The sequence below is a fragment of the Albidovulum sediminicola genome (genome assembly GCF_025751575.1).
Lineage (GTDB): Bacteria > Pseudomonadota > Alphaproteobacteria > Rhodobacterales > Rhodobacteraceae > Albidovulum > Albidovulum sediminicola.
In genome coordinates this window covers 1-57,032 of the sequence record NZ_JAOWLA010000007.1, presented here as the reverse complement: position 1 = coordinate 57,032, position 57,032 = coordinate 1, and the positions used below count along the sequence as shown (strand labels likewise).

Below are 57,032 nucleotides of genomic sequence, written 5' to 3'. Positions count from 1 at the left end.
CAAATGCCGAAGACCGGCAGCTCGCGCTCCAGAACGCCTTGGATCATCGGCACGGCATAGGCGCCGGTGGCCGCAGGGTCGCCGGGACCGTTCGACAGGAACACGCCTTCGGGGTTCAGAGCCAGCACCTCTTCTGCGGTCGCCGTCGCGGGAAGCACGGTGACATCGCAACCAGCCGAGGCGAGGCAGCGCAGGATGTTGCGCTTCGCACCGTAGTCGATGGCGACGACGCGCAGGCCCTCGCCCTCGCGCCGCGTGTAGCCCTGCGGCCAGGCCCAGCGGGCCTCATCCCAGCGGTAGCTTTGCACGCAGGTGACATCCTTGGCGAGGTCGAGCCCGACAAGACCCGACCAGGCGCGGGCCTTGGCGACCAGCGCCGCGACATCGAAGTTGCCCGAGGGATCGTGCGCCAGCGCGACATGGGGCGCGCCCTGCTGACGGATCGCACGGGTCAGGCGGCGGGTGTCGAGCCCGCCGATGCCGATCCGCCCGCGGCGGGTAAGCCAACTGGTCAACTCCTCGACCGCGCGCCAGTTCGAGGGCTCGGTCGGGTCCCATTTGACGACCATGCCGGCTGCGACCGGTTCGGCCGCCTCGTCATCCTCGGGGTTGACACCGACGTTGCCGATATGGGGGAAGGTGAAGGTCACGACCTGGCCCGCATAGGAGGGGTCGGTCATGATCTCCTGGTAGCCGGTCATCGCGGTGTTGAAACACAGCTCCGCCACCGTCTCTCCGGTAGCGCCGAAACCGTGGCCGAAGAACAGCGTTCCGTCGGCCAGCGCCAGGCAGGCCGTGGGTCTTGCGGTGGGCTCTTGGCTTTGCGGCATGGCGCGACTCCCGATGCTCAAATCCCGCGGAAACTACGGGGAACCGGCGGTCGTGGTCAAGGGGCTCGGCGTGATTTAGCTTACTCAACGATATCAATGAGTTAAGCAAAAATTGCATGGTTGTATCACGAAAGCGGAGCAGGTAATGTGGGCGCTCGGAACACCATGGGGATGGCACACCGGATGAATATGCGGGACCGGATCGCCGCTGCGCTGAAAGACGCGATGAAATCGCGCGACGCGGATCGGCTGTCGACACTGAGGCTGATCAACGCGGCCATCAAGGATAAGGAAATTGCCCTGCGCGGCGAGGGCGGTGAAGGCGGCGTCGGCGATGCCGAGGTGCTGGCCATCCTTGGCCGCATGGTCAAGCAGCGTCAGGAAAGCGCGCGCGCCTACGAGGAAGGCGGGCGGCTGGAACTGGCGGAGAAGGAACAGGGCGAAATCAAGGTCATCGAGGAGTTCCTGCCTCGTCAACTCAACGACGACGAAGTCGCCGCTGCCATTGACGCCGCCGTCGCCGAGACCGGCGCGGCGACGATCCGGGACATGGGCAAGGTCATGGCCGCGCTCAAGGCCCGCCATACCGGGCAGATGGATTTCGGCGCTGTCGGCCCGCGCGTGAAGGACCGGCTGGGCTGAGGCCTTGGCGATCAGGTTAGCTTGATTCAAGTGGGTGCCGGGGGTGCGCAACGGCGCGGGACGGTCGCATAGCGCTACCGGATCTCGCCCAGCCGTTTGCGCAGCGCTTCCGCCAGTGAGACACGCTCTTCCGGGGTGAGGAAGGCGCCCAGCTCGACCTCCCGCCCGCCACCTTTCAGGGTCAGATACTGCGCGACCGGACCGCCCGTGGCCCGCAGGTTGACGGAAGTCCAGTAGGGGTTGGCCTCCCAGTGGCGCAGGGTCCCGTCGGACTCGCGCCGCCGGATCGCGATGCGCCCAGGCTCCAGCGTCAGAACCTCGCTCACGCTTGCATCGCGCCAGTTTCGGCGGAGCGCCCACCACATGCCCGCGACCGCCGCGATCATGAAGGCCAGCAGAACCCAGAGGATCGCGGTGCCCAGAACCGCGAGCAGCGGAACGGCCAGCATCGCGACCGTCGCCCCGATGAACACGGCAAAGCCCCGCGGCCCGAGCGAGCGGTAGGGCCAGAGATGAAGCTCGGCCGGTGCGTCGCCCGAAACCCCGGGCCGGGTCCATTCATAGGGCATGGGTCAGCGCCGGTTGGGTAAGCGGTGAGAGGGGCTGTCCCCCAAAAGACTGCGGCCCCGGATCGCTCCGGGGCCGCCTTCGTTTTCTGCCGGATCAGTGGGCGTGGCCCTTGTCCCAATCCTCACGCTTCGGGAGCTGTTCGAACGTATGCTCCGGCGGCGGGGACGGAAGGGTCCATTCCAGCGTGTCGGCGTATTCGTTCCAGTAGTTCGCCCGGGTTTCGCGCTTCCCGGCGAGGAGCGTGTAGAACACGATGCCGATGAAGAACACGAAGGAAGCGAAGGAGATGAACGCGCCGATCGACGAGATCTGGTTCCAGTAGGCGAAGGCCTCCGGGTAGTCGATGTAGCGGCGCGGCATGCCCTGGCGGCCCAGGAAGTGCTGCGGGAAGAAGGTCAGGTTCGCACCAATGAACATCGTCCAGAAGTGCAGCTTGCCCGCCCATTCCGGGTACTGACGGCCCGACATCTTGCCCATCCAGTAGTAGATGCCGGCGAAGATCGCGAAGACCGCGCCCAGCGACATCACATAGTGGAAGTGCGCCACGACATAGTAGGTGTCGTGGTAGACCCGGTCCACCGGCGCCTGGCTCAGCACCACGCCGGTCACGCCGCCGACCGTGAAGAGGAACAGGAACCCGAAGGCCCAGAGCATCGGCGTCTTGAACTCGATCGAGCCGCCCCACATCGTCGCGATCCAGGAGAAGACCTTGATGCCGGTGGGCACCGCGATGACCATGGTCGCCAGCATGAAGTAGGACTGCTGCGTCAGCGACATGCCGACGGTGTACATGTGGTGCGCCCAGACGACGAAGCCCAGAACCCCGATGCCCACCATCGCGTAGACCATCGGCAGATAGCCGAAGATCGGCTTCTTCGAGAACGTCGCGATGACGTGGCTGATGATCCCGAAGCCCGGCACGATGATGATGTAGACCTCGGGGTGACCGAAGAACCACAGGATGTGCTGGTAGAGGATCGGGTCACCGCCGCCCGAGGGCGAGAAGAAGGTGGTTCCGAAGTTGCGGTCGGTCAGCAGCATGGTGATCGCGCCCGCGAGAACCGGCAGCGACAGCAGGATCAGCCAGGCGGTGACGAACACGGACCAGGCGAACAGCGGCACCTTGTGCAGCGTCATGCCCGGCGCGCGCATGTTCAGGAAGGTCGTGATGATGTTGATCGCGCCCAGGATCGAGGAGGCGCCCGAGACGTGCACCGCAAAGATCGCGAGGTCCATGGCGAAGCCGCCCTCAGCGGTCGTCGTCAGCGGCGGGTAAAGCACCCAGCCCACGCCCGCGCCAGCGCCCAGCCCCTCGGTCAGGCTGCCGTTGCCGCCCGGTGCCAGCATCGAGGCGACGCCCAGCGAGGTGCCCGCGACGTAGAGCCAGTAGCTGAGGTTGTTCATCCGCGGGAAGGCCATGTCCGGCGCACCGATGTGCAGCGGCATGAAATAGTTGCCGAAGCCGCCGAACAGCGCCGGGATGACCACGAAGAACATCATCAGAACGCCGTGATAGGTGATCATCACGTTCCAGAGGTGCCCGTTCGGGGTGCAGGCCTCAGCCGGATTGGCGATCATACGCGCGCCTTCCTGGCACATGTACTGGACGCCCGGCTCCATCAGCTCCAGCCGCATGTAGACGGTGAAGACGACGGAGATGAACCCCACGGCGGCAGCCGTGAAGAGGTAAAGGATGCCGATATCCTTGTGATTGGTCGACATGAACCAGCGGGTAAAGAACCCCGGGTGTCCATGTTCGCCGTGGCCATGTACGGCTGCGTCGGCCATGCTGTTCTCCCATTCCATTCGCGAGACGCAGGTCTCCCACCCGCGCTTAGCTACATGCCCGTAATAATTGGCACGTTTGGAATGGGCAATCGCAGATACCGGGGTGAGGCAGGAAAAATTGCCTCACCCCCTTGTCAGGCGTCGATTACTGGACCACGGACGCGAGATAGGCCGCGAGATCGTCCTGATCATCCTTCAGCTTGAAGGTCATCTTGCTCTTCGCACCGTCGTTGCCGGTCTTTTCCTTGACCCAGGCAGAGGGGTCGGTGATGAAGGCGGCCACTTCAACCTCGTCCCAGACCAGGCCCGATTCTCCGGCCGCGACCATGTCGGCGCTGTATTTGAAGTCGGCCGAGGCGACCGCGCGGCCGATCACGCCGTAAAGGTTCGGCCCGGTCTTGCCGCCCTTCTGGATCTCGGTCCCGTCGTCGGCGATGATCGCGTGGCAGGCCTTGCATTTCTTGAACTGGGCCTCGCCCTCGGCGGCGTCGCCATCGGCCAGCACCGGGCCGGCCACCGAAAGGGTCGCGATTGCGGCAATGAGAATGGATTTCATTTCGGGTCCTCGGTTGTTGTTGCTTGCGATCTGATAGGGTTTTCCGGTCGCTTCTACCATGCGACGGTCGGACGCGACTTGCGATAAGTCAAGCCGGTCCACATGGTGGCCCGCGCCTCTGGGCCTGTTTTACAGGCCGCGCGGCCCTGGGTGCTTGCGCGTTCACTCGACCGCAACCGCCGATTGTGATACCCTGCATTTGTTTGAAACGCGCATCTCGTGGCTTCGCCTCATGGGGAAGGAAAACCTATGTTCAAACGCGCTTCGATGCTCATGATGATGTTGTGCGCCCTTGCGGCCTGTTCGCCCACTCCGACCGAGGACGCGGCACCCGAGCTGACCGGTGGTCATCTTCAGCCGAACCACAGCCTCGCGACCGACGACTAACTGCACCTTGTCCCGACGGCCCGGGAGATACCCCGCAATCAGCGGCTTTGGTCAACTGACTTTTCAAACGGTCAGAACGTGCGCTCGAACGCGGCCTTCAGGGCGACATCGAGATCGTGCATCGTGACGGGCAGGCCGAGGTCGACCAGGCTCGTCACCCCGTGCTCATGGATGCCGCAGGGCACGATGCCGCCGAAGTGATCCAGATCCGGCTCCACGTTGATCGATATGCCGTGGAAGCTGATCCAGCGGCGCAGCTTGATGCCGATGGCGGCGATCTTGTCCTCCCGCACCGAGCCATCGGCGTTCAGGCCCTTTTCGGGGCGGCGGACCCAGACGCCCACCCGGCCCTCGCGGATTTCTCCGACGACGTTGAACTCCGCCAGGGTCGCGATCACCCAGCTTTCGAGGCGGTGAACGAAAGCGCGCACATCGCGGCCGCGCCGGTTGAGGTCAAGCATGACATAGGCCACGCGCTGGCCGGGCCCATGGTAGGTGTATTGCCCGCCCCGCCCGGCCACATGGACCGGGAAGCGGCCCGGATCGATCAGATCCTCGGCCCGCGCGGAGGTGCCCGCAGTATAAAGCGGGGGGTGCTCCAAGAGCCAGATCGCCTCGGTCGCACGGCCTTCGTGCATGGCCGCGACGCGCGCCTCCATCTCGGCCAGGGCGGCCTCGTAGGGGACGAGACCCTGGCTTTCGATCCATTCGACCATGCATTCCCCCCGCGGTCTTGCCGGACATCCCGGGTTGCCAGAACCGGCCTCCGGGCGCACACTGGACACGGATTTAAATTGGCAGGACCCCGCCGTCCATCGCGACGACTCGGCCCGGCCAGATTGCCTTTGTTACGGGAGTAGGTGGAATGAAAACCAATCGGATTGCAACTTCGTGCATGGCCGCGGCGCTGATCGCCGCACAGGGCGCCCCGGCCCGCGCCGACTTTGGCGACGCGTTGGTGGGCGGCGTCGTCGGGGGTGTCGTCGGCGGCGTGATCGTGAACGAGGCCAACAAGAAGAAGCAAAGGACCTATGCCGCGCCGCAGGTCAGTTCCGCCCAGCGTACCGCGAATGCCGAGGTGCAGACGGCGCTGAACTATTTCGGCTATCCCGCCGGAACCCCCGACGGCGTTCTGGGAAGCCGGTCGCGCTCGGCGATCGCCGACTACCAGATGACGCTCGGCTATCCGCCCACCGGCCAGCTGACGGAGTATGAGCGTAGCCACCTGATCGCGTCCTACCACCGCGCCGTCGCGGGGGGGCCGGCCACGATGCAGGCGGCGGCCGCCAACCCGATGGGCATGCGCGGGCTTCTCGTCACCTGGCGGGATGAGGCCATGGGCATCACCCCCGCCGTGACGCAGGCCGCGCCAGCGGCCCCGGCAGCCCCTGCCGAGCCTACAATCGCGGCGGCACCGGCGCCCGCGACCGGCCTGCCCACCTTCCTGGGCGCGGCGGGCACGCAGGTTTCGCTTGCCTCCTTCTGCAACCGCGTGGGTCTGATGACCACCACCAACGGCGGCTACACCACGGTCGCGGACATGACCAACCCGATGGACGCCCTGGGCGAGCAGCTCTGCCTGACCCGGTCCTACGCGATCGCCCAGGGGGAGGAACTGGCCGCCCGTGTTCCGGGCACCACGCCCGAACAGATCGCGCAGCAATGCGCGGGCTTCGGCCCCGCGATGAAGGGCGAGCTGGCCGACCTGTCGCTCAGCCCCGCGCCGGCGGTTCTGGAAAAGGTCCGCGGGTTCGCGGTGGGCACCGGCATGCCGCCCGCGCAACTGTCCTCGACGGCGAAGATCTGCCTTTCGGTCGGCTACCGCTCGGATGCGATGGACGTGGCGACGGCCTCCGCGCTGCTGCTCGCCGGGTTGGGCGAGACCGCCTATGCCGAGCTTCTGGGCCACCACCTGAGCCAGGGCTTCGGCGCCAACCAGCGCACCGACCTTGCCTTCGACTGGTATGGCCTCGCGTTGGAGGGCGCGGACCGTCCGGGCGCCGCGGTTTTCGCGCCCGGCCAGCCCGAACGCATGCAGCTTCTGCGCAAGGCCGCCTATGCCATGGTGGGCCGCGAGGATGACGCGATGACAGAGCCGGTCCCCGCCGCCCTGCCCAGCTTCCAGGTGCCGCAGAGCTCCAACTGACCACGGCCTTCGGAGGGTGTGAAGGAATTTTTGGCCCGCTCCAAGAATCCCCTTCACATCCCCGAAACGCTCGGCTAAGAAGCGCGCACCTCGCCGGGCACGACCCGGTACAGAGTGCGGTTGTGGCGGAATTGGTAGACGCGCAGCGTTGAGGTCGCTGTGGGCTAACCCCCGTGGAAGTTCGAGTCTTCTCAACCGCACCATTTATTCCCATAAACATCAGGAATGATTGGTGGATTTTTTAGATCCAACTCTCAGCCCACCAGTTAGCCCACCACTCACACTCAGAGTGCCGCGACAAATTCTTCGATGTCGCGCCGCCTCCAAACGGTCTTGCCCTCCCATTTGATCGGCGACGGCAGTTGATCGTTTCGCACACGATTCCATATGGTGTTACGATGGCAGCCAAGGAGCTTGGCGACCTGCTTGTCGCTCAGCAGCAATGGACTGAACTGTTGGTTTTCTGGGGTCATTCTATCGTTCTCTTCATTGAACGCAGCTCGATGAATCTTTCGCGGCGACTTGCCACGAGGGGAATTCCAGCATGCGATAAGGTTAATGGGTGTCAGGAACCAAGCGGCGAGCAGGCCCGTGGAACATCGCCAGGCGCAGGCGTACTGCGGGCGACTCTGAACTGGTGGTTCTTCTCCCGGTGACCCCGAAAGATCTAACGCAGGTCAACCCTGGTTCCAAACCCCCAAGAAAAGTCTGCAGTGCAAGACCGATTGGATCTGGATCCATGTGATGGCTAGGCCCACGCCCGCTAATCCAGCCGGATTCTCAGGATGAGTATCTCCATAGCTTCTTTGGGGGTTTGAATGAGATGTGATCCAGACAAGAATCTACAGAATATCTCATCTCTGATTATACAATGATTCTCCATTCTGACTAGGTATGTTGTTTATTTTCAGAAAGTTATCTCCAGAGTGTTGCTCTGAAGACCAGCCGTCGAGATCTATTGAAGTTACTCCCGAAGAGTCCTCCGGCAACAAATGCCGAGGCGCTCGACCCGAAAAAAGCATGCCGGCATCTGACCTAGGCTCTGGGACGAGCCTTTTGGTCTCGCTCAACCGCTCATCGCGATCATGATGAAGTCCATGCCTGCAACCATGGATCACCTGCCCTAGCGGCATTCGCTTCAAGTTGATGAGCCTTTCCACGAGATGCACGTATCGAACCGGCCCCTCTCTAGTTCTCAGGCGGGAGGAGACGAACACCGAGGGGTGCCCTTTAGGGTGCACTTTGCAGCCATGAGCACCTTGAGCCTTTAGGTTTTGGGATTGTATGGACGCTGGATAACGGGCAGTTGGCACTCTGCCTTCACCCTGATCGGAAGGCCAAAGCGCAACACCTTCGATCGCGGCGAGAGGCCTGACGCCGTTGGCTCCAGTCTTTAGGCTATTCTAAGGCTTGGGGTGAGCTGGGTCAGCCTTTAGGTTTCAAAGACGCAACCCCTTCAAGTTGGTGAACCCCCAAGAGTGAAAGCAGTCTTTCTCGAGACCTTCCTTTTCGCACCAAGGGGATGTTTTCCCAGCCGTCCTCGAGGCTTGGCAAATTTACAAACGGACTCGCCTGACTGCCTGGCTCGACCCAGGTGTAGGAGCTACCGAAATATGTCTTTATGCTGCCGTCGGATAACTTCTTATCAAGGCCTACATCAGCATAGGTGACCACGAACCTGCTAGACTCGTTCTCCAGATCGACCAACATTCCCACCTTGCCGCCCCGCGGCGCAGGCAAGGCCGCTGTCGCAGCCGGATCGATATCGGGTAAATGTCCCGCTGAAACTGATCTACGCACGCTCTGCGTACGGCCGCCTCCGAAAGCAGGGCATTTTGGGTCGGGTCGATACAGGTGGCAAGACCCTGTGCAGTACCGGCGAGCAATGCCTTGCTTGCGCCCAAACGCATGAAGGGGACGGAACTAAACGCGAGGCTCGCAACAACTGCCCCTCCGGCAAGACCATCAACCACACCCAGCATCGTCTTCCGATCCATGATTTCCCGAGCTTCCTTTTTGTCTATTTCCCCGTGACTTTTCTGAAACCTCGGTGGTCCGCGAGTCTCATTTCCAGATCGGCGTGATCAGCCGAGCACGGCGGAGCTGCCCAAAGCTTCCATCTGAAGAATGCCCCATGGAGCAGAGCGGTTTCGCACTCACTACAATTCTGGAACCTAAATCGCGCCGCGCTGTTAGGGCTGCGGCGCCTTTGAACCCGATCTTCGGCCGGCTTCCCCGACAGGGGGTGTCACGCCCGCACCTCCAGAAGCCTTCTTAGTCTGGTATGACTTGGCGCAGACGTCGTTTCGACTTGCTCGAGACATTTTTCAGAATGTAGCTTAGCTGCATGAAACTTCTCACAAAATCCTGTTCTATCGCCCTAGCCACTGCAGTCAGCTCTTCACCGGCAAACGCACAATCGCTTGTCCCCGTGGGGCAGTGCGCGGTTGTGGTGGCCTCTCGGCCGTCAATAGACGATGCAAGGCAATATATCATCGCTGGTGGCCTGCAACCGGTTGCCCACGTCTTTGCAAGTAGCAATGGCTGGTACGCTATTGCGGCCGGCTTCATTCAAAGCTCTGGATCGACGGCTGTCATCGCACAGAAGAAGCTGGCCCATGAGATCCCGAATGATGCCTATTGCTCGACCGGCGAAATGTACGTCGAAGAGGTCAACTGGCGTGCAGCCGTTCAAGATCCGAACCAACCGGCTAGCGAGGGCCTCTGGGCTGATTTCGACGCCCGACCTCTAACGCGTGCCGAGAAGAGGTTTCTTCAAGCAGCCTTGGCGATGGCAGGGTTCTACACTGGACTTATCGATGGCGCTTGGGGCGAGGGTAGCCAAGCGGCGCTTGAGCGCTATTCGTTTGCCACGTTTGAGACCGAGCCTACCAACGCACATGCAGCCTGGCTTACCGGCATAACGGCCCAAGCCTGGCTCGACGATGGCTGGGAGTACGAACATATTCGACACATTAACATCTCGGCAATGATCCCCTCCGCAAAGCTAATGATGGTCTCACAAACGGGGGCAAAGCAGTCCTGGGAGCACCGGGAGAAGGACCTGCGAGTCATCTTCGAGGACCTGGAAACGGATTATATGAAAGCCTTCCACGGAGCTGTGGCAACAATGGAAGGCCGTATCGGATCCGCCTATCGTCATCGAGGTACTGACAGGTGGGTAACCTCGGTCATGTTCGATACCGGAACCGTGTATGTCAGAAGCGATCTCATTTCCGGCACCTGGTCTACGACCAGTATCTATGCTGGCCCCGGCTTGAAAGGTGAAGTCGGCCTGATTTCCGGCAGCATACAGGTCGGTAGTCCACCGTGGATCGTGCCGGAACCTGGCGGAGTCCTTCTGACCTATTCCGATGAGTTATTCGCGATACTTGATGACGAAGGGAGCGAGGCAGCCCCCAACTTGGACCCAAATGCTGAACTTTCCGGTTCAGTTCCTCCCAAAAGAAACGCAGACGGGGATTCCGTGCGATCGACCGGCACGGCGTTCTTCGTAACCGACGACGGCATCGCTCTCACCAACGCGCATGTCGTGGAGGGCTGCAATTTTTTGGCGCTGGGGGGCAATCCAGCCTCGGTTGTCGCTGTGAGTTCCAACTTCGATCTAGCTGCGCTTAGGATATCTGTCGCTGAACCAACCAAGCCGCTTCTCTTTGCCGCGGCTGACGCATCTTTGAATGCCGACATCACAATCGCTGGCTTCCCACTGCATGGACTCTTAGGAGGGCTGAACGTCAACCGTGGCAGCGTTTCATCAATGAAAGGCCTGCAAGGCGACGAATCCAGCATACAGATCTCCGCGCCGGTACAGCCCGGCAACAGTGGTGGCCCAGTTATTGATCGCTACGGCAACGTGGTCGGCGTTGTCGTGGCGAAGCTCAATACCCTAGCGCTAGCTGATGCGACCGGCGACATAGCTCAGAACGTCAACTTTGCCATTCGAGGCTCGCTCGCAAAGGTATTCCTATCGTCGAATGGAATTGATTTCGCTTTGAAGACTGATGGAGAAGTCTTGGCGCCGGAGGCGTCCGCAGAACTTCTTCGAGACGCAACACATCTGGTGGAGTGCAAGTGATTTCCCTTCAAGAGCCTGAATGAACGTTTCGGCCCTGAGCCAGAATTGCCAAGCTGTCGGCTGCAAAAGCGCCTCATTTTCGCTCAGCGCTCGTCAGGTAGAGGCTTCGTCCGCAGCGTGGATGATACCTCTCACGAGAATGCAGAATATCAATATAACGAGCACTGCGGCCACTCAAACGAGTTTGATCCCAAAGCCGCCAAACGCGCCTCTAGCGCTTGCCAAACCGTGAAACGCAATTCTTGAATACTGCCATCTCGGGGTCGCGGTCGATCAAAGCAACGTTCAGATAATCCGCAATCCGGATCTGAACCCTGCCATCCGAAAACATCTCGGTGCGAGTCAGTTGGATATTCCCGGCCGCAACGCTTGTATCAATTCGGATACCGTCACTGCGAGTTTCCTGTTGAACGTCGCGACGGTTAACCATCCAACCCTCCATTGGGTTTAGGCCGTCCATCATGCAGTCACCGAACCCCGGGACATTGTTCACCGTTGCAGCCGCGGCTACGGGAAATTTCTCAGTACTCTCTGCAGTTGGATAGCAGCCCGCAACAGCGCATCCGGCCAGAACGAAAAGCAACATTGGCTTCATAGAAAAAAACTCCCGGACCGCCCTACCCCATGACCCTCACTCGCTTCCAAAGCCTTGGCAACAGCTAATTGCGCCACTCATGGTGAGCCCTTGGGTTTTCTCGATCGCCGAAGCAGGAGCCAGGCACAGAAAGCTTGGCACCCCTATGAATTGCGCCGTCAGCCTGGGCAGACGTGCCCACTCAAGGAGGCAGCCCGTACGCCGATGTACCTCGAACATGAATACACCGACCTAGCCGCGCGGCATGGCTAGATATTGTGGTCTTATGGCAGCGATGCCCTTCACTACGTCGAAGATCACAACGAAAAATGCGCTGCCAACCATCTACCTGCCGCCATTCGCTTTTGCACATGCGCTCGATGCGCTTCAGGCGACCGCGGATGCTTCCGCCGATGGCGTAGATTATTGCAGTACCAACAGGCCGCAACGATGTTCTCCGCAGTGTTCACACCACCTTCGGACCGCGGGTGGAGATGCTCGACCGTGCACCGCAGTATCTTTGGCAGCGGTCCCGATTTGATGCGTGCCTGAGCAGCAGGATCGAAGGCGCAATCCCACATTGGCAGACCACAGTAATAGCATCGCCCACCCTGCGCGATCATTTTCTTCATACGAATATTCTTCAGTACTCCCATGGCACAGGGACTCCATTCAGCTTTGTGAAAAGCGAATGCGCAGCGCCACCAAGAGCGCCCCCCGGCAGGAAGCAAAAGCTTGCGCGAGACCCGATGAACCGTGGCTTCGCAATCCGGATCGCGAAATCTGAAGTATCAACTTCAGATCAGAGCAGCCAATTTGGCTTTCCCAAGACAAGCAAAATCATCTTCGCAAAGTCAAAGTAGTAGGCAGCAAGATGGGTGTCAACGGAGCCCTAGAAACCGCCACCACGGGAAGTAAGATCGCGCAGGCTGTCCAAGGAGAGTTTCATATCCATCGACAAGCTCCGCGCCGGAATCGTGTGCCACTTTGCGCTCGATTAACTCAGGGTCCGTTTGAGGAAGCCGACGCTAACTTGCCAGGGGCATTGTCCGCGAGCAGCACCCCACGCAATTATCGTTGACCGCTTCCAAAAGAGGCGGAACATTGAGCAGATATCGGAAGCGCTGGGGCTAGGCCTCCAGGCCGAAATCATCTGAACACCCCCGTAGAGAAAGCGTGATGCGAATCATCCGGATACTGCTTCGATCAACGATCGGGCTTGTGCTCGTAATGAGTGTGGTGCTGAACCTAGCGCTAGCCTTCGTCAACTTTGTCCTTCAGCCCATATGGAAAGCCGCTGCCGTCGCCACAGCCGTTGCAACGACCAAGACGGCGGCGAAGGCGAGTGAGAAGACAGCGGTGGCCAAGACAAAGGTTCGTGAAAAGGCGAAGGGGAGACTGCGCCGCCTGACTGTTGCTGTACCGATCGCCGGCGTAGCCGCCGCCGCAGCCTTTGAATACAACGACTATACAGAATGGCTGGAGGAAAACCCGGAAGGGACAGTAGACCAATACACTAGAGAAACAATTGAGACGACAAAGCTGGTCATCGACGAGGTGCTCGACGAACTCCCCGCGTGGCTGTCCATAGACCGGGAGCAGTTGATTGGGCAGATGGAAGCCGTATTCGCGCAGATGCGATCGCTCGTAGGCAACTAGCGACGCAACCTAGGGCGAGAATCTAGCTTCGCAACACTTTCCAGCGCGCCGAATACCTTCTCGAAATGTAACTCGCTGTACCCTGCTTGCCGACGTTCTCATCTATCTCCCCAGGAAGCTCTCGCTACATCTCGATATATCTTCGCTAAAAGATATCCGCTAAATTCTCTGAATCTATGATGCCATGCAGACGTTGCTCGTGCTCCTTTTCGGGGCTGGCGATGCAATCGATCGAGACCTCATCCAAGACCTTTAAGTCGATCCGCTGATTCTGTTCGCGAGGCGCGCAGCTCCCACCAGTTCGCATCTCTGCCATGTCAGTCGAATTCAACTTTTTTGAATCGCCCGGTAGATTGCAGACATTATTCATCGCAAGTGGAAATGGATGCCCGTTCACTGGTTCTGCGTTGCTCGCGGATTAGTCTGCAGACCTTCTTAATACGCTATGGCAGTGTGCTTGGATGAGTGCAGAAAATTTCATGAAACCGAAAACCCAATATGAACTAACACGACCTCGCTCTTCACTGAGGCATGAATTCCAACGAGGCTTGAACAAGTCGCCAACGTAGGCGTAACGTCCGGCTCAGCCCGCCTCAAAGAAGCATCCTGTAATTTCGTGAATCCGCGTCCGTTGACTTTATGATCTGGTACTCCATTCCGCTTGCGACGGCTATTTGCTCCGCAAATTCCTTCTTCGCCTGCACTACGGCATTATCGATTTGATGATCGCCCTTAACCTCAACAACAACGTATTTTTCGCTTCCGTCAGCCTCTTCCCGCAAGAAAACAAAATCTGGGTAGTAGCTGCGTACGGTATGCGAATCCGGGTCGATATATTGGATGAAGAAATCGGACTGCCCGTGCGTCAGCATTCCGGTAAAGTATATTTTCTTCACCCGCTTTTCTCTGAGCAAGTCCCAGAACAGCGTTCGTTCGGAGTTTGAATCGAAGCAATAGGTGTCGAGGTGGAAGCTCTTGTCGCGCTCAGCTTCCTTCAGTACCTCGTCGGTGCTGCGCACGATCTTATCCTTGGCGGCAGTAACTTCGTAGAAGCCGCTGGAGGGCAATTTGATGAGCTCGACTTCATGCTCTTCTTTTTGCTGATCTTCATCGAGCTCAAAAAGCATTCGGAATAGACGGGGTATAACCTCATCATAGAGAAGTTCGTTGAATTCATTTGTGATCTCAACGAGCCTATCTAGGCCTTCTTTTGTTGCGTCCAAAAGGCTTTCGGAATGCAGTGGTGACTGATTCAGATATCTAGATACCTCACCCACCAAGCTGAGACGTGAAAACGTCTGCTTTTCTCGTCGCTCGGTAAGGTCAAACGTGCGGCTAGATGAAGCGCGAGATGCCTGTGTCGGCGAAAGGCCTTCTTGCTGTGTCTCTACCAGGCGATATTTTTCGACAAGCTCGCTCCATTTGTCTCGCGCGGCCAACTCAGGAAACAGAGCTCGGCCTGGCATCACGGCCTTCTCACGGACATGGTATTGCTTCCGCACCCGAACAAGCTTGATCTTTACTGGGGGCTCGACGACCTTGACCTGAACTCGCTCTTTGTCGCTCGCGACCTTCTGCAGGTCTGCGGCGCTGATCCTAAAATTCTGCTGCAGTTCGTCGTTCAGGATTTCCATGTTGTCGTCGGAAAGGAACACATGTCCCGTATGCTGGCCTTGGCCGATGGCACGAAGGCAGCGCATCGTGGCTTGGAGAACGAAAACTTTGGACTTGGGCTCTCGGAACAGGCCGACCCCGAACAGTGACCGGCAGTTCCAACCCTCACGGCCCTTGTTTACGAGCAGGATGAATTGCTTCTCGGAAGCCGGGGTGTCCAGCCGATTGAACTCGCGAATATCATCATTCGAGGTTAGTTTGTCGTCGCCGACGTTGACCAATATGCGGGAAGTCGGAAGTCCCCTCTTGGTAAGAGCTCTCTCGACTGCAGGTCGCAGTTCCTTGGTGAGCTCGTCGATCGTTGCCGCGAAGAAGGCCAGCTTGGGCAACATGCCTTCCGGTTTCAGATCTCCAGTCTCATCGAGGAATTGATCCACGGCGATGTCGATGAACTCGTCGGTGCGGGTGTTTCGGTATCCGTGTAGCACGACCTTCTTGAGGAAGCCCTTGTCGATGGCCTCCTTGAGCCCGTACGCGTAGACCACCTCAGGCAGCACTTCTTTCCCGACGTACGGCGTGCCGGTGTAGTTGTAGCACGCGACGACGCGGGTTCCTGCGCGGTTCAGATTGGCGGCGAGCTGGTCGATTGTGGTGCGCAGACTGGTGTCAGTCTCTTTGGCACCGATCCCCATGTCCTTGGCTAGGGTCTTGCCGAAAGCGTGGTGCGCCTCGTCCACGTAGATGCCCAGCTGCTCGAGGCGGCACAGCTTTTCGAACCGCTGGTTCGTGGTCAGTTCGGCCTCTTCTTCGGGTTGGTCCCAATCGTAAAGGTCGGCCGCGTCGCCGTAGACGCCTGGCGCTGTCACCGTTTCGGGCGTTGCGCCGAACAGCGCATCCATCGGGGTCTTTTGCTTGTGCTGCCGCTTCAGGATGATCTTTTGGGTGTTAGACACCACGATGTTGAAGCGCGACCGGTCTAGCGTGCTCAGCGAGGTGCCAGCCTCCTCCAGGTAGTGGAAGCGCAGGTGGGTGGTCAGGAAGTTCACGTATTCCGGCGGCACGACCAGCGCGAGGTCGAAGGATTCGATTTCCTTCAGGGACTGCAGCACCGTCTTGTCCGGAGCAAAGACCAGCGCGTTGTGGCAGTACCGCTTGTCCTTCTCGAATTTGTTTCCCAGCAGGAACTCGTAGAAGATGCAGGTCGCCATGAGGATCGTCTTGCCGGTCCCCATGGTCAGGGCGAAAATGTAGTTCGGGTAGATGCGAGAGTTCTTCCGCATCGCCGCGAAAACGGCCTTGTATTGGTCCTGCGTCACGGCATCGAACATCGAGCCTTGGCGGGTGTCACCACCGATGATCCCGCCTTCTTGGCGGCCTGCAAAGGCGCCGGTCTTCTCGAACCAGGCCTTGAAAACCTCCTCGACCTTTGCGTTGTCCATGAATTCCTTCAGGAAAACATAGATCTCCAGCGCCTCGAACTGAGGCTGGCGCAGGAAGGCCTTGGGGTTCTTGCCCGGGTTGTTGAAGTCCAGGAACTTGCGGGTCAGCTCCTTGTAATGCGTGCGGATCGTACCGCGGTTGCCGCGGTAGAATTCCCACAGGAACTGGAAGAAGGCGAAGTCCAGCGACGCACTGACCGCTTTGGCGCGTTTAGCCATTGGTCACGCTCCCTTCCCACGACTCGGAGAGGAGGTCGGTGATCTTCACGCGAATCGTCCCGGCGTCGGCCGGCACCTTGTAGCGGCCCGCCACGAGGTCGGTCTTGCCCGGGATATCCACCACCGTCGGCTGCAGAATGGCCCCGTCGTAGTTCCAATCGATGAGGATGCTCTCAACCAGTTCGCGCCAGTCCTCGACCGTCTCTTTCTGCTTCGACAGCTTCTGCAACAGGTTCATGGGGTAGAAGCGGTCCACCACCAGCTCGCCATCTTTGATGACGACCTTCGCCTCGGAGTCGCGGCGGAACTCGAGGTTCGCCTTGTCGCGCAGGATGTCGACCACCTCGACATCGATTTTGTAAGGTGCTGCGGCCAGCTTGAGCCGGGCGGCGAGGTCGGGCTCGTGACCCATGCAGACGAGCGTGAGCTTCTCCACGGGCCGGTTCGGATGTTCGGCCTGACGGCGTTCCCATGCCTTGTAGTCGAAGCCCGAAATCAGCTCGTTCAGGTCAGCGCGGGTAGCGATGCGGTTGACTGGCATGACCTTGACCATGCGACCGTCTTTCTCGCCATCGAAGACCGTGCTCAGTTCAAGAGGCTGGATCTCAAGTGCTTCTAGAAGAAGGTCCTTCGCCTGCGCCGGATTGCGAAATATGTCGTAATGGTTAACGTTATAGACCTCAAAGCCAGTGTAATAATTTTCGCCTTCCTCTGGGAGCTTTTCGCTGAGTTCAGCCGCAACGTTAATTAGTCGTTTCATGGTCGTCTGAACGGCGCCAAGATTAATGTCCGCGCCGATAAATCTACGGCCGAGTTTCATGGCCACTGCTTGAGAAGTTCCGGATCCCATGAAGAAATCCAAAACGATTTCGCTGGGGTTCGATGAAGTACGTATTATTCTTTCCAATAGGCATTCAGGCTTCTGTGTGGGGTAGTCCAGCCGTTCGCTTGAGGTGGGACTGACGCGATTCAGGTCATCCCAAAGATCTGTTACAGGAGTGCCCTTGGCATCCTTGAGAAACCGCTTTCTGCTAAGCGAGCGCCCAGTTGAAGACACGACGATCTCGCCCTTTTCGTAGAGTGCCTGCATCGTCTCCTTTGAATATCTCCAGTATCCAGAAACTCCTAGGAACTCATAATATGGGTTGCCTTTACTGGCGCCTCCTGGCCCATCAACAGGCATTAGGCGATAACGCTCTCCTGTCTCCTCGTCGACATACTTGTAGTCACGCGCCAGCACTTCCTCGGTATACGCAACGTATTGTTGGTTCCATGTCGGTCTTCCATTGTTAGAGTAGATGAAGATAGTGTCAGTGACGCGCCCAAAATGGACAGCGCCTTGCCCACTGTTGCCTTGTGCATGAGATCGCTGCCACGTAATTACATTGTGGCAGTTTTCGTGACCGAATATCTCATCCAGAATGCAGCGGAGATGATGCGACTTGTGCCAGTCACAGTGAAGATAAATTGTTCCAGATTCTGAAAGCAGCTCGCGCGCTATAGATGCGCGCTCATACATGAACTGAAGGTAGTCGTCATTCGCCCAAATGTCTGTATACTGCTTTTCCTCAAAGCTAGACATATCATTTGAAGTCGATTTCCCCTGCAATTTTATGTTCTTTTTATAATCGGCTTTTGAGTCGAACGGTGGATCAATGTAGATCAAATCGACACTGCCGCGAAACTCTTTGAGCAGATGACTCATGACCTGGAGATTGTCGCCCCAGAAAATCTTGTTGCGCCATCCACTGACCTCCTCGCCATGCACCTCTTTCAACTGGGCGGGGTAGAATTGCGTGGACGTGAATGGCCGCTTCCCGCGCCAGTTCAGCATCGGATAGCCCTTGATGGGCGCGAACTGAAATTTCTCCACGCTCTCCAGGTTGCCCGTATCGGCACCAAGGCTCATGGCGGTCTGATCGTCTTTCACATCACTCATCGGTCGTCTTTCCTGAAATTCCAGTTCTTCGCGTCGCAATAGGCGCGCATGTCACAGTTCTCGCACAACCTATCGGGGCGCGCGGCTATTCGGTAGTCCGCGCATTCGATGCGGTGGACGATTTCATCAAAGCGGGAGATCGTCTTGCCGATCGCCCGGTCATCCTTGGCGAAGCTGACATAGGGGTTCCCGTCCTGCTCGCCGGTGTAATAGAGGTGCATCCGGCTGACCTTCTGGCCTGTCCGCTCTTCGATGAGGTGGGCGTAGACTTCGAGCTGGCTTTGGTACTGGCGCAGCCGGTCGCGGTCCTTCTCCATGTCGGGCTTCTTCTCGGACTTGAAGTCCACGACCTCGACCGTGCCGCCTTCGCCCCGGATCAGGTCGACATTGCCCTTCAGGATGTAGTCATCCTTGACCAGAGAGATCCCGACCTCGGTTTCCTTGATCTGGTCCCAATTGCCATTCTCGCGCTCGTAATAGCGCATGACGTGCCTACGCGCGGCCTCGAGGGTGATGGGCGCCAGGAAGACGCGCTCCTTCTTCGACAGCATGGCATAGTTGGTGGAGAACCAGCTTTCGATGGCGTCGGGCGTGACCGTGTGTTCCTCGCCCCGAAGGACAGCCTTGTGGATGTCTTCAATGGTCTGGTGAACCAGCGTGCCGAATAGCATGGGGCTGACGCGGATGGCGGCGAACTCCAGCTCCTTGAAGAAGCGATACTGCTCGGCGCAGTTTTCGAAGAGCGTGATGTGCGAAGTGAAGGAATACTCGCGCTTGAGGTTGATTTCCTTCACCTTTTCGAAGGTGAACTGGGTCAGGTCGACTCCCCGCCACTCTGGCAGGGCACGGAAAACATCCTCAAAATACTTCGATGGCGATCTGCCGTGTCCGTGCCGCTCCTGCGCGGCCAAGATCAGCAGGTTCTGCGCCCGCGAGAAGGCGGTGTAGTAGAGACGCCAGAAATCGAAGTGCTTGATGCTATCCAGCGGCTCAAACCGCGCCTTCGACAGGTAGCCACCGTCCTCGAGGATCTCGTCCAGATCGGTGTGCTGCTTGCGCGGCACCGCCTCGAGTGAGCCGCATACGACCACGGGGAACTCTAGCCCCTTGGACTGGTGGATGGTCAGGAACGATACGCAGCCCTTCGGCGCGTATTCCGCCTCATCCTCATACTCCCCGATGCCGCCTTCCTTGAGGAAGCGGAAGAACTGGTTGAACAGGTTCCGCAAGTCGCGTTCGAGGTATTCGGGGTTAAGAACCGTGACGTAGTGAAGGTATTCGAACTTGGTGATCAGCTTCGAGAAGGTCGCCAGGTTGCGGGCCGCACGGCCTTTGTCGACACCCTGCATGGCCTCTTCGTCCAGAAAGCGGGAGAACAGGGGGAACTGGAGCAGCTGATAGAACAGCCCAGAGAAGGCATAGTCGGCGGTTTGTGTGAGCACTGCATGTCGCTTGGCGAGTGGCCGGGCCCACTCAAGCATGCGGCGGTTCTCTGGCTTACGGAGTTCATCCGCGAACGCCTTGAAGCACTCGTGGTCGTAATAGCCCCAAATGGCGAGCTGCGCACCTTCGACCCACTGTCGCACCTTGGGGAACTGCGGAAACAGGAAGATAAACGCTCCTATCATCAAGCGGATCTCCTCCCGCTCGAAGAACATGTTAGAGCGCGGCGAATAGACAGGGACGCCGTTGCCTTCGAGAAAGCGCGCCAGCTCGAGCACCCGGTCGTTCTTGACCGAGCGGAATAGAAAGGCGACCTGGTTCCAATCAGTCAGTCGCCCGGATCCGGTTAGCGCTGTCAGGAAAGCGATGACTTCGTTGTGCCAGTTTTCGCTCTCACCTTTATCGTCCGACGCGCTCAGACGGGCCACGGCAGGAACATCGGGGAAGCTGTCCTCACGCGGAAGAATCTGCTTCGGGAAGCGGAATGTCGTACCTTGCTCCTCCCAATCCAGCCGCTCCATCCACTCGTTGTAGAAGTCGATGATCCCTGGATGGGAGCGATAGTTCACCGTTAGCCGCACCTGCGTGCAACGGCCTGGCGGAAACAGCTGTGGGAACTCCAGGATGTTGCGAATTGTGGCCCCCCGAAATCGGTAGAGACCTTGGTCATCATCGCCCACGACGCAGAGGTTACTCCTGTCGCCGGCGAGAAGAAGCAGGATCTGTTCCTGGATCGTATTGGTGTCCTGATACTCATCGACCATCAGGTACGTGATCTTGTCGCGCAGCTGAGCAAGCACGTCCGGGCGCCGGCGCAGGAGCTGCAGTGCCTCGTACTGAATCCCCGAGAAGTCCAGGCAGTTGTTTTCCTCGAGAAGCTCTTGGTACTTCAGGAAACAACGAGCCAGTGAGCACACCTCCGGATCTGGCGCCGTCTCGAGAACATGGGGATCCAGGGCCTCTTCGCTGACCTTGTTCAGCCACTTCATGAGAATTTCAGACTGCGCCCAGCGGCCGGTCTGGTCACCCCCCATTACAAGTTGTGCGTCTGCAAGCTCCCGAAAGTCCTTGATCCTCTGGTAGAGAAAGTACTGCTGATCGAACTGATCGAAAAGCGTGAAGCTGCGCCTCAACCGGGTGTACTCTCGGAACTCTTCCAGCACGCGCAGGCAGATTGAATGAAATGTGCCGAGGTACATTTCATTCAAATTGAACGGAATATCTAGCTGTGCAAGGCGATTTGAAACCCGAGTGGTAAGCTCCCGGGCGGCCTTGTCGGTGAACGTAACGACAAGTAGGCTTTCTGGGGCAACCTTCTTCTCGGTGATCAGGTGAACAATACGTTCAACAAGTGTGAAGGTCTTGCCAGAGCCTGGGCCTGCAATGATTAGTACGGGCCCTTCTGCGGCCTTGATCGCCTCCTGTTGCTGACGATTCGCGCTAGAGCCAATGTCTCTCATCACCAGAACTCCGCTTTTTGCGATCTCTATTGCCGCCGAAACTGCGGGTACGGAGAGAACAAGACGATCAGGTCGTGCAATGTGGTAGACATAGCTTTGATCAAATCTCCAATGTTCAGTGTACCCGTGAGACACTATCCGCTGGCGCGTGTTATGCCACTAGAATCCTTGGATTTGTGCGCCCTGAACGATAGCGCGGGATTGGATGACGATGAGCAGAGCGCCCGCGTTCGCGTCCTCAAGTCGTCGCCGGGGCAAGTCGGATGCGTCGATGAGATCTAGTGTTGTTGACATGAGGCCTTGCAGATTCAACCTGGGGAGTTCCTCGGGAGAGCATAACCGCTACGGGGGGGGGGGTGTTTCGGGTGTTGATCTACACACCCTAAACACGGCTATGAGAACCGCCCAAGAAGATATCGTAACTGCAAAAGTTCTTGCCCTCATATTCACTACCACAGTAGGCGTAATATGAGAATAAGCGCCTACAAGGCAACTCAGCTGTCAATAACAGCTCACCATGTTTCCCCAAGCATAATACTGGCACTTGGTTGCGCGGGGAGTATTGACTTGCATGCTATTGGCCGTAGCGTTGAGCTGGGCTAATGATGCCTCATACTCTTGCTTTCGACGCTGTTGCTCCGCTAGGGCAATTTGGTGCTTGGCCGCGAGAAAGGCGAACTTGTTGCAGTCCTGTGGCGTGACACCATTTCGCCGCAAGTCAGGCTGAAACGCCTGAATCATCGCTTGAACGCGCGCGGGGTCTTGAGACCTAAGCTGGCTACCAACGTAGTCCAGAAAGGCTACTGCGGCCGGCAAATCCGACTGGCTTCCATTCTTTGAGCAGGTGTCCCCGACGATCCAGGCCGCAGTCGCACTCTGCAGTTGAGCATCGCTCATGACCTGAACCGGGGCCGTACAGCCGCCCAAGGCAATTAGACTTATACAACTCAAGCTGAGGATGATTCGGGATTTCCAAGAGATCATAGGTGGGGTGGTCATCGGTTACCTCTAAGAGTACTGGCGTGGCGCCCTCAGACAGGGTGTGTAGAGAGAGGGGACCGCAAAATATCGGCAACAAACATTGAGCCCAAAGACCCCTTTCGACACCGTGAGGACGGATGCCATTTGCAGGTGAAATTTGCGACAGAGAGCATACTGGTTTGATGGTCTGAGCGATCTTGAACGTAACTTCCTAGCCTTGAAGAGAAATGCCGCGGACATTTCCTTGTGCTTGAAAGTGGGTTTTCAGTGACGTTTGCCCCCCTGTTGCCGCCAGTGGAGTGCTATGATTCAATCGTGGCAACAGGAAGGCGAAGGTGGCGGAGAATCGTTAGATTTCAAAATTCTAGTCGACTTGACATGAGAGGAATCCTGCACCCTTTATTCACGCAGATCTTCACCAGACACTCCGTTTTCTGCGCCGCCAGTCTGGTTCGACGGCCAGACTGCCGGCAGACGCGATGGTTGAAGCATCTTCTCTAAAGGATTCGAAGCCCGTTTTTGTCGGCCGCCTGAACATACCAGTCAGGCGCTTTACCTTTTCCAGACCAGGTCTGGCGAGGGTTCTGAGGATTGCGAAAGAGTGCCGGGGCCTTCTTTCTCCTGGCGGTCACCCTTATGGCCGATACTACGTCCTCAAAACGAAGTTCGTGGTCCTTGACGAGGTCCTTGATCTCCTCCAGCGCATGCTGCTTCTTTTCTTCTGTCCGGTCTGCCAGCATTGATTCGACAGCCGCCAATAGCCGCTGAGCTTCTTCAAGGGACAGCTCCTGCAAGTCACTCGCTCTAACTTCACGGGGTGCCATCAGACGAACTCCTGCATTGCCAACTTGCCGAGGGGCACCCGGACTTCAGTCTGACGAACTGGTCCATGGCATGGATCGTCATCGCCGCCTCGCGTGGAGATGTGCCGGCCGACAACTCTCAGCGCGGCATCTATGTCCATGTCCAGAACCTTGGCAACAGACAGGCATGCGATGATTGTCTCGCAGAGCGTCAGGAGAACCGTTGTTCGGTCAAGGTCTCCGAATTCGATAGTCAGGCCGTCGCGGCCAAGTGACGTTTCTTGAGCAACCAGATCAACTGCAATTTGTGCCATGGCAAGCTCTAGGCGCCCCCTTGGTTCGGCGCCGGCGGCTTTGAAATGTTCTATTGTTTCAGTCACTTTTCGGAAATATTCTGCGATAGCCCGGTGCATCTCTAGAGTGGTTACGCCTTCTGAAAAGCCCGTCTCGATGCGGGCGCAGATCTCAGCGACGAGGTCCATGCGCGCGGTATTAAGGGATTCTGGTTCGTTCACTTCTTTGGTTCCTTGCTTGGGTTGATGGAAGGAGGCGAAGCTCGCGGCTGCGCCATGTAGCGGCAGCCAGCTGCTTCAAACAGGTAGGTAAGACATGGGTGTTAGTCAGAACCGCCGAATTTCTCGCGATTGGCAGATCGGTTTCGAAATCGAAGTCGTGCTTGATGATCTTGCCGATCTTCGCTTCTCTGATAGTGAGGGGATGGACATCGCCACAGCTAGCTACTGCAAAAGGGTGGCCGACATCCTTCGCAGGGCTACCGGACACAAATGGACAGCACCTCGAACAAAGCCGCGCTCGAACGGCTTCTATGTGGTCCCCGAGGCGTTGTTGCAGAACTCTGGTCTTTGAGGATTCACAACGCGAATCCATACGGTTAGACGGACCGCATGAGCAAGCCACTCCCTGCCCGCTACCGCACAACGAACTGGTCCAGCTACATGGCCTCTCCGCGCAAGCGAGGATCACTGCTGATCTGGCTGGACAAGGACATGACCTGGTTTGCGCCGCATGACGGCGGCCCCGGTCGGCCTGCGGTGTTTTCCGACGCAGCGATCCAGTTCTGCCTGACGATCAAGGTCCTGTTCAAGCTGCCGCTCCGGCAAACGACCGGGATGGTGGCCAGCCTGCTGAAGATGGCGGACCTGGACTGGGCGGTGCCTGACTACTCCACCTTGTGCCGACGCCAGAAGACACTGGCCGTCCAGATCCCGTATCGTCGCGCCGATGGCCCCCTGAACCTGCTGGCGGACAGCACCGGCATCAAGTTCCTCGGTGATGGCGAATGGCAGGCACGCAAGCACGGCGTTCAGGGCCGACGCCAATGGCGCAAGGTCCATCTGGCCATGGACACCGCCACGTCTGACATTCGAGCGGTGGAGTTTACCTCCAGCAGCGACGGCGACAGTCCGGTCTTGCCAGACCTGCTGGACCAGATCCCAAAGGGCGAAGACATCGGCACGGTGACCGCCGACGGAGCCTATGATACGCGCCGCTGTCACACCGCCATCATTGACCGCGAGGCCACGGCGCTCATTCCGATCCGCAAGAACTGCCGGCCCTGGAGAGAGGACTGCCCGGCCGCGATCGCCCGAAACGAAACCCTGCGTGCCACTCGATACTACGGCCGGGCGTTCTGGAAACGCTGGACCGGGTACCATGTCCGAAGCCGGATCGAAGCAAAGATGGGGTGCCTGAAGGCCTTCGGCGAACGCATCGCCGCAAGAGACCCGGACCGCCAGACCGCCGAAATCCAGATCCGCATCGCAGTAATGAACCGCTTCTCGGCTCTCGGAACGGCCGAAATCGTTCGCGCAAGCTGATGCCGTAGGGGAAAGGGGATATCGTGCCGCACGCGTGAGTTACGCAACAACGCCAAGCGGCGACGTGAGTATTGGCATTCAAACCAAGCTGTATTCTTCCCCGGCGAGCAACAAAGCGGTTCAGGAAGCGCATGCAGGAAAAATCCACTATGGTTTAGATAAGGCTGCGGTACTCAGCAGCGCAGGCTTCACGGCGAGTGCAACTGATCTAGCGAAGTCTACTGGGGTCATCTTGCTGAGCCAGTACGACATCCCCATGTCCAAGAAAATTCCTCTAGGCGAGCCCGATCATCCCCTCGCGGGCTGGAAGTGATGCGGTTTAATCAACACCATCAGGCTCGAGGCAACGAACTAGCACTGGGAGCCGTGGTGCTAGTTCCCGCCATAGCCTTTCGCGCCGTGGGAAACACATTCGAAATTTGCCTGTCTAAGTTGGCAGCCCCCCCGAACTAGCGGAAGTCTCATTCGGCATTGGCTTGGACCAGTCCTTGTCTCCAAGAACAAATCGCGCCCATTTCAACATTACAGGACGCCGTCTATCCAGCAGGTCAGACCTAGCGTAGGCGCGCTCGGTCTTACCCCCAATCTTGTGAGAAAGAATTGTTTCGGCTACGTCGTACGGCGCCGCATCATTGTCCTGAACCCAAGTTCGGAAGCTGGTTCGAAAACCATGCGGCTTACCCTCATGCCCGTTATCTCTGAGGAACTTCGAAAGGGACGCATCCGTCAGCGGGGTACCACGGTAGCCAGGGAAAACCCATTCTCCACCTAGCTCCCTTCGCCGCTTGATGATCTCCAGAGCTGGCGGAGAGAGTGGAACTCGGAAGTCCATCACTTCTTCAAGCCGTCCTTTCATTTTCTCTGCCGGCACCGTCCAGATATCGGCCGTGAATTCATCGAAACGCGCCTGTCGACAGCCGCCAGCCCTCACAAGCGTTAGGATCATGAACTGTAGGCACGAGGCCGATGCACCCCTACCTTCCAACCAAGCGTAGAGTTCTGGAATGTATTCCCACGGCGTAGCTTCGATGGACGTGGTTTTGTGTTGGGCATGCCCGAGCATGCTCTGCGCCGCATCGATCGTGAACTTATCGCACTCATAGCCGCGAAGTCGTCCATCCTGGAATATCTTACCCAAGCGCTGAATCGCCTTCTCCGCGGTTGGGTGCTGGGACTCCCAGATGGGTTTTAGAGCGTCGCGTACATCTCTCTGAGTAATTGTCGAAACGGGCTTTCGGCCAATCTTGGGAAAAATGTGCTTCTCTAGAGGCGACATCCAGCGTGCTGATGCCCCATCCTTTCGCAGGCTGCGCTTGTAGACATCAAAGAACTCTGAGGCGAGCTCTTCCAGCGTGGGATCTTTGCGCTCCAATTCAGCTCGAATGGCAGCTTTTTGGGAGTTCCGTTCGGAGATTGGATCTTTCCCCTGGCTCAAGATCAATGCCCAACGATCACGCTCGTTGCGGGCATCCGCCAACCCGACCGTTGGCCATGTACCGAAACCCATTTCACGGCGCTTCCCCGCAAAGGAATATCGCCAAATCCACTTGCCGCCGTTGCCTTTCTTTTCCAATCTCAGGCCTTTGCCGTCAGACAGGACGCCGTCGCCTGCCTTCTTTATTGCGATCGCGGTCAGTCCCATGCTTGAACCCCTGACATTTGAAACCTGGCCCACCAGCTAGCCCACCATCATGTGTTGGAATTGCATTAGGCAGAGTTGGTCAGGTTTGATCTTTTTTGTTTAAATGCCAAATACATACAGGAAACCAGGTGTGCAAGCCTGTTCTCGGATGAGCGACGATTGCCATACATACGGTGCCTCTCAACCGCACCACTCTTCCTTCTTCGGCAAGGTCGTCCAGTCTTTTGCAGCTCAGATGCCCTTGGGGCGTCGAGGAAAATCGCAGTCGTACCGGCGCGGCCCGTGAAGCCATCTGGCGGTCGCTGACGGTTTGGCCCAAGATAGCCCTGTTCCAAAGGGCAAGGCCCGAAACCGGATGATGCGCGATGCAGGCGCGCCTGCCCTGCGTGCCCGGGCTCGCACCACCTGCCCCCGTTTGCCAAGGACATCCTATGAACCCGCTGAAACAACGCCTGCTGAACGGCGAATTCGTCACGGCCGCTTGGGCCGAACTGGGCAACCCCGACGTGGCCGAGATCATGGTGCGCCACGGCTGGCCGACGATCCTGATCGACGGCGAACACGGGGTCGGCGACCTTGAAACCTGGGTGGCCGTCGCACGCGCGGTCGAGGCCGCTGGCGGCGAGGTTATCCTGCGCGTCCCAGACGGTCTGGACACGACCCTGAAGCGGGTGCTGGACCGCGGGTTCCGGTCGCTGGTCGTGCCGATGGTCAACAGCGCCGAACAGGCTACCGCCATCGCGCGATCCTGTCTTTATCCCGGGCGGGGCGGGTCCGGACAAGGTGGGCGGGGCTACGCGGCCTCGATCGTGCGCGCATCGCATTTCGGCGCGCGCCCCGGCTATGCGCGCGAGTTGGCGCATGAGGATCTGCTGCTGTTCGTCCAGTGCGAACACCCCGACAGCATCGCCTCGCTGGAAGCGATCGCCGCGACGCCCGGCGTGGACGGGATCTTCCTTGGTCCGAACGACCTGTCGGCGGCCCTCGGCCATCTGGAGGACATGACGCATCCGGTCCCGCAAGCCGCCTTCGCCGAGGTCGAGGCGATCTGCGCGAAGGTGGGCACGCTGCTGGCCACCGTTCCCGGCGGAGGGCGCGGATGGGCGGACCTGCGCGAGCGCGGCTACCACCTGGTCGCGGGCGTCAACGACGTGTCGCTGCTGGCCGGGGCCGCCAGGCAGGCGCTGGCAGAGCGTGATGCGGCGCTCGGCAAGTCCTGACGGCCGGGGGCGGCGGCTAGGGCCGCATCTGGCTGACGACCGCGCCGAACCGTTCCAGGAAGTCCTCCTGCTCGGCGCTTTCGACCCAGCGCGGATTGCGCTGGCGCGCCACGGCGAGGGCCTCGGCGGGGGGCAAACCGCGCCAGATCAGCTGGGCGACCAGCGCGGTGCCAGTGCGCCCCTTGCCGGCGTGGCAGTGGTGGACAACAGCCTGCCCGGCTTCGAGCCGCCGCTCGACCTCTCGGCAGATCATGATCATCTGCTCGACGCTGGGCGGCATGCGGTCGGGAACCGGGACGTAAAGCGAGGCCATGCCCTGCGATTCGATCGCTTGCACATCTGGCTCCCATTCCTCCGTCAGGGTCACGAGCAGGCGTGCGCCGACCCGCGCGAGCGCCGCGAGGTCACGCTCCATCGGCGCTCCGAGACCGGGGCGCGCCGCACCGCCGAGCAGGCCGGGAACCAGCCAGAAGAACCCCGTCGGCCCGAAATAGTCGGACATGACCCGCTCGGGCCGGATATCGTCAAACATTTCGGCAATCACGTTCGAGCGTCCCCCAGCATTCCGTCGGGCCTCCTCAGGCTGCGCCTGTGCGCGGGGGCTCGTCAAGCCGTCCCGGCACCAGCCTTGACCGTGCAGCGAGTACAGAAGATTTCCCCCGTCCGCAGGTAGTGACGGACCGTCTCGCCTGCCTGCACCTCTTCCTGACAGCCGTCGCAGAGCGTTGCGACCGTCATGACCTCGTCGGTGTAAAGCGGCTTCGTCACCTCCCTGCCCTCGATCCACTGGCCGCGCATGGCCGATTTCACGATCTCGCGGCGGAAGGTTTCATGGAGCGCGGCCCAGCGGCGCATCAGCCGGGGCGCGATCCCGTGCCGTTCGACGACGGCGAAGAACATCCGTTCGCGGTAGTCGAAGAGTTCGTCCGAGATGATCATCCAGTGATGGGAGTTGAAGGGCCTTTCCCCGAAGTAGAGCCGCTGCCCGGTGAACAGGTCCGCCAGGAAGGCATACTGTTTTTCGATCAGCCGCGCCTTCGTCACCTTGCGGAAGAACGGCTCAAGCCGGGGGTCTTCGAAGACCTGAGTGTAGAAATCCTGGAGGATCTCCGTCAGCTTGTCACCATTGCCCAGCGCCGACCAGAGCTCCGCGTCCGGCTGGATTGCATCGATCTTGCCCGCATCGCGCGGCCGGTAGGGGGTGTGGCTTTCGAACGGGTCCGAGAACAGGTCCTCCAGCGCCGCGCCTTGGCGCAGGGCGGCGATGCGGCCCGCCTCGACCATGTCCGGCGCGCCGCAAAGATAGATGATGTTTCCCTCAAGCTCGGCTTCCACGGGGATCGCGCGGGTGATCGTCGCGACTGGATCGCCGCCGGTCACGACGTAGTCGACGCTGAAATTCCCGTGCTCAGCCGCCATGCGGTCGAGGTCCGCGCAAAGGTAAAGATCCTCGGGCCGCCGCGCGCCATGGACCAGGTGTATCGGCGCCTGATGGCCCGCGCGCAGCGCGCCCCGCACCAGCGCGGCCAGCATCCCCACGCCGCTTCCACTGGCGATCAGCAGCAGCGGGCGGTCCGCTTGCCCCCTGTAGTAGCAATCGCCCGTGGGCCCGACGAGCTCGATCGTCGCGCCGACATCCAGCCCATTGATCAGCCAGTCGCTGACCGCTCCGTCCGGATAATGGCGCACATGCAGTTCCAGGTAGTAGTCGTCGGGGCAGCTCGCGATGGAGTAGCTGCGCGCCCGCGTCCCGTCGCGGCGGACCGTGACGAACTGGCCGGGAAGCCAGTCCAGAACGCTGTGCGTCTCCAGCACGATCTTGTGGATGTTCGGCCCCAGTTGGGTCTTTTCCACGATATCGGCCTGCACCACGCATTTCGACGGGTCGGGAAGACGCGCCACGACCGCCTGTGGGTTCTTCATCATGCAGGGAAGAAAGAAGTTCTGATCCTGCAGGGTCTGGGGCAGGCGCGAACGCGCCTCGGGGCCGGGATCGCCGGACGTCGCCTCCATCATGCAGGACCGGCAGGTCCCCTTGCGGCAGGAAAAGGTGACGTTCGCGCCGCCCGCAAGCATGGCCTCCAACCCCGTCTGGCCGGGCGCGACCTCGTAGCGCCTTCCATCGAATGAAATCCAGTTGTCAGCGATGAATTGGCCTGGGTGCTCAGATCCGTCCATTGAAATTCCTTCGGGCGGAACCCTTCGGAGCGAGGGGCCTGCCGCTGTCTTGAAAAATACCGTGCAAAGATGACGCTCGATCCGAGCGTCGATAGATGCGCGAACAGTCGGGGCGGAATGCGCCAGCTGAGGGGCGTGCCGGTGACGGAAATATGACGATTTCGCATGGCGCCCCGATCAGGCGTTGATCGCGCAACATTCGCCCAGCGGCGCGGAAGATTTCGTCAGCTTTCGGCCTCAATCCCGCCGCATTGCCGGGGCAGTTTGCCCACCAACGGGTGAAGCGAGTCTTTCGCGATCGCCATGACAGAACGACATGAGGTGCAACGCCACGCGCGGACCTTCTGGTGCGGCGATCATTACGACGCCGCGGCGGTCCGGATTTCAAGGCAACTGCACCACATAATAAGGGCACATAGTTTTTCTGAGTGAAGATTTTGGACAAGCACGGACGCAAGTCGGCGCTGTCGATGACGATGCAGCCACAGAACATTTCGCTGCGCCACAAGACAGGCTGATGTCCGAACACCCTGAGTATCGGTGCGCTGGTTCCGGTTTTTGTACGAGTTTTTCGCGCGGCTTTTGGCCGGCGCTTTTCTTCAAATCTGAGCAAACGCAAATAAGGATATCCCATGTCTCTCGATAAAGCCCTCTCTGACGCAATGAACGGCGTTCCGGAATGTGTTGCCGGCGCCTACATCGACATCGAGTCCGGCCTTCTGCTGAGCGTCAAGACCCTCGATTCCCACCCTCAGGCCGTGCTCGACATGGTTGCGGCGGCGACCGCCGACATGTTCCAGGGGCCGAACGTGCTGCAAATCGAAAAGCACTTCCGGGGCTCGCGCGGCCAGAAGGACGCGGGCAACCATTATTTCAACGAATTCCTGGTCTTCAGCGACAACCTGATCCACGTCTTCCTGCGCACCAAGAAATACCCCAACCATGTCATCAGCTTCGTTTGCCGCAAGAGCGCGAACATCGGCATGGTGCTCGCCAAGAGCCGCCTGACCGTCGACACGCTGGCGGAAGCGGTCTGACACTTTCGCCGGATCTCGATAACGACGGGTGCCCTTTTTCGGGGGCACCCGCATAATGTGGGGCAATAAGCGCAAATGTCTTTGCGAAGCCTATTCATGGACCGGGTGAAGCGGGACCGGAACGCCAAACTCAAGGGGAACGGCGGCCTCGGGACCGGAGCCACGCCGCAGGAACGCCACGCCGCCATCGTTCAGGCGATCGCCGAGATCGACAAGGCGCGCAGGATCCGGCTGTCCAGCCAGGATTGCCGCGCGCTGCTTGACGTTTGTAGCCGCCGGCTCTTCCGCGCGGAAATTCAGGCGCCCGGCACTGCGCCCGAGGTCATCGATGCCGCCAAGGTCGCCCTTGGCCCCGGCCGCGATGCCGTGATCGCGCGCCTGAACGCCGCAATGTCGGAACTTTGCGCACGCAGTGACGGGCTGGTACTGGAATACCAATCCTTCGAGAAGCCGAGAGACCTCACCGTGGGCGTCCCGCACGAATTGCTCGGCTACGATGCCGAAGCGGCCATCGAAAGCCTGTGGGAGACGTCTTTCCCCCGGGACGAGAACGCGAACGCGCCATCGGGGGATACGCCCGCCTCCGACGTTCTCCAACTCCGCTCGCCCCTTCCGTCGCAGACGGGCGCCGCCTCGCTCAAACCTTTCGAGTTCCTCGAAGGTTGCAGGCCGTTCGCCGACAGCGTCTCCTACTTCTCTGAGCCGGAGCAGGAGGGCTACGGGGGCGGCTTGCTTGATGACATCGCGGGGGATCGTCATGATCTGCCGACACTTGCCGCCTGGTATGACACGGTCACGGGGCAACTGGGCAATGACCTTTATGTCATCGCCATCCCCGCGGACAAGGACGAGCCCTCCGTCGCCTTCGCCCTCAATCACGCCCATGGGGCGGGTGTGCGGTTCCGGCGCGTCAACTTCGGCCACGTCGCCCGGTTGATCACCGGATCGGGCTAAGGCCCCGATGTCCGAACCCGCGCTGTCGATCCGGAACCTCGACATCCGCGCCGCGGGCCGGCCGGTTTTGACGAATGTCGATTTCGACCTCGTCAGCCCGGGGATGACGGCGTTGATGGGGCCGATGGGCAGCGGCAAGTCGACCTTCCTGAAATGCATCGCCCGCCCCGGCGCGACAGACGGGCTCGAGATGCGCTGGGAAAGGGCGCGTTATCGGGACGGCGCGCTGGACGACAGCCGCCATCCCCGGCTCATCGGCCAGAAACCGCGACAGGACGCGCGCGCCGCGCCCTCCTCCGGCCAGCTTCTGGACGAACGGATCGGGGAAATATCGGACGCCTGCCGCGACAACACCGACACGCTGTGCATCGATGAGCCAACAGCGAGCCTCCGCAGGGAAGACGGGAACGAACTGATGCGCTTCCTGTGCGAGGAGGCCCGGCGGCGCTCGATCCTCGTCGTGTCGCACAACACGGACGAGGTGCGCAGCTATTGCGACCGGGTCGCTCTGATCGGCGGCGGCCGGATGCTGGAGCATTGTTCCTGCGCGGATTTCTTCGCGCCCGCGCCCGGCAGCCATGTCGAGTGGTTTCTCAGGACCGGCGGCCTGAATCTGCCGAGCGCGGGCACACCCTGGCGCATGCTGTCGCCGGAACTCAGGCCGCTGCCGCCGATCTTCGATCCCACCCCGGCGGCCAAGGGCGGCGGGCGAACCTGGATCATCCGGGACGCGCTGGAACTGCGCACGGGGGACGGGGCGACCGGGCGGCCGGATGAGGGCGCGCCCCGAAACATCCTGAGGGTCTCCGTCGGGCGCCTGAACACCTCCTTGACCGGGACGAATGAGCTCGCGGCGAAGGTGCCCTGGATCAGCGATCACACCCGCCCGGACCAGGACACGCAGGCAATCCTCGAAATCTGCCAGCGGATCGATCGCGCCCTCCGGGACGGGGTCCTGGTCCGGCTTGAACCGGACGACAACCTCATCGGGACGGCGGCGATCCTCGGGTCCTTCCTGGTCCTGCGCGGGGCAGGCCCGGGCGATGCCACGATCCTTGCCATGGCGAAACTGCCCGAGCTTCATTTCGGCATGCGGATGGAACAGCTTTTCTGGGATATGGACAGCGTCTTTGCAGGCGCTGGCCTGCCCGAGATGGTCGCCTGAACCCAGGCCCTCCGCAGCGCGGCCGAGATCGGGCGCCGCCTCAGGCGCCCGCGCGCGCGAGGGAGGACAAGCGTTCCACGGCGCCTGGCACATCCGACAGGCTGTCCACCAGCGCATCGGGCCTCAGGTCCGCCAGCGGGACGCGCGCGTAGCCCCAGGTCGCGGCGATGACCGGAAGCTTCGCGGCTTGTGCGGCAGCAACGTCGACTTCTGAATCGCCGACCATGATCGCGGGATGCTTGCTCAGATCCTGCCCCGTCAGGCACCGCAGCAGATGCGCCGGGTCAGGCTTGGCAACGCCGAACGTGTCGGGTCCGGCCACCAGCGCGAAGGCGGGCAGAAGGCCCAGGTCCTGAAGCAATCCGCGCGCGCTCGCCTCCAGCTTGTTGGTGCAAACGACAAGCCGCCAGCCGGCAAGCCGCAACTCGGTCAGGGCTTCGGCCGCGCCGGGATAGGGCGTGCTCTTGCGGGACAGGAACTGCGTATAGTGCTTCAGGAAGCGCTGAACCGCCTGGGTCAGATCCAGCCCCTCAAGCCTCTCGCCCCTGTCCTCAAGACCCTTGCGGACAAGCTCCGCAACGCCGTGTCCGATCAGACGCCGGGCGTGATCGAGGCCCAGCGCCTTGTGCCCCCGCTCCTCCAACAGGGTGTCGAGCGCATCGGCAAGGTCGGGCGCGCTGTCCACCAGCGTGCCGTCAAGGTCGAAGATCACGGTTCCGCGTAGGCCCTCAGGCATGGATCGCTCCTTCCCGCGCGGCCATGACGGCCTCATGCAGCGCCTCTGACAGGGTGGGATGCGGGAAGACCACGCTGGCGAGTTGCTCGGAGGTCGCGCCGAGCGTCACCGCGATGGTCATCCCGTGGATCAGTTCGCTGGCCTCCGCGCCGATGATCTGCGCCCCGATCAGCCGGTCGCTCGCCGCGTCGAACACGCATTTCACGAGGCCGTCAGGCTCACCCAGCACCAGCGCCTTGCCGTTGCCGCGCAGCGAGAAACGCCCGATGCGCACGGCGGTACCCTGTTCCTGCGCCTGCTCCTCGGTCAGGCCGACCGAGGCGATCTGGGGGCTGGCATAGATGCACCCGGGGATTGGGCCATGGCCGCGCGGCGCCCGGCCTGCGATCGCCTCGACACAGGCGATCCCGTCATGTTCGGCCTTGTGCGCAAGCATCGGCGCGCCGGCCAGATCACCGATGGCGTAGAGGCCGGGCACATTCGTGCGCCCGGCCCCGTCGGTCTGCACCGCGCCGTGCGCAAGCACGACGCCGAGCGCCTCAAGCCCAAGGCCCGAGACGTTCGGAACCACCCCTGCCGCGCTGAGGAGCCGGTCGGCGGAAATCGCCGTGCCGTCGGAGAGGTGGGCGGTGAGGCTCTCCGCCTGCCGGTCCAGCCGGGCGACGGAAACACCAGTATGCAGCGCGATCCCGCGTTTCTGGAGCGCCTTGGCCATAAGGCCGGAGATCTCGGCGTCCTCCTGCGGCAGGATGCGCGCGGCGAGTTCCACGATCGTGACCTGCGCGCCCATCGCGGCGTAGATGGAGGCGAACTCCACTCCGATCGCGCCGGAACCGACGACGATCAGACGCTGCGGAACCGCCTGGGGACGGAGCGCCTGCATATAGGTCCAGACCAGGTGGCCATCGGGGTCGAGTCCTGGAAGACGACGTGGGCTTGCCCCCGTCGCAAGGATGATATGGGGCGCGGCGTAGGTGCCCGGTCCCAGCGCCCCGCGCGGCCCCGCGACCTCGGCGGCTGTCACTTCGACCCTGCCGCCGCCAGCCAGCCGCGCCGATCCCCAGATCAGATCGACGCCGTTTTTCTTCAGAAGGAACGCGATCCCCGCCGAAAGCTGGGTCGAAACCTCCTGGGCCCGCGCCACGAGCCTGACGGGGTCGATCGCGGGCGAGAGCGGGTGCAGGCCGAAGCGCGTGGCATGACCCGCCTCGCACAGAAGGTCCGTGCCCTTCAGCATGGCCTTGGTCGGGATGCAGCCCCAGTTGAGGCAGATGCCGCCGAGATGCGCCCGCTCGATCAGGCCGACCTTCAGGCCCAGTTGCGCCGCCCGGATCGCGGCGACATAGCCACCCGGGCCCGATCCGACGATCAGGACGTCATGCCCGCTCATGCTGCTTCCCCAAGCAGATCGCGCGCCTTGGCCGCGACGGCGACCGCCGTGATGCCGAAGTGCTGGTAGAGCACGCTGGCCGGGGCGGAGGCGCCGAAGCCGGTCATTCCGACGAAGGCGCCCTCAGAACCGATGACTTCGTCCCAGCCGAACCTCAGCGCGGCTTCCACCCCGACCCGGACACCGTCCCTTTGTCCGAGCACGGCGGCGCGATACGCGGCCGGCTGCGCGCGGAACAATTCGAAGGACGGCAGCGACACGACCGCCGCGCCAATGCCTGCGGCCTCGAGAAGCGCGCGTGCCTCATAGGCGATCTCCACCTCGGAGCCGGTCGCGATCAGCGTGACCCGGCGCGGCCCGCAGGCGGCCTCGGCCAGAACATAGCCGCCGCGCCGCGCCGCGTTTTCGACGCCGCCATCCAGGCGAAGCGTCGGCAGGTCCTGCCGCGACAGGACAATGGCGGTCGGCCCGTCCCGGCGGTCCAGCGCGATTTCCCAGGCTTCCGCCGCCTCCACGGCATCTGCGGGGCGCAGCGTCACCAGACCCGGCGTCGCACGCAGCATCGCCAGCGTCTCAACGGGCTGGTGGGTCGGACCATCCTCGCCCAGGCCGATCGAGTCATGCGTCAGCACATAGGTCACGGGAAGGCCCATCAGGCTTGAAAGCCGAAGCGCGGGATGCAGGTAGTCGGCGAAGACCAGGAAGGTCCCGGCGTAGGGGCGGTATCCGCCATGCAGCGCCATGCCGTTCATCACCGCCGCCATCCCGTGCTCGCGCACGCCGTAGTGGATGTAGCGTCCGCCGAAATTCTCCGCCGTCAGGGGTGCGGTCGCCTTGGTCAACGTGTTGACGGAGCCGGTCAGGTCGGCCGACCCGCCGATCATCTGCGGGATGGCCGGGGTCAGCACCTCAAGCGCGGCGCCGCTGGCCTTGCGGGTCGCCATCGCCCCCGGCTTGGACGACAGGGCCGCACGGTGGGCAGCCAGCGCCTGGCGCCAGCCTTCGGGATAGCGACCGGCATGATGGTCAAGGAAGTCCGCGCGCCGGGGTGATGCCGCAAGCCGCACCTCCCAGTCCTGCCGCGCTTCGGCCCCGCGACCGCCGGCGGCGGCCCAGAGCTCGCGCACCGGCAGCGGAATGTCGAAGGCGGCATGCGGCCAGCCAAGGGCCTCGCGCGCGGCCTGCAATTCCCCAGCCCCAAGCGGCGAGCCGTGGCATTTGGCGGTGCCCGCCTTGGAGGGCGCGCCATAGCCGATCCTGGTGCGGCAGGCGATCATCACCGGGCGGTCGGATTGCCGGGCCTGCTCCATCGCCTCTGCGATGCCTTCAGGGTCATGGCCATCGGCTTCAAGCGTCGCCCAGCCCGAAGCCTCGAACCGCTTGCGCTGATCTTCTGAGGTGGCGGCAGAGGTGCCGCCGTCGATGGTGATGCCGTTGTCATCCCAGAGCACGATCAGCTTTTTCAGCCGCAAATGCCCGGCCAGCGAGATCGCCTCCTGGCTGATCCCCTCCATCAGGCAGCCATCGCCCGCGATGACCCAGGTGTGGTGATCGACGATATCGGCACCGAAGCGCGCTCGGTCCATCTCCTCGGCCAGGGCCATGCCGACGGCGGTCGCGATCCCCTGCCCCAAGGGGCCGGTCGTCGTCTCGATCCCCTCTCCGTGACCGTATTCGGGGTGGCCGGCCGCGGGCGAACCCAGTTGCCGGAACCCCCGCAGCGCGTCGATCGGCCAGCCCGGCGTGCCGGTCAGGTGGAGCAGCGCGTAAAGCAGCATGGACCCGTGGCCTGCCGACAGCACAAAGCGGTCGCGATCGGCCCAGCGGGGGTGCGCCGCATCGTACTTCAGAAAGCGGGTGAACAGAACCGTCGCCACATCGGCCATGCCCATCGGCATGCCCGGATGGCCGGAGGCCGCGCGCTCGACAGCGTCGGCGGCCAGAAATCGGATCGCGTTCGCCATGTCGGCATGGCTTACCTGGGGCAGGTCACGCATGACCGGTCCTTCCCTTCGTTGGAGTGGCCGCACATGCACGGCGGCCCTGGTCTTGCTGGACGGATGTCGGGAAACGGGACGCGCGCCATGCGGGAGGGGCGTGGCGCGCGCCGTACACGGCTTAGCCCGCCGAGCGGACGGTCCGCGCAATCAGTGTCTGCACCAGGTCAGCGGCCTCCACCTGCGGCAGGTGCCCCACCCGGTCGAGCCGGTGAAGCGCGACATGGCCCGGCAGCGCCGCCTCGATTTCCCGCAAGGGAACGATCGCATCGTCGCGCCCGGCGATGACGGTGCAGGGCCCCTGGTAGCTCCGCAGCGCCGCGGCAGCCGAGAAGAGCTGGGTCGAACCCTCGAACACGCCACGCGCCACGCGCGACTGTGCCGGGACAAGGTCCGCGTCTTCGCGCGCAGCCAGGGTCGCACGCACCAGAACCGGCGCCAGGGTGGCGGGGTCAGAGACCAGGCGGCGCATCCAGGCGGCCAGCGCGGCCTCGGACTTGGCCCCCAAGAAGCCCTCGACGAAAGCGCCATCCACCGATGCACCAAGCCCCGCCGGCGCGATCAGAGTCAGCGAACGGACATCGAGATCGCCGCGCTGGGTCAGCGCGACGGCGACCGCCGCCCCCAGCGAATGGCCGACGAGGTGCACGCTGCCCTGAAGGCCGCGCAGCGTCTGCCCGACCGCACCGACAAGGCCCGCGAAGTCCGCCGCGCCATGCCCGCGAGAACCGCCGTGCCCCGGAAGGTCCAGCGCCATCATGGGTGAGCCGAGCCCTATGCGGGCGACCAGCGGCCGCCAGGACGACAGATCGGCGCCGAAGCCGTGGATGAAGACCACCGGCGTCCCCTGCCCGGCCTGTAGCGTCCGCAGCTCCAGCGCGCCGCCGCCCGTCGTGGGGGCGCCGCCAACCGCCAGCGCGGCGACATCCTTGAGCACCACCGCGCCCTTCGGGCCGCTGCCCGCGATGCGGGCAAGATCCAGACCCTGACCCGCGGCAACGCGGCGCGCGATCGGCGAGGCGCGAAGCGCCGCGTTCACGACACCGGTGGCCACCTTGGCAACCAGCGGTTCGGCCTGCGCGACTTGTGCGGCCTCGGGCTGTGCGGCGGGCGCGACCGCCGGAACCACGGCGGGCTCAGCCGCGGCCGATCGTGCTGCCTCTGCAACCGTCTCGCCCGGGGCGCCGACATGCATCAGCGGCTCAAGCACCGTGGCGGTATCGCCGACCTGCCAGGGCAGGCTGATCACCGTGCCCTCGCAAAAGGCCTCGACCTCGAAGCTCGCCTTTTCGGATTCGACAACGGCGACAAGGTCGCCCTTCTTAACCTGATCGCCAAGCTTGACGTGAAGCTCGACCACCTTGGCCTCGGTCAGGTCCTGCCCGACCTGAGGAACCAGAATTGCCTCTGCCATTCTTTCCTCCCTCAGGCAGCCTGCGGACGCACGGATTCGAGCGCCCGTGCCACGAAATCCACCGTCTTTCGGGTGGCCGCGGCGAATTCATTTGCCGTCGCCGCGAAGGCGCCGAACTGGCTGAACTCATCCGGCTTCATGCCGTCGAAGTCATAGGCCTGCCGGAAATAGGGCAGCTGCCTCAGCTTCTCGATCACCTCTGCGGGCGGCTCCTCGTCGATCGCCTTTGCATCGAAGGCGGGAAGGCGATCTTCTGCCTGCATCAGCTGGGCGATGTAGCCGGGCGGGCAGGTGTAGACGAAATCCCCGCCGGCGATCTTCTCGATATGCCAGGAGGAAGCCGCGCCGCCCTCGCCCTCGTCGGTGACCCGCATCGAGCATTGCAGCATTTTCGAGGGGTGCCCCGTGCGCTTGCCGTGGTGATAGGCGCGCTTCATCACCGCCATTTCGCCGTGCAGGATCTCTTCCGGCGACAACTTGATGCCGCGCAGGTCGGCCTGGGCCTCGAGGTCGCCGATATTGCCAAGCCGCGCCGACATGTGGGTGATGACCGAACGCCACTTCGAAAGGTCGATCCCTGCCGCCCGCGCGCGCTCCAGCCCGCGGCTGACCGCGTCCATGCAGGCGATGTATTGCGGCACCGTGAAGGAGGTCGTGTTGTTGGTCGAAATACCGCGCGCGGTCAGTTCCTCGATCACGCGGTAGCCTTCGGCGCTGCCGGGGATCTTGACCATGACGTTGCGCCCGATCGTGGCCAGTTGCAGGCCCTGGGACAGCATCCGGTCGTAGTCGGTGACAAAGCGCGGATCGACCTGGCCCGACAGATGCCCATGGCGTCCATTCGAGGCGTCGTAGACCGGCAGGATCATTTCGGCGCTGCGGCGGACGACCTCAAGGTAGGTCTTCCAATAGATCCCCTCGACATCCTCGCCGGGGTTCTCCGCCGCGATGCGGCCGATCTCGCCGATCCAGAACTCGGGATCGTTCTGGATCGCCTGCAACGACAGGGGCGGGTTGGTGGTGACGCCGCCAAACCCCATCGTGCCCTCGCGCGCTACGGTCGCGGTATCGAAGAGCCGCTTCAGCTGCGCGTCCCAATCCGCCTTTTTTCCGGCCGGGGCCGAGGCGAGGACGCCCCGCGCCCAGTTGTCGTAGACAAGCGGCGAGCTATCCCACCAGATTTCGCAATCCGGGTTCGTCGCGGCCAATTTCTCAAGCACATGCAAGGTCATCCCGGCGCCCTCACTCAGCCGCTTCAGCAAAAGGGTCGAGGTGCAGGCTCCGGCGAACGGCGGCCACGACATCGTCCTTCTGCGGCACGCTGGCCTTTTCGAGCGTCAGGTTGAACGGCACCGGAATGTCCATGCCGGCGACGATCTCCACCGGCGCATCCATCTCGTAGAAGCACTCTTCCTGCACGATCGAGGCAATGTCGGAGGCCACGCCACCGCGGCGGTTGGCTTCCTGGACGATCACGCAGCGCCGGGTCTTGAGGACCGAGTTCACGATCATTTCGCGGTCCAGCGGCACCAGGGTGCGCGGGTCGATCACCTCGACCGAGATGCCTTGGCGCGCCAGTTCCTCGGCGGCCTCAAGCGTGCGCGGGATCATGTTCGACCAGGCGATCACGGTCACATCGGTGCCGACGCGCTTGATGTCGCCCTTGCCGAACTCGACGATATGTTCGCCATCGGGCACCATGCCCTTGGTCATGTAGAGGTGCTTGTGCTCCAGGAACATCACGGGGTCGTCCTGGCGCAGGGCGTATTTCAGCAGACCCTTCGCGTCAGCGGGCGTCGAGGGCATGACCACCCGAAGGCCGGGGATGTGGTAGAAAAGCGCCTCAAGCGACTGCGAGTGCTGGGCCGCCACGCCGCCGCCGGTACCGCCCTGGGTGCGCATGATGAAGGGCACGCGGCCGTCGCCGCCCGTCATCAGGCGGAACTTGGCGGCCTGGTTCACGATCATGTCCATGCCGAGCATAGCGAAATCCACGTAAAGGATCTCCACGATCGGGCGGGCCCCGGCGATCGCGGCGCCGACGCCGACGCCGATCATGCCAGCCTCGGCGATCGGCGTGTCGCGGACGCGCTTGGGCCCGTATTTCGCCAGCAGGCCCTCGGTGACCTTGTAGCTGCCGCCCCGCTCGGCGATGCCTTCGCCGATGATGAAGACCGACGGGTTCAGGCCCATCTCTTCGTCGATGGCCTCCCGAAGGGCCTCGCGATACATCAATTCGCGTTCTGCCATGATTTCTCCTCCCCTTCCCGTCCGCCTCAATATCCGACCGCGAATTCGCGGAAGGATTCGGGCGTGACCTCCGGGCTGTTCTTCGAGAATTCGACCGCATCGGCGAATTCGGCTGCGATTTCGGCTTCGATCGCGGCGATGTCCTCGTCGCTCACATCGGCCATTTCCTTCAGGGCGGCGCGCGCACGGTCGACCGGGTCGCGCTGCTTGTAGTAGGCCAGTTCGTCCTCGGGCATGTACTTGCCGGGGTCGTTCACGTGGTGACCCATGTGGCGATAGGTCTTGGCCTCGATCAGGACCGGGCCCTTGCCCGCGCGGCAGGTTTCGACCGCCTGCTTCATGACCTCGTAGACCGCGAACGGATCGTTGCCATCGACCTGATGGCTTTCCACCCCGATGGCGAGCCCGCGCTTGTAAAGATCGGTGTCGCGGGTGCTTTCCTCGATCCGCGTCGACACGGCGTAACCGTTGTTCTCGACCAGGAGGATGAAGTTCAGGTTCCAGATCGCGGCAAGGTTCAGGCTTTCCAGGAACGTCCCGTTGTTCGAGGCGCCGTCGGTCGAGAAGGTGACGGTGACCGCGTCAGACCCGTTGACCTGGTTGGCCAGCGCGGCCCCCACGCCAAGCGGCGTGCCCGCGCCAACGATCCCGTTCGCCCCGAGGTTGCCAACCGAGATATCGGCGATATGCATCGATCCGCCGTAGCCCTTGCAGTAGCCCGTTTCCTTCTGGAGAAGCTCGGCCACCATCTTCTTTACATCCGCGCCCCAGGCGATGCAGTGCCCATGGCCCCGGTGGGTTGAGGCGATGTAGTCGCCCTCGCTCAGCGCGGCGCAGGCGCCGGTCGCGATGCCTTCCTGGCCCAGGTAGGGGTGGAAGTACCCCCGGATCAGGCCCTGACGATAAAGCTTGATCCCTTCGGTCTCGAAAACACGGATCTTGTAGGCCGTGCGGAAAATTTTCTCCAAGAACTCTCGCGAGGGCGCGTTCTTGCCTTGAGCAGCGGCTCCCATCTTTCCTCCCAACTGCCGATGGAATCGGCTTAGACATCGCTCTGATTGGGTTTTTTGTAGGTTTCACGCCTCCTCTTGTCGAGAAAATTTTTTGCAAGGACGCGAGAATTTGCCATAAATTGTGAAATATTCTTACATTTCAGATTGTGTGTTGTTGATTTTCAGGGGGTTTGCGGCGAACCGATCACCCGCGACACCGGTTTGCGCCACCTTTGGGCGCTGAAAATATGAAAACTTCTTTCCGATTTCCCCGTTCCACTCTACCAATGAGGGGCAAGACGGAGAGAACCATGGCCGACAGGGCTTCCCCACACGCCAACGGGGGCGACCTCGTTCAACGCATCCAGGAACGTTACGCATCGCTCCGGAAGTCCGAGCGCATCGTTGCGGACTATCTGCGCGAACATGCGGGCACACGGCTCAGCCTGTCGATCACGGAACTGGCGCAAACGCTGGGCCTGTCCGAAGCCACGATCAGCCGCGTCAGCCGCGCCCTGGGATATTCCGGCTTCCCCGACCTGAAGCTGTCGCTGGCGGAGGGCGCGGTCACCCGATCCAGCTTTGCCAACATCCCGGCCGAGATCGACCAGACCGACACGCTGATCGGAACCTCGGCCAAGCTGGCGAACCTCTTGTCGGTCGCGATCCAGGGAACGCAGCGCATGCTCGACACCGAACGGATCGACACTTGCATCCAGGCGATCCGCAATGCGCGCAAGATCGTGTTGGTGGGCGTGGGCGGCGCCGCCGCGATCTGCGACGAGGCAGCGCACCTTTTCATGAAGGCGGGCCTTGATGCGCAGGCCAGTGACGACCACTACACGCAGGTCGTGCTTGCCGCGAACCTTGGTCCGGACAGCGTCATGATCGGCATTTCCCACACAGGGACGACGATTGGGATCGCAAGCGCGCTGAAGCTTGCGCGCGAAAACGGCGCAACGACCATCGCGCTGACCAGCGACCCGGCCTCACCGGTCGGGCGCGCGGCATCAACGACACTCGTGACCTGGAGCTCGGCCACCCCTTCGGTTCCGCTGTACGGCGACTTTCTGGAAGGGCGCATCAGTCAGATCTATCTAATTGACCTGATGTATATCGGCCTCTTGTTCGAGGAAGAGAGCAGCCGCTCAAGCAACCTCAAGAAGACGGCGAGCGCGCTGGAGCGCTTCTACCAGCGATCGGGCGGCGAGGCCTGAGGCGCGGCTCAGCCGAGGTATTCCATCACGCTCAGCCCGGCGTTGAAATCGGTCGCGTAGATCAGACCCTGCGCATCGACATGAACGTCCGCCGAATGCAGGACCGCCGCGCGGTTGGGGCGCGGGTCAACCATGCGCGCGGGCGGCGGCGGAACACAGGCGCCCACTTCCTGCGGGCGGAAGGGGTCGCGGATGTCGTAGACGCGCACACCCGCGTTCTGCCAGGTCGCAAAGATCAGATCCTCGGACACGAAGGTGCCGGGGCGGTTTTCGTGAATGTTGTGCGGGCCGAAATGCCCGCCCACGGCATGGTAGTCGCGGTCCGAGGGCGGCGGCATCGTCGCGATGCTGATGGGCTTGCCCTTCACCTGGTTGTCGAAGATCCAGATCGGCTTGAACCCATCCTCCCCGTGGTCCAGCACGGTTTCATCCACCACGACCAGAAGATCGCGCCCGGGCAGTGGCAACGCGTTATGGGTTCCCCCGCCGAAGGGCGGCGACCAGACGATGTGGTTCATCAGCTTTGGCGCGTGGCGGTCGGAGACGTCCACGATCGCCAGGCAGGCATCGCGCCAGCTGCAGTAGGCAATGTCGCCGTGCACGATCGGATGATGCAGCCCGAAGCGGCCCTGCGGCAGCGGCCAGTCGGGCACCTCCCCCGCCGCCGCGTTCATGCCTGGAAGCCAGAAACGGCCGACCATCCGGGGCCGTGTCGGGTCCGCCATGTCGATGGTGATCAGGATATAATCGGTAAACCCGTCGAGCAGCGCCGAGGCATAGGCCCAGCGCCCGCCGGTGTACCAGATCCGGTGCAGCCCCGTCCCTTCGACCGGCATGAAGCCGATCTGCCGGGGCGCCTCGGGGCGGGAAATGTCATGGACCGCCATACCCGCCGACCAGTCGCGGGCGCCGTCTGCGTGGTGGCTGACCCCGCCCTTGTAATAGGCCTTTTCGTCCGCCATGTCGGCTTGGGCGAACATGTCCTTGTTGTGGATGACCAAAAGCAGGTCGTCATGCGTCTGAAGGTGCAGGCACCAGGTGTTCGGCGGCGCAGGGATGAAACGCACGGGCCGCGGATTCACCGGGTCGCGCAGGTCGATGACGCTGAACCCCTTGGAAAAGATGTGGCCGACATAGCCATACCCGCGATGAACCATCAGTTGCACGCCGTCGGGCCGCCCGCCCTGGTCGGTATGCCCTAGAAGGCGCATGTTACGGGCGTGGGTCGGGGTCAGGTCGGTCATTGCGGGCCCTTTGGAAAAAGGCCCCCGCCGTGATGGCGGGGGCCAAGGCAGACGCGCCGGAGGTAAGCTCAGCGCGACTGTTCGAAGACGAAGACGCGGGGCGCGCCGTCCGTGGGCAGCATGTCGGCGGTCAGGTCCAGTTCCGACCCACCGACGCGGGTGACGCTGTCCTCGGGCACGCGCGCGAGGAAACTCTCGACCGGCTCGATCCTCAGCACACCCTTGGGGCTGTAGTAGTGCATCGGGATCACCGCCTTGGGGCCAATCACGCTGATCGCGTCGTCAAGGTCGGGCAGCGGGATCGTCGCGTGATCGCCGGTCAGCGCCAGCAGCACATCGACCTTGCCCTTCAGCGCCTCAAGATGCCCGTCGGGTACTGCGGTGCCGATATCACCCATGTGCAACACGCGCATCCCGTCCAGCGTGAAATGGTAAAGCGCGTTCGCGTCCGGGTCGCGGCCATATTCCGTCTGGTAGTCGAAAGTCAGGCTTTCCGTCGCCGGGTAGGAGGTCACATGGATGCCTTTGACGTCGCGCCCCCCGGCGGGGATCGCCAGCGTGTTGACCACCTCCGGTTCGCCCAGGATATGGCTGGGATCGGAATGGAAATCGTCGGTGTCCGAGGACATCAGAACGATGTCGGCTGGTTCGTTGATCGGGTCGAACTTCGATTTCTCGCAGTTGAACGGGTCGGTGATGACGGCAAGCCCGTCCCCCTCCAGCCGGAAGCTCGCGTGGGCGTAGAACTTGATTTTCATGGGCTTAAACCTTCTCGCCGGTGAAAAGGGTCCAGTTTTCGACCAGATCGTCCTGCTGCGCCGAGAACGCCGTCAGATGCGGGGAGTTCATGTGGTCGTCCCACAACGGGCGGGTTTCCCACTCCTCCGTGAACATGAACAGCCCGGACTCGTCCGCCGACTTGTGCATGTCATAGAAAACGCAACCCTTTTCGGCGCGCGTCGGCGCCAGAAGGCCCTTCAGCACCTCGTAGAGCGCGTCCTCCTTGCCGGCTTTCGCCTTGAGCGTCGCGATGACGGTCAGCGGCATTCGATATCCTCCCTCTGGGTCAGGGCCTGGCACAGGCCGAGGTCCACGCCCTCGTCCAGGTGATCCACGATCCGGTCGGCCCCGGTGAAGTCCTCGTCGTGGGTATAGGTGGATCGGGTGACGATGCAGTTCATGCTCGCGGCCTTGGCAGCGCGGAGTCCGATGTGGCTGTCCTCCACCACCACGCAGGCGGCGGGCGTCAGGCCCAGCGTCGTGGCGGCAAGGGTGTAGATCGCGGGATCGGGCTTCTTCTTCGGCACCACGTCGCCGGCAAAGATGGTGATCCGCTCGGCCCGGTCCGGACCCAGCAGCACGCGCACCACCGTTTCGACGGCCCGTTCGTTCGAGGTCGAGCAGACCGCGACCTTTAGCCCCGCCGCCTGCGCCGCGTCCACCATGCGCGCGACGCCCGGGCGCAACGGCAGCGCGCCCGCCTCGATCAGGTCCATGAAAAGATCGGTCTTGGTGCGGTGCAGCCGCGCGATCAGCCCGTCGTGCTCGTCCTGCGCGGCCGGCCAGCCGGTCTCGTCGAAGTGGCGCCGCATCCGTTCCTTGCCGCCGCCCGTAGTCAGCAGTTCGCCATAGCGTTCCACCGACCATTCGGTGCCGATCCCCTCTGCCGCGAAGGCGCGGTTGAAGGCCACGCGGTGCCCGTCACGTTCGGTGTCCACCAGAACCCCGTCGCAGTCGAAGATCAGCGCCTGCATCTCATGCGGCATGGGCTGCCTCCGCCGCGCGGCCTTCGGAGCCGAAGGTACGGATGCAGGCCATGACATCGGCCTTCATCGCGTCGTGCTGTGCCTGAATGAAGGGCAGCGGCTCGGCCAGCTTCGGCTTCTCTGCCTTGAGGTTGACGAAGCCGTCGATGAAGAGCCGCTTGTGCATGGTCGAGATGTTGACCTTGCCGCAGCCCAGTTCGATGCAGCGATGGAACTGTTCGTCGGTCAGCCCCGTGCCGCCGTGAAGGGCAATGGGGTTCGGGATCGCATCGGTGATGCGCTTGAGCAAGTCATAGGCGATCTTCGCCTCGCCCTTGTAGAAACCGTGGGCGGTCCCGATCGCGGGGGCAAAGACCGCGAGGTTCGGCATCGCCGCCACGAATTTCAGGCATTCGTCGAAATCGGCCAGGCGCGACTGGTCGTCGTTCACCACCTTGTCGTCCTCGACCCCGCCGATGGCGCCGATCTCGGCCTCAAGCCCGATGCCCGCGGCCTCGGTCAGCGCGTAGGCCTGCGCGGACTTGTCCAGGTTCTCTGCAAACGGCAGGGTCGAGCCGTCGAACATGACCGAGGTCCAGCCTGCATCGATGCAGCGCTTGATCACCTCGATGTCGGTGCAGTGGTCCAGGTGCAGCGCGACCGGAACCGGCGCGTCCTCCGCCAGCATCCGCACCCAGGAGGCCAGATGCCCATAGCCCCAGTGCTTCACCGTCTTGACGCTGACCTGCACGATCACCGGGGCGGAAAGCTCTGCCGCGCCGCCGATGATGGATTTGGCGGAGTTGAAGTCGATCATGTTGTAGGCGGCGATGCCATAACCATCCGCCCGGGCCCGACGCAGCATCGGGCCCATGGAAACCAGGGGCATGAGATATCCTTTCAGGAGGGTTGGGGGCACCACGACGCGCCCCCGAAGCAATGCGCGCTCAGATCAGCGTTTCGGCCGCGCGCGAGGGGTCGAACAGGCGGCGGCGGCCGGCGGCCTTCGCCTCGTTGTCGAAGGTCGTGCCCTTGGGCGAGGAGACAACCTCAAGCTGGAGCCCCCAGGGCGCCATGAAATAGCACCAGGTGAGCCCCAGGTTCGGACCATCGGTGTAGCTGGTGGGCTCACCCAGAACCTCCACGCCGTTGTCCTTGAGGAACTTGATCGCCGCCTCCATGTCGTCGACGTAGAAGGCCATGTGGTGGCCACCGACGTCGGAGTTCTTCAGCGGCCCCTCGGTCTTCTGGTCGGGCGAGGAATACTGGAACACCTCAAGGTTGGTGCCGTTCCCAAGGCGGACGTAGCGAAACTCCTTGATCTCGGCGCGGGGATGGACCCGCAGATGTTCGTGCATCCAGTCACCCTCGCCGCGGAAATCGGTGGCGGCGGTGAAGAGCACTTCAGCGCCGAGAATGCGGGTGAAGAAGTCGCAAGCTTCGTTGATGTCGGGAACCGTGATGCCCACGTGTTCCATGCCGCGGATGCCGGGAATTGCCATGTCAGGGTCTCCTGTCTGATATCACTGATATTTCTGCGAAAAGTCGCTGAGCGCGGCATACTGGCCCGATCTGGCGATGGCCTCGTACATGCCGCGGTAGATGGCGTGCTGCTCGTCATAGAGCTCACGCAGCTTCGGGTTGGGGTCGAAGGTCGATTCAACCTGCACCATCGACTCCACCGCCTCGTCGATCGTGCCGAAGGCGCCGGAGCCGAAGGCCCCGAGGATCGCCGCGCCAAGTGCCGTGCATTCGCGCTCTTTCGTCACGGTCGAGGGCACGCCGATGATATCGGTCATGATCTGCACGAAGCCGTCGGACTTGGTGCCGCCGCCGGTCAGGCGGAAATCGGTGATGCCGCCCTCGATATCGGACTGGAAGCTGTCGAAGACCATCTTCATTTCCTGCGCGCAGCCTTCCAGCAGCGCGCGGATCAGGTCATGACGCTCGTGGTAAAGGCCCAGGCCCAGGAAGCCGCCGCGGGCGACCGCGTCGTAGTAGGGCGTGACCTGGCTGGCCATGAAGCTGTGGAACATCGCCCCGTTGGCGCCGGGCTTGGAGTTGTGGGCTTGCTCCACCATCACGCTATAGACGCTGGTCTTGCGGCGCGCGCTTTCGTCCAGCTCGTTGCGGCCCAGGTGGTCGCGCCACCAGCGCAGCGATGCGCCAAGGCTGAAGGCGCCGCCCTCGATGTCCCAGGCACCCGGCACGCCATGCCCACCCCACCAGAGCTTGTTGCCCTTGATCCGCTCGACGCTGTCGAGGTGGGCCACCATGACGCCAGAGGTGCCGACGGTGAATTCGGCCATGCCCTGACGGATAACCCCTGCGCCGATCGCCGCACACTGCTGGTCGCCCGCGCCACGGCACAGGATGACGCCTTCAGGCAGGCCGGTTTCATGTGCGGCGGCCTTCGACAGGCGCCCGACCATTGTCGCGGGCGTTCCCACCGGCGGCAGGCGGTCGCGGTCGATGCCGCAGGCCTTGAGGATGCGGTCGGACCAGTCGAGCTTGGCGATGTCCATCATCCCGTTCAGCGTCAGGGACGCCGGGTCCGTGGCCCAGTCCTCCGCCCCCATGCGCCAGAGGAAGTATTCCTGGCCGTTTACGAACCAGCGCGTGGCATCGAAGAGATCCGGACGCTTCTCGCGCAGCCAGACGATCTTGGCGGCCGACCAGAGCGGGCTGATCTGCATGCCGGTGTGCTTCTGGTGCTCCTCTGGGCAAAACTCTGCAGAAATGGCGGCCACGCTTTTCAAGGCCCGCCCGCAGTTCCAGACCAGCGAGTTCATCAGCGGACGGCGGTTCGCGTCGAGGATGCCAAAGGTGCCGCGCTGGCTGGACAGGCCGACCGAGTGATAGGCCGAGGCAGGCACGCCCGCCTTCTTCACCGCCTGCTTCGTGGCCGAGCAGATCCCCGCCCAGACCTCATCCAGGCTCTGCTCGATCCAGCCCGGCTGCGGCGAGGAGCAGTTGTATTCCTGATAGCCGTGGCCGATGGCATTGCCCTTCTCGTCGAAGACCATGACCGTGCAGCCCGTCGTGCCGGCATCGATGCCGACAAAAACCTTACCCGTGCCCGACAAGTTTTCCTCCCCCGTCGTCAGATCGTTTCTTCTTCCGGCCACGGCAGATCCGCGAGCCAATTCGATAGAAGCGCAAGGAACTCGGCGCGGCGTCGGGTTGCCTCCTCTGACAATCCCGCCAAGAGCCGGGCCTTTGCGCCCAGAACGTCCTCCTCCACCGACCGGACGACCACCCGTTCGATAGCCTGTTTCGTATCGCCTTGTCCGTCCCAATCTGTGTCGGCCGGAAAGCCCCAACGGAGAAGGTCGAGAGGCCAGGTTGCATCAAGCGCCTGACCCCCGACCCGCACCCGGCAGTGGAAATCCGTGACGCCCTCGTCCCGGATCATCGTCATGAGTGCATCGGGCATCGAGGGATGCACCGGGACGCCGGAGGCAAAATCCCCCTCGACAATCTCCACGTCCGCCGGATGACCCAGGCGCCGCAAGAGATCGCGCAAAACCAGATGTTTGGCCGTGCAGGCCCCGCGCCCGTCCCGAAGCGCCGCCTGCGGCGTCCGATCGAGGCCGGAGAAGTAGGGCATCGCCTGCACCGCGCGGTAGGCCTGAACCAGGCCGGCCGCCCCGCGCGAAGGCACATGCGCCGCCAGGAAGGCGTCTAGCGCCTCCTCATAGGGGGCCTCGCGGCCCACCCTGGCGGCGATGGCCTCAGAAGTAGGCATGCCCGTCGCCCGCGTCGAAGACGTGCCATTTGTCGCGGTTGACCGAGAGGAAGCAGTTCTCGCCCGGCTTGCCCTCGAACTCCGGCGTCGTCTTGACCCGGATGCGGCAGTCGTCCAGCTGGACCTCGACCAGCATATCGCCGCCCAGAAGCTCGTTGACGAAGATCTCGCCCTGCATCGCAGCCTCGTCGGGCCGTGTCATGCTGATCGACAGCGCGTCCGGGCGCACGCCCATCCGCGCGGTCCCGGCCTGCGCCGCGCCGTTGAGCTGGCGCACCTGGCCCGGCAGCAGCGGGATCTCGAAGTTGCTGTGGCGCAGAAGAACATCGTCGCCCTGCCCCTTGATGTCGCAGGTCAGGAAGTTCATCGCCGGTTCACCGACGAAGCCCGCGACCCAGGCGTTGACCGGATGGTTGAAGATCTCGGCCGGTGTGCCCCACTGCTGCAACTCGCCGTCATGCATGACCGCGATGTAGTCGGCCATCGACAGCGCCTCCAACTGGTCGTGGGTGACGTAGATCATCGTGGTGCCGAGCGAGCGCTGAAGATGCTTGATCTCGCCGCGCATATGGGCGCGCAGCTTTGCGTCGAGGTGCGCGATCGGCTCGTCGAAGAGGAAGAGCTTCGGTTCGCGGACGATGGCCCGACCGATCGCCACACGCTGCTTCTGGCCGCCCGAAAGCTCGTGCGGGCGGCGCTCTAGAAGGTGAGAGATTTCAAGCAGCTTCGCCGCCCCAGTCACGCGCGCCTTGATCGTGTCCTCGCTCGCCTTGCGCAGGCGCAGCGGGTTCGCGATGTTCTCATAGACCGTCTTGTGCGGGTAGAGCGCGTAGTTTTCGAACACCATCGCGACGTCGCGGTCCTTCGGTGCCAGATCGTTGACCCGCTGGTCGTCGAACAGGATGTCGCCCGCGCTGATGTGCTCCAGCCCCGCCAGCATCCGCATCGTCGAGGATTTGCCGCAGCCCGAGGGGCCGAGGATCGACACGAAGCTGCCGTCCGGGCAGGTGATGTTGAGGTCCTTAACGGCGGGCGTCTCGCCGTAGTACTTCCAGACGTTCTTGATGGTTACCGTCGCCATGTCTCAATTCCTCCCAAGGGGGTTGGTCTGGGCGCGCGCCGCTTGGCGCACCGCCCGGTTCATTCCTTGACTGCGCCCATCGTCAGGCCGGTCACCAGGTATTTGCGGATCACAAGGCCGAGGAGCATCATGGGGGCCGTGGTCACCACGCCTGCCGCCATGATCGAGCCCCACTGGATGTTCTGCGGCTGGACCAGTTCGCGGGTCGCGACCGGCAGCGTCTTCGCCCCGCCGGAGCCGATGATGGCGGCGAAAAGGAAGTCGTTCCAGGCAAAGAGGATGCAGAGCACCACGAAGGCCCCGATACCCGGCGCGACGAGCGGCAGGATCGACCGGAACGCCTGGAACCGGGTCGAGCCGTCCACCATCTGCGCTTCCTCGATCGCGAAGGGCACGTTGTCGAAGAAGCCTTTCAGGATCCAGATCGCGAAGGGCAGGTTGAAGGTCGTGTAGGCCAGGATCAGACCGGGAAGCGTCCCCACGAGGTCCAGGCTGCGGAAGATCGCGTAAAGGGGCACCATCACCGCCACCACCGGCGCCATCCGGGTCGAGATGATCCAGAAGAACAGATCCTGCTTGCCGCGGAAATCCACCCGGCTGAGCGAATAGGCGGCCAGCGATCCGAAGATCACCGAGATGACCGCCGAGCCGCCCGCCGCGATCAGGCTGTTCAGGATGTAGGTCCCGAAGCTGTTCTCGGTGAAGAGCGAGGTGTAGTGCTTGAAAGTCGGCGTGAACTCGAAGAACACGGTGATCCCCGCCCAGTCCCCGACCGCCGGAAGCTTGAAGGCCTCCAGCAGGTCCTTGAAGGACGAAACGAACATCACGAAGAAGGGCAGAAGCGTCCAGACCAGGTAGAGGGCAAGGAACAGACCGGCCAGAACCTTCAGGGCGCGCGAAAGCGGGGTATCGTAGGAAACGACGTCACGGGATGCCATGCTGATCAGCCCTTCTCGTTCTGGGGTTTTTCGAAGACGCGGACAAGAAGCTTGCCCAGGATGATGGTGACGATGAGCAGCGTCAGCGCGATCGCGGCACCCCGGCCAAGCTTGAAGAACTTGAAGGCCACTTCAAAAAGGTAGACCGGCAGGATCTTGGTCGCGCTGCCCGGCCCGCCGCCCGTCAGGACGAGGACGGAGTCGATGAAGCGGAAGTTGTCCATGAAGCGCAGCAGCACGGCGATCAGCAGGACCGGGTAAAGGTTCGGCATCGTGATCGCGAAGAAGTTGCGCAGCGGCGAGGCGCCATCGACCATGTTGGCTTCAAGCTGGTCACGCGGCACGCGCTTCAGACCGGCAAGGGCGATGATCGTGATCAGCGGCGTCCACTGCCAGACATCGACGAGGACGATGGCATACATCGCGGTGTTGGCGCTGGCCAGGATCGAGGCGTTGTCGAGGATGCCCGCGCTTTGCAGGATCCAGTGATACCAGCCGAAGGTGCCGTTGTAGAGGAAGAGCCACAACAGACCGGCGACGGCGGGCGCCATCATCATCGGCATCAAAAGCGCGGTGACCAGGTATTTTTCGTATTTGGAGCTGTTGACGACGACCGCCAGCAGGACACCCAGTCCGACCTGAAGCCCCAGACACATGACGCTGTATTGCGCCAGAAGCCACCAGCCGTCCAGGAAGCGGCCGTCCGAGAAGAGCTTCACATAGTTCTTGAAGCCCACCCATTCGCCGCCGCCGATATCGACGTCCTGCAAGGACATGACGATCAGCCAGAAGAACGGGTAGAGCGAGATGAAGGCGAGGATCGCGATCGCCGGCGCCATGAGGTAATAGTAGTACCGTTTTGGCATCGGCGGGTTGAAGCTGCGCGGCTTGTTCGTGATCTCGCTTTGCGGGCGGGCCTCGACCTCGGCGGAGTGCGCCCGAGCGCGGAAAATCTGCGCGGCGACCTCACGCGGGTTGGCGGAAATGGGGGACACGTCGGTCATGTCGGTCGTCGCTCCTTGATTCAGGCCGGCAAGCAGGCCCGGGGGACGGCTTCAGGAAGGGGTGAGGTGCGGCAGCCCCCTTTGGGGCTGCCGGCTCGTGACAGCCTCAGGCTTCGTTGAGATCGTCGAGTTGCGACTTCAGCGAGGCTGCGGTCTCTTCCGGGCTCATGTCGCCCGACAGCATCCGCTGCGTCTCGGACGCGATGATCGAGTGATACTCGTTCGCCTCCGGGATCTTCGGGCCAAGCACGAAGTTCGGGTCCTTGATGCCGTAGTTGTAGACCGCATCGAAGGTCAGCGCGTTGGGCATCGCGCTCGGACGCTGCTGCGCCGCCTGCACTTCCGGGATCTCGAGAACCGACTTGCGGGTCGGCGTGCCGCCCAGACCCTTGAGAACATCGTACTGGATGTTCTTGGAGGTCGACCAGATCGCGAAGAGGTAGGCCGCGCGCTGAAGCTCTTCAGGGGCGTTGGCGTTGATGCCGATGCCGCCGATGCCGCAGTTCGTGCCGTTGACCGCCGGACCGCCGTTGAGGATCCAGTCCGCCTCCCCCTTCGGGCAGGGCGCGTAGGCGGTCTTGCCGCCCGCGGCGACCGAGGTGTTCGCATCTTCGACCGAGGCCGCGAATTCGTGGTACTGGACCTGCATCGCGATGTTGCCCGACTGGTAGACGGTGTTCAGCTCCAGCGTGCCGTTGGCGAGGTTGTCCGGGTGCGACACATCGGCCAGCGCCTTGAACTTCTCCAGCATCAGGACCGACTGGGCATCGCCCCAGTTCGTCGGCCCAGGCTCTTTCGAGCCGATCTTGTCGTCGATGTTGAAGTCGATCCAGCGGCCGTGGGCGAACATCATGCGCTGGATGTCAAGCTGCGTCGTCCAGGCGAAGCTGCCCTGGTGCTGCGCGTAGCCGTAGGGCACATCCGCGCCGCCTTCCTTCAGCTTCTTGAAGAAGGTCGCGATGTCGAGGACGTTCTTCCAGGTGCTGTCGGCATTGTATTCCAGCCGGTAGCCATATTCGGCCTCGAAGTCCTTGGTGTGCTTCTCGAACAGGTCCTGGCGGAAGAACGTGACCGCGATCGCCGCGTCATAGGGCAGCGCGATGATCTTCTCGCCCGAGTAGAAGCGGCCGCAGGCCGACAGGAAGTTCTCGAACCAGGCGTCGTCGCCGTAGCCTTCCATGTCCTGCGGCAGGGTCTCGTCGCCGAACATCTTCGACAGGTCGACGTAGAAGTCGGCGAAGGGCGAACCGATCGGCTTGTCCTGGACGTATTGCAGCGTGTAGTCCGACTTGCCCGAGCGCAGGTCGATCCCGCATTTCTGCTGCACGACCGGCAGGTCGTCGGTCAGGATCTCGACCTCGATCCCGGTCAGATCGTAGAAGGCCTTGATGTTGTCGCGGATCGCGAAGGACGGGGGCGTGTTCTCCGACAGGAAGGTCAGCTTCGAGCCGGCGTACTGCTTCCACTTCGCCTCGTCCGAGGAAGCCGCCTGGACGGGCGTGGACATGATCGTGGAGTTCAGGCCGACGGCCAGAGATCCGGTGCCCAGCATGGTGGCGCCGTAGCCGCCAAGTTCGAGGAACCGGCGGCGGCTGATGCGCGTAGCCTGCGCGGTCTTGGGTCTGTAGAACATTTCTCTCTCCCTGAGTTGCGACGGCCAGCCGTCGAGCGAAGTGCCCGCCCGCGAGGCCCCGCCGGCTCCTCTTCCGACATCCGGGGCCCGGGTGATTCCGGAACACTTCCACAAGCTATAGCGGGACCTTCGATTTTGTAAATTATTTTCTTCATTTTTCCCAATGATGCCCCAAAAGCACTAACTCCGCGCGGATCCGGCAAGACGGGATACCTATAACAGCCATATATTTATGGCATATGTCAGCGATCGCGCCACGCCTCGGTGAATCCATGAAAATAGTTTTCTCGATTGCGCTTGGCTCTGGGGCACGGGCCCGAACCAAGCGCCAGATGCCGAAGACATGGCGGCGAGGGGCGGAAATGCGCTGCATTCACCCGGCAAGCGCCAAGGCGCCTCCCCGGCAGATCGCTGTCGTCGATCCTAAGGTGATACCATTACTCGTCGCGCTTCTGCGCAGCTCGGATGGCGGGTGAAGTTGCCACTGTCACCGACCGCGTTCGCGCCGAGTAAGAGATTTTTGGGGACGTGTCGGAGTGCCGAAGGTCGTTCGGAATCCGGCTGACGAACTAGTAGACCCCGTCCTTCACAAATGAGTGGGGTGCAGATTTGTTCTCCGCCATGTTCTACGCTCGCTCTATCCAAGGACAAAGCTGAGGCTATTCAGTGGCTTGGCGGTGGGAGTGGTGCCCAGAGCCTGGGTTGTGTTCCCGTTACAGGCACCTTCGCCGTTGATGGCCTCAGTAAAACAAGGGATAGCAAAGGGCTAGAGTCGCGGTCAACACGCGCGTTTTGTCCTACGATTTGTCCTACGGGGCCCGGTGGAGGCGGACGGCCACCGTGGGTTCCTGCCGGTGCGATTGGGTTTGGTCTCCGTCTCCGTCGCGCTGGGATCGCCCGCGCTGATGTAACGTGGGGGGGCGTTTGGGTGCCCCCACGGGGGAATTTCGACGTTCGCGCGTGGAGACATCCCGTCGTAGATCGCCAGCAGTTTTTGGGGTCTGCGGTAGATGTGGGGCTTTGGCTCCGTCGCTGTTCCTCGAGACAAACGCGTGCCCCTGTTTTTTCGCCGGTTGGGGGCCTCGCTCCTCTGCCACCCCTGGAGGGTGATCTTCTGTGCGTATCTGACCCTGAGCGACAACCGAGCACCTGTAGCACGGCGTCAGTCAGAGGGTCCGATCCACAGGAGACCCGCCATGTTCCACCACGTCCTTTGCGGCACCCAGCCGCTTCCGTCTGCGCGTCACACGCGCTCGATCAAGGCAGAGCTCTTCGTCAACGGAGAGCATACAGCAGCAGACGAAGTGACCCGCACGATCATTCTCGAAGTACTCGATGAGATCGGCATTCTGACGAAGCCCGGACAGTCCCAGCGAGACCCAAGAGGAACCCCCAAAGCAAACCGGCGAGCGGTACGGGAGATCGAGAAGCAGATCTGCTTCATGGCCTCGTTCCTCCGTGCCGTCAGCGAGGTGGAGCGGTTCGGGGTCCTTATGGACCGCCATCGCTGGACCGATACGCCCTGCGGATACAAGGCAGCCCGCACGATCACCGAGGCCTTGCTCGGCAGCGGACACATGCTGAAGGTGGCAGGTCCCCGCAGGGGTATGGGCACCGTCTACCGGTGTTCAGACGCATTCCAGGCCCGTCTAGAGGGCTGGAAAGGGCAACTGCGCTTCAAACGCGCAAGGCCCCATCCGATAGAGGTGCGCGAGCCAAAGAAGGACCATTGGGGGGCGTTCAAGAAGGAACGTCTGCCACTGAGCGACTTCCCATCAGAAGCCGTTCGGTATCATCAGCAGACCGTCCTACGCCTCAACGATCACCTGTCCAGGCACACACTTGCCGATGCCTCGGGGACGCCCGTGGAGACGACGTTGCGCCGCATCTTCAACGGGGACCTTAACAATGGGGGGCGTCTCTATGCCGACTACCAGAACCTTCCCGAGGCAGACAGGCTGTGCTGCACCATCGATGGGGAACCGGTCTGCGAAATCGACCTGAAGGCGTCCCATGTGGCCATCCTGGCAGCACTGTATCGGCACCCCCAGAGGCTGCCTAAAGACCCCTATGCCGCGATCAGCTGGGTCCAGACGCCGGAGCTTCGCAAAGCCGCGAAGAACCTGGTGCAGTGCATGATCCATGCGCCTGGTGGACGCCCTGGCAGATTCCCGAGACAGCAGGACGGCGTCACGTTCAGAGCAAAGTACGGCTTGGGCAACGTCAGCGTGAACGATCTGCTTCCAGCGGTTTTCGAGGTCATGCCGTTCCTCGACGGTTCGCCTTGCCTGACTCTACCTCTTCAGTTCATCGAGGCGGAGATACTGATTACCGTCTGACCTGCCACGGGATTTTTCCTCCACCTGCGATTAGAGTCCGACCCAACGAAGGGACGGACGATGAAGCGAACGAGATACAGCGACGAGCAGATCATCGGCATTCTGGCCGAGCATGAGGCAGGCG

Annotated in this window: 50 protein-coding genes and 1 tRNA gene (1 of these 51 running past the window's edge); 15 read left to right on the top strand and 36 right to left on the bottom strand. The window is 62.0% G+C overall.

Annotated elements, in window-relative coordinates; translation table 11 throughout:
* Window positions 1-830: the 5' portion of a glutamine-hydrolyzing carbamoyl-phosphate synthase small subunit gene (gene carA / locus OE647_RS08915; RefSeq protein ID WP_263721379.1), read on the bottom strand. Its footprint begins 337 nt before the window's first position; 830 of the gene's 1,167 nt are visible here — the first part of the coding sequence; its start codon is at window positions 828-830; its stop codon lies beyond the left edge, outside the window.
* A gap of 183 nt (window positions 831-1,013) precedes the next feature.
* On the opposite strand from carA, the gene OE647_RS08910 reads away from it, so the two are divergent.
* Complete coding sequence (locus OE647_RS08910) at window positions 1,014-1,472, top strand: GatB/YqeY domain-containing protein (protein ID WP_263721378.1); 459 nt, start codon at window positions 1,014-1,016, stop codon at window positions 1,470-1,472.
* Between the two features lie 74 nt (window positions 1,473-1,546).
* On the opposite strand, the gene OE647_RS08905 is transcribed toward OE647_RS08910, so the two are convergent.
* The 3 genes from OE647_RS08905 to OE647_RS08895 all read right to left on the bottom strand — a co-directional run bounded on the left by OE647_RS08905 (window position 1,547) and on the right by OE647_RS08895 (window position 4,386).
* Window positions 1,547-2,041: a DUF2244 domain-containing protein gene (locus tag OE647_RS08905; RefSeq protein WP_263721377.1), complete on the bottom strand. Its 495-nt coding sequence runs from the start codon at window positions 2,039-2,041 to the stop codon at window positions 1,547-1,549.
* 94 nt (window positions 2,042-2,135) lie between these two features.
* Window positions 2,136-3,830 (bottom strand): cytochrome c oxidase subunit I, encoded by a 1,695-nt coding sequence (gene ctaD / locus OE647_RS08900; protein ID WP_263721376.1) that lies wholly within the window; start codon window positions 3,828-3,830, stop codon window positions 2,136-2,138.
* A gap of 145 nt (window positions 3,831-3,975) precedes the next feature.
* Window positions 3,976-4,386 (bottom strand): c-type cytochrome, encoded by a 411-nt coding sequence (locus OE647_RS08895; protein ID WP_263721375.1) that lies wholly within the window; start codon window positions 4,384-4,386, stop codon window positions 3,976-3,978.
* A gap of 249 nt (window positions 4,387-4,635) precedes the next feature.
* Between OE647_RS08895 and OE647_RS08890 the strand changes: the two genes are divergently transcribed.
* Window positions 4,636-4,773 carry a hypothetical protein gene (locus OE647_RS08890; protein ID WP_263721374.1) on the top strand — a complete coding sequence of 46 codons (138 nt, stop codon included), beginning with the start codon at window positions 4,636-4,638 and terminating at the stop codon, window positions 4,771-4,773.
* Between the two features lie 71 nt (window positions 4,774-4,844).
* Here OE647_RS08890 and lipB read toward each other — a convergent pair whose 3' ends face one another.
* Entirely contained in the window at window positions 4,845-5,489 is a 645-nt protein-coding gene (gene lipB / locus OE647_RS08885) for a lipoyl(octanoyl) transferase LipB (RefSeq protein WP_263721373.1), read from the bottom strand.
* A 149-nt stretch (window positions 5,490-5,638) separates the two neighbouring features.
* Between lipB and OE647_RS08880 the strand changes: the two genes are divergently transcribed.
* Window positions 5,639-6,919: a peptidoglycan-binding domain-containing protein gene (locus OE647_RS08880; RefSeq protein ID WP_263721372.1), complete on the top strand. Its 1,281-nt coding sequence runs from the start codon at window positions 5,639-5,641 to the stop codon at window positions 6,917-6,919.
* Between the two features lie 116 nt (window positions 6,920-7,035).
* A tRNA-Leu gene (locus OE647_RS08875) sits at window positions 7,036-7,122 on the top strand.
* 81 nt (window positions 7,123-7,203) lie between these two features.
* Here OE647_RS08875 and OE647_RS08870 read toward each other — a convergent pair.
* Entirely contained in the window at window positions 7,204-7,392 is a 189-nt protein-coding gene (locus OE647_RS08870; protein ID WP_263721371.1) for a helix-turn-helix transcriptional regulator, read from the bottom strand.
* 1,874 nt (window positions 7,393-9,266) lie between these two features.
* On the opposite strand from OE647_RS08870, the gene OE647_RS08865 reads away from it, so the two are divergent.
* Complete coding sequence (locus OE647_RS08865) at window positions 9,267-11,015, top strand: trypsin-like peptidase domain-containing protein (protein WP_263721370.1); 1,749 nt, start codon at window positions 9,267-9,269, stop codon at window positions 11,013-11,015.
* A gap of 211 nt (window positions 11,016-11,226) precedes the next feature.
* Here the strand turns inward: OE647_RS08865 and OE647_RS08860 are convergent, their stop codons facing one another.
* Window positions 11,227-11,610 (bottom strand): hypothetical protein, encoded by a 384-nt coding sequence (locus tag OE647_RS08860; protein WP_263721369.1) that lies wholly within the window; start codon window positions 11,608-11,610, stop codon window positions 11,227-11,229.
* Window positions 11,611-11,906: 296 nt separating this feature from the next.
* Window positions 11,907-12,170: an HNH endonuclease signature motif containing protein gene (locus OE647_RS20165; RefSeq protein WP_412174938.1), complete on the bottom strand. Its 264-nt coding sequence runs from the start codon at window positions 12,168-12,170 to the stop codon at window positions 11,907-11,909.
* A 598-nt stretch (window positions 12,171-12,768) separates the two neighbouring features.
* Between OE647_RS20165 and OE647_RS08855 the strand changes: the two genes are divergently transcribed.
* On the top strand, window positions 12,769-13,248 hold the full coding sequence (locus OE647_RS08855) for a hypothetical protein (protein WP_263721368.1): 480 nt from the start codon (window positions 12,769-12,771) through the stop codon (window positions 13,246-13,248).
* A 593-nt stretch (window positions 13,249-13,841) separates the two neighbouring features.
* Here the strand turns inward: OE647_RS08855 and OE647_RS08850 are convergent.
* The 6 genes from OE647_RS08850 to OE647_RS08825 all read right to left on the bottom strand — a co-directional run bounded on the left by OE647_RS08850 (window position 13,842) and on the right by OE647_RS08825 (window position 23,661).
* The gene (locus tag OE647_RS08850; RefSeq protein ID WP_263721367.1) at window positions 13,842-16,520 is read right to left on the bottom strand and encodes a TnsA endonuclease N-terminal domain-containing protein; all 2,679 of its coding nucleotides are present in this window, start codon (window positions 16,518-16,520) and stop codon (window positions 13,842-13,844) included.
* Window positions 16,513-18,459, bottom strand: a complete 1,947-nt coding sequence (locus OE647_RS08845; protein ID WP_263721366.1) for a site-specific DNA-methyltransferase — start codon at window positions 18,457-18,459, stop codon at window positions 16,513-16,515. The genes OE647_RS08850 and OE647_RS08845 overlap by 8 nt, the downstream gene beginning before the upstream one ends.
* Window positions 18,456-21,362: an ATP-dependent helicase gene (locus OE647_RS08840; RefSeq protein WP_263721365.1), complete on the bottom strand. Its 2,907-nt coding sequence runs from the start codon at window positions 21,360-21,362 to the stop codon at window positions 18,456-18,458. The genes OE647_RS08845 and OE647_RS08840 overlap by 4 nt, the downstream gene beginning before the upstream one ends.
* A gap of 501 nt (window positions 21,363-21,863) precedes the next feature.
* Entirely contained in the window at window positions 21,864-22,259 is a 396-nt protein-coding gene (locus OE647_RS08835; protein ID WP_263721364.1) for a hypothetical protein, read from the bottom strand.
* Window positions 22,260-22,840: 581 nt separating this feature from the next.
* Window positions 22,841-23,167 (bottom strand): H-NS histone family protein, encoded by a 327-nt coding sequence (locus tag OE647_RS08830; protein ID WP_263721363.1) that lies wholly within the window; start codon window positions 23,165-23,167, stop codon window positions 22,841-22,843.
* Window positions 23,167-23,661: a hypothetical protein gene (locus tag OE647_RS08825; RefSeq protein WP_263721362.1), complete on the bottom strand. Its 495-nt coding sequence runs from the start codon at window positions 23,659-23,661 to the stop codon at window positions 23,167-23,169. The genes OE647_RS08830 and OE647_RS08825 overlap by 1 nt, the downstream gene beginning before the upstream one ends.
* Before the next feature lie 94 nt (window positions 23,662-23,755).
* Between OE647_RS08825 and OE647_RS08820 the strand changes: the two genes are divergently transcribed.
* Genes OE647_RS08820 through OE647_RS08810 form a run of 3 tightly spaced genes read left to right on the top strand, consistent with a single transcriptional unit; the run spans window position 23,756 to window position 25,297 of the window.
* Window positions 23,756-24,013, top strand: a complete 258-nt coding sequence (locus OE647_RS08820; protein WP_263721361.1) for a hypothetical protein — start codon at window positions 23,756-23,758, stop codon at window positions 24,011-24,013.
* A gap of 38 nt (window positions 24,014-24,051) precedes the next feature.
* Window positions 24,052-24,984, top strand: a complete 933-nt coding sequence (locus tag OE647_RS08815) for an IS5 family transposase (RefSeq protein ID WP_263721360.1) — start codon at window positions 24,052-24,054, stop codon at window positions 24,982-24,984.
* A gap of 34 nt (window positions 24,985-25,018) precedes the next feature.
* On the top strand, window positions 25,019-25,297 hold the full coding sequence (locus tag OE647_RS08810; RefSeq protein ID WP_263721359.1) for a restriction endonuclease: 279 nt from the start codon (window positions 25,019-25,021) through the stop codon (window positions 25,295-25,297).
* 114 nt (window positions 25,298-25,411) lie between these two features.
* On the opposite strand, the gene OE647_RS08805 is transcribed toward OE647_RS08810, so the two are convergent.
* Window positions 25,412-26,626, bottom strand: a complete 1,215-nt coding sequence (locus OE647_RS08805) for a tyrosine-type recombinase/integrase (protein ID WP_263721358.1) — start codon at window positions 26,624-26,626, stop codon at window positions 25,412-25,414.
* Between the two features lie 431 nt (window positions 26,627-27,057).
* On the opposite strand from OE647_RS08805, the gene OE647_RS08800 reads away from it, so the two are divergent.
* On the top strand, window positions 27,058-27,846 hold the full coding sequence (locus OE647_RS08800; RefSeq protein WP_263721357.1) for an HpcH/HpaI aldolase family protein: 789 nt from the start codon (window positions 27,058-27,060) through the stop codon (window positions 27,844-27,846).
* Window positions 27,847-27,862: 16 nt separating this feature from the next.
* Here the strand turns inward: OE647_RS08800 and OE647_RS08795 are convergent, their stop codons facing one another.
* Both OE647_RS08795 and OE647_RS08790 read right to left on the bottom strand, forming a co-directional pair.
* Entirely contained in the window at window positions 27,863-28,378 is a 516-nt protein-coding gene (locus OE647_RS08795; protein ID WP_263721356.1) for a protein-tyrosine phosphatase family protein, read from the bottom strand.
* Window positions 28,379-28,452: 74 nt separating this feature from the next.
* Entirely contained in the window at window positions 28,453-30,024 is a 1,572-nt protein-coding gene (locus tag OE647_RS08790) for an FAD-binding oxidoreductase (RefSeq protein WP_263721355.1), read from the bottom strand.
* Window positions 30,025-30,656: 632 nt separating this feature from the next.
* Between OE647_RS08790 and OE647_RS08785 the strand changes: the two genes are divergently transcribed.
* From OE647_RS08785 to OE647_RS08775, 3 genes are all read left to right on the top strand, one after another.
* On the top strand, window positions 30,657-31,061 hold the full coding sequence (locus tag OE647_RS08785) for a hypothetical protein (RefSeq protein WP_263721354.1): 405 nt from the start codon (window positions 30,657-30,659) through the stop codon (window positions 31,059-31,061).
* Between the two features lie 96 nt (window positions 31,062-31,157).
* Complete coding sequence (locus tag OE647_RS08780; protein WP_263721353.1) at window positions 31,158-32,015, top strand: hypothetical protein; 858 nt, start codon at window positions 31,158-31,160, stop codon at window positions 32,013-32,015.
* Between the two features lie 7 nt (window positions 32,016-32,022).
* A complete protein-coding gene (locus tag OE647_RS08775) occupies window positions 32,023-33,180 on the top strand; it encodes an ATP-binding cassette domain-containing protein (RefSeq protein WP_263721352.1) in 1,158 nt (385 codons plus the stop codon).
* Between the two features lie 40 nt (window positions 33,181-33,220).
* On the opposite strand, the gene OE647_RS08770 is transcribed toward OE647_RS08775, so the two are convergent.
* The 7 genes from OE647_RS08770 to OE647_RS08740 all read right to left on the bottom strand — a co-directional run bounded on the left by OE647_RS08770 (window position 33,221) and on the right by OE647_RS08740 (window position 41,935).
* Window positions 33,221-33,916: an HAD-IA family hydrolase gene (locus tag OE647_RS08770; protein ID WP_263721351.1), complete on the bottom strand. Its 696-nt coding sequence runs from the start codon at window positions 33,914-33,916 to the stop codon at window positions 33,221-33,223.
* Window positions 33,909-35,306, bottom strand: a complete 1,398-nt coding sequence (gene lpdA, locus OE647_RS08765; protein WP_263721350.1) for a dihydrolipoyl dehydrogenase — start codon at window positions 35,304-35,306, stop codon at window positions 33,909-33,911. The genes OE647_RS08770 and lpdA overlap by 8 nt, the downstream gene beginning before the upstream one ends.
* The gene (tkt, locus tag OE647_RS08760; protein ID WP_263721349.1) at window positions 35,303-37,303 is read right to left on the bottom strand and encodes a transketolase; all 2,001 of its coding nucleotides are present in this window, start codon (window positions 37,301-37,303) and stop codon (window positions 35,303-35,305) included. The genes lpdA and tkt overlap by 4 nt, the downstream gene beginning before the upstream one ends.
* Before the next feature lie 121 nt (window positions 37,304-37,424).
* Window positions 37,425-38,717 carry an alpha/beta fold hydrolase gene (locus tag OE647_RS08755; protein WP_263721348.1) on the bottom strand — a complete coding sequence of 431 codons (1,293 nt, stop codon included), beginning with the start codon at window positions 38,715-38,717 and terminating at the stop codon, window positions 37,425-37,427.
* A gap of 11 nt (window positions 38,718-38,728) precedes the next feature.
* A complete protein-coding gene (locus OE647_RS08750; RefSeq protein WP_263721347.1) occupies window positions 38,729-40,021 on the bottom strand; it encodes a transaldolase family protein in 1,293 nt (430 codons plus the stop codon).
* Window positions 39,960-40,967 carry an alpha-ketoacid dehydrogenase subunit beta gene (locus tag OE647_RS08745; RefSeq protein WP_263721346.1) on the bottom strand — a complete coding sequence of 336 codons (1,008 nt, stop codon included), beginning with the start codon at window positions 40,965-40,967 and terminating at the stop codon, window positions 39,960-39,962. Before OE647_RS08745 ends, OE647_RS08750 begins: the two co-directional genes overlap by 62 nt.
* Before the next feature lie 26 nt (window positions 40,968-40,993).
* Complete coding sequence (locus tag OE647_RS08740; RefSeq protein ID WP_263721345.1) at window positions 40,994-41,935, bottom strand: thiamine pyrophosphate-dependent dehydrogenase E1 component subunit alpha; 942 nt, start codon at window positions 41,933-41,935, stop codon at window positions 40,994-40,996.
* Window positions 41,936-42,270: 335 nt separating this feature from the next.
* Between OE647_RS08740 and OE647_RS08735 the strand changes: the two genes are divergently transcribed.
* The gene (locus OE647_RS08735; protein ID WP_263721344.1) at window positions 42,271-43,176 is read left to right on the top strand and encodes a MurR/RpiR family transcriptional regulator; all 906 of its coding nucleotides are present in this window, start codon (window positions 42,271-42,273) and stop codon (window positions 43,174-43,176) included.
* 8 nt (window positions 43,177-43,184) lie between these two features.
* Here the strand turns inward: OE647_RS08735 and OE647_RS08730 are convergent, their stop codons facing one another.
* The 12 genes from OE647_RS08730 to OE647_RS08675 form a co-directional block, all read right to left on the bottom strand.
* Window positions 43,185-44,420, bottom strand: coding sequence for an LVIVD repeat-containing protein (locus OE647_RS08730; RefSeq protein ID WP_263721343.1), 1,236 nt, complete (start codon window positions 44,418-44,420; stop codon window positions 43,185-43,187).
* Between the two features lie 68 nt (window positions 44,421-44,488).
* Window positions 44,489-45,178 carry an MBL fold metallo-hydrolase gene (locus OE647_RS08725; protein ID WP_263721342.1) on the bottom strand — a complete coding sequence of 230 codons (690 nt, stop codon included), beginning with the start codon at window positions 45,176-45,178 and terminating at the stop codon, window positions 44,489-44,491.
* Window positions 45,179-45,182: 4 nt separating this feature from the next.
* Window positions 45,183-45,467, bottom strand: a complete 285-nt coding sequence (locus tag OE647_RS08720; RefSeq protein WP_263721341.1) for a putative quinol monooxygenase — start codon at window positions 45,465-45,467, stop codon at window positions 45,183-45,185.
* Window positions 45,458-46,186, bottom strand: coding sequence for an HAD family hydrolase (locus OE647_RS08715; RefSeq protein WP_263721340.1), 729 nt, complete (start codon window positions 46,184-46,186; stop codon window positions 45,458-45,460). The genes OE647_RS08720 and OE647_RS08715 overlap by 10 nt, the downstream gene beginning before the upstream one ends.
* Entirely contained in the window at window positions 46,176-47,054 is an 879-nt protein-coding gene (locus tag OE647_RS08710; RefSeq protein WP_263721339.1) for a class II fructose-bisphosphate aldolase, read from the bottom strand. The genes OE647_RS08715 and OE647_RS08710 overlap by 11 nt, the downstream gene beginning before the upstream one ends.
* Window positions 47,055-47,112: 58 nt before the next feature.
* Window positions 47,113-47,667, bottom strand: a complete 555-nt coding sequence (locus tag OE647_RS08705) for a VOC family protein (protein WP_263721338.1) — start codon at window positions 47,665-47,667, stop codon at window positions 47,113-47,115.
* A gap of 21 nt (window positions 47,668-47,688) precedes the next feature.
* Window positions 47,689-49,293: an FGGY-family carbohydrate kinase gene (locus OE647_RS08700; RefSeq protein WP_263721337.1), complete on the bottom strand. Its 1,605-nt coding sequence runs from the start codon at window positions 49,291-49,293 to the stop codon at window positions 47,689-47,691.
* Entirely contained in the window at window positions 49,269-49,913 is a 645-nt protein-coding gene (locus tag OE647_RS08695; protein WP_263721336.1) for a hypothetical protein, read from the bottom strand. The genes OE647_RS08700 and OE647_RS08695 overlap by 25 nt, the downstream gene beginning before the upstream one ends.
* Window positions 49,900-50,994 (bottom strand): ABC transporter ATP-binding protein, encoded by a 1,095-nt coding sequence (locus OE647_RS08690; protein ID WP_263721335.1) that lies wholly within the window; start codon window positions 50,992-50,994, stop codon window positions 49,900-49,902. The genes OE647_RS08695 and OE647_RS08690 overlap by 14 nt, the downstream gene beginning before the upstream one ends.
* 59 nt (window positions 50,995-51,053) lie before the next feature.
* A complete protein-coding gene (locus OE647_RS08685) occupies window positions 51,054-51,932 on the bottom strand; it encodes a carbohydrate ABC transporter permease (protein ID WP_263721334.1) in 879 nt (292 codons plus the stop codon).
* A gap of 5 nt (window positions 51,933-51,937) precedes the next feature.
* Window positions 51,938-52,936 carry a carbohydrate ABC transporter permease gene (locus tag OE647_RS08680; protein WP_263721333.1) on the bottom strand — a complete coding sequence of 333 codons (999 nt, stop codon included), beginning with the start codon at window positions 52,934-52,936 and terminating at the stop codon, window positions 51,938-51,940.
* 106 nt (window positions 52,937-53,042) lie between these two features.
* Entirely contained in the window at window positions 53,043-54,569 is a 1,527-nt protein-coding gene (locus tag OE647_RS08675) for an extracellular solute-binding protein (protein ID WP_263721332.1), read from the bottom strand.
* Between the two features lie 1,196 nt (window positions 54,570-55,765).
* Between OE647_RS08675 and OE647_RS08670 the strand changes: the two genes are divergently transcribed.
* Window positions 55,766-56,908, top strand: a complete 1,143-nt coding sequence (locus OE647_RS08670; protein WP_263721331.1) for a hypothetical protein — start codon at window positions 55,766-55,768, stop codon at window positions 56,906-56,908.
* Window positions 56,909-57,032: the final 124 nt, after the last annotated feature.

Bases quoted from the DNA above. Each gene is read 5' to 3' on its own strand.
- OE647_RS08690 (WP_263721335.1), bottom strand. From the start codon at position 50,994: ATGGCGACGGTAACCATCAAGAACGTCTGGAAGTACTACGGCGAGACG.
- OE647_RS08730 (WP_263721343.1), bottom strand. From the start codon at position 44,420: ATGACCGACCTGACCCCGACCCACGCCCGTAACATGCGCCTTCTAGGG.
- OE647_RS08675 (WP_263721332.1), bottom strand. From the start codon at position 54,569: ATGTTCTACAGACCCAAGACCGCGCAGGCTACGCGCATCAGCCGCCGC.
- OE647_RS08890 (WP_263721374.1), top strand. From the start codon at position 4,636: ATGTTCAAACGCGCTTCGATGCTCATGATGATGTTGTGCGCCCTTGCG.
- OE647_RS08680 (WP_263721333.1), bottom strand. From the start codon at position 52,936: ATGACCGACGTGTCCCCCATTTCCGCCAACCCGCGTGAGGTCGCCGCG.
- OE647_RS08720 (WP_263721341.1), bottom strand. From the start codon at position 45,467: ATGCCGCTGACCGTCATCGCGACGCTCAAGGCGAAAGCCGGCAAGGAG.
- OE647_RS20165 (WP_412174938.1), bottom strand. From the start codon at position 12,170: ATGTGGGATTGCGCCTTCGATCCTGCTGCTCAGGCACGCATCAAATCG.
- OE647_RS08755 (WP_263721348.1), bottom strand. From the start codon at position 38,717: ATGGCAGAGGCAATTCTGGTTCCTCAGGTCGGGCAGGACCTGACCGAG.
- OE647_RS08835 (WP_263721364.1), bottom strand. From the start codon at position 22,259: ATGAGCGATGCTCAACTGCAGAGTGCGACTGCGGCCTGGATCGTCGGG.
- OE647_RS08845 (WP_263721366.1), bottom strand. From the start codon at position 18,459: ATGAGTGATGTGAAAGACGATCAGACCGCCATGAGCCTTGGTGCCGAT.
- OE647_RS08870 (WP_263721371.1), bottom strand. From the start codon at position 7,392: ATGACCCCAGAAAACCAACAGTTCAGTCCATTGCTGCTGAGCGACAAG.
- OE647_RS08905 (WP_263721377.1), bottom strand. From the start codon at position 2,041: ATGCCCTATGAATGGACCCGGCCCGGGGTTTCGGGCGACGCACCGGCC.
- OE647_RS08670 (WP_263721331.1), top strand. From the start codon at position 55,766: ATGTTCCACCACGTCCTTTGCGGCACCCAGCCGCTTCCGTCTGCGCGT.
- OE647_RS08860 (WP_263721369.1), bottom strand. From the start codon at position 11,610: ATGAAGCCAATGTTGCTTTTCGTTCTGGCCGGATGCGCTGTTGCGGGC.
- ctaD (WP_263721376.1), bottom strand. From the start codon at position 3,830: ATGGCCGACGCAGCCGTACATGGCCACGGCGAACATGGACACCCGGGG.
- OE647_RS08705 (WP_263721338.1), bottom strand. From the start codon at position 47,667: ATGGCAATTCCCGGCATCCGCGGCATGGAACACGTGGGCATCACGGTT.
- OE647_RS08815 (WP_263721360.1), top strand. From the start codon at position 24,052: ATGAGCAAGCCACTCCCTGCCCGCTACCGCACAACGAACTGGTCCAGC.
- lipB (WP_263721373.1), bottom strand. From the start codon at position 5,489: ATGGTCGAATGGATCGAAAGCCAGGGTCTCGTCCCCTACGAGGCCGCC.
- OE647_RS08735 (WP_263721344.1), top strand. From the start codon at position 42,271: ATGGCCGACAGGGCTTCCCCACACGCCAACGGGGGCGACCTCGTTCAA.
- OE647_RS08775 (WP_263721352.1), top strand. From the start codon at position 32,023: ATGTCCGAACCCGCGCTGTCGATCCGGAACCTCGACATCCGCGCCGCG.
- OE647_RS08745 (WP_263721346.1), bottom strand. From the start codon at position 40,967: ATGGCAGAACGCGAATTGATGTATCGCGAGGCCCTTCGGGAGGCCATC.
- OE647_RS08685 (WP_263721334.1), bottom strand. From the start codon at position 51,932: ATGGCATCCCGTGACGTCGTTTCCTACGATACCCCGCTTTCGCGCGCC.
- OE647_RS08795 (WP_263721356.1), bottom strand. From the start codon at position 28,378: ATGTTTGACGATATCCGGCCCGAGCGGGTCATGTCCGACTATTTCGGG.
- OE647_RS08855 (WP_263721368.1), top strand. From the start codon at position 12,769: ATGCGAATCATCCGGATACTGCTTCGATCAACGATCGGGCTTGTGCTC.
- OE647_RS08840 (WP_263721365.1), bottom strand. From the start codon at position 21,362: ATGAGAGACATTGGCTCTAGCGCGAATCGTCAGCAACAGGAGGCGATC.
- OE647_RS08785 (WP_263721354.1), top strand. From the start codon at position 30,657: ATGTCTCTCGATAAAGCCCTCTCTGACGCAATGAACGGCGTTCCGGAA.
- OE647_RS08895 (WP_263721375.1), bottom strand. From the start codon at position 4,386: ATGAAATCCATTCTCATTGCCGCAATCGCGACCCTTTCGGTGGCCGGC.
- OE647_RS08805 (WP_263721358.1), bottom strand. From the start codon at position 26,626: ATGGGACTGACCGCGATCGCAATAAAGAAGGCAGGCGACGGCGTCCTG.
- OE647_RS08830 (WP_263721363.1), bottom strand. From the start codon at position 23,167: ATGGCACCCCGTGAAGTTAGAGCGAGTGACTTGCAGGAGCTGTCCCTT.
- OE647_RS08850 (WP_263721367.1), bottom strand. From the start codon at position 16,520: ATGGCTAAACGCGCCAAAGCGGTCAGTGCGTCGCTGGACTTCGCCTTC.
- OE647_RS08865 (WP_263721370.1), top strand. From the start codon at position 9,267: ATGAAACTTCTCACAAAATCCTGTTCTATCGCCCTAGCCACTGCAGTC.
- lpdA (WP_263721350.1), bottom strand. From the start codon at position 35,306: ATGAGCGGGCATGACGTCCTGATCGTCGGATCGGGCCCGGGTGGCTAT.
- OE647_RS08750 (WP_263721347.1), bottom strand. From the start codon at position 40,021: ATGTCGTGGCCGCCGTTCGCCGGAGCCTGCACCTCGACCCTTTTGCTG.
- OE647_RS08770 (WP_263721351.1), bottom strand. From the start codon at position 33,916: ATGCCTGAGGGCCTACGCGGAACCGTGATCTTCGACCTTGACGGCACG.
- OE647_RS08800 (WP_263721357.1), top strand. From the start codon at position 27,058: ATGAACCCGCTGAAACAACGCCTGCTGAACGGCGAATTCGTCACGGCC.
- OE647_RS08715 (WP_263721340.1), bottom strand. From the start codon at position 46,186: ATGCCGCATGAGATGCAGGCGCTGATCTTCGACTGCGACGGGGTTCTG.
- tkt (WP_263721349.1), bottom strand. From the start codon at position 37,303: ATGCGTGACCTGCCCCAGGTAAGCCATGCCGACATGGCGAACGCGATC.
- OE647_RS08725 (WP_263721342.1), bottom strand. From the start codon at position 45,178: ATGAAAATCAAGTTCTACGCCCACGCGAGCTTCCGGCTGGAGGGGGAC.
- OE647_RS08880 (WP_263721372.1), top strand. From the start codon at position 5,639: ATGAAAACCAATCGGATTGCAACTTCGTGCATGGCCGCGGCGCTGATC.
- OE647_RS08820 (WP_263721361.1), top strand. From the start codon at position 23,756: ATGGGTGTTAGTCAGAACCGCCGAATTTCTCGCGATTGGCAGATCGGT.
- OE647_RS08695 (WP_263721336.1), bottom strand. From the start codon at position 49,913: ATGCCTACTTCTGAGGCCATCGCCGCCAGGGTGGGCCGCGAGGCCCCC.
- OE647_RS08780 (WP_263721353.1), top strand. From the start codon at position 31,158: ATGGACCGGGTGAAGCGGGACCGGAACGCCAAACTCAAGGGGAACGGC.
- OE647_RS08710 (WP_263721339.1), bottom strand. From the start codon at position 47,054: ATGCCCCTGGTTTCCATGGGCCCGATGCTGCGTCGGGCCCGGGCGGAT.
- OE647_RS08910 (WP_263721378.1), top strand. From the start codon at position 1,014: ATGAATATGCGGGACCGGATCGCCGCTGCGCTGAAAGACGCGATGAAA.
- OE647_RS08790 (WP_263721355.1), bottom strand. From the start codon at position 30,024: ATGGACGGATCTGAGCACCCAGGCCAATTCATCGCTGACAACTGGATT.